General features: G+C 34.2%; 55 protein-coding genes (2 of these 55 running past the window's edge). 43 read left to right on the forward strand and 12 right to left on the reverse strand.

The features are described 5' to 3' along the window. The 3 genes in view from RMAG_RS01115 to RMAG_RS01125 are tightly spaced (at most 8 nt apart) and all read right to left on the reverse strand, a layout consistent with a single transcriptional unit that may run on beyond the window. Positions 1-199: the 5' portion of a P-II family nitrogen regulator gene (locus RMAG_RS01115; protein ID WP_011737627.1), read on the reverse strand. 152 nt of this gene lie to the left of the window's left edge; 199 of the gene's 351 nt are visible here — the first part of the coding sequence; the start codon lies at positions 197-199; its stop codon lies off the left edge, out of view. An 8-nt stretch (positions 200-207) separates the two neighbouring features. Beyond that, positions 208-948: a DUF1538 domain-containing protein gene (locus tag RMAG_RS01120; RefSeq protein ID WP_011737628.1), complete on the reverse strand. Its 741-nt coding sequence runs from the start codon at positions 946-948 to the stop codon at positions 208-210. Further along, complete coding sequence (locus RMAG_RS01125; RefSeq protein WP_011737629.1) at positions 945-1676, reverse strand: DUF1538 domain-containing protein; 732 nt, start codon at positions 1674-1676, stop codon at positions 945-947. The genes RMAG_RS01120 and RMAG_RS01125 overlap by 4 nt, the downstream gene beginning before the upstream one ends. Before the next feature lie 126 nt (positions 1677-1802). Between RMAG_RS01125 and pabC the strand changes: the two genes are divergently transcribed. The 7 genes from pabC (at position 1803) to RMAG_RS01150 (ending at position 7316) form a co-directional block, all read left to right on the forward strand. Continuing rightward, complete coding sequence (pabC, locus tag RMAG_RS01130; protein ID WP_011737630.1) at positions 1803-2663, forward strand: aminodeoxychorismate lyase; 861 nt, start codon at positions 1803-1805, stop codon at positions 2661-2663. Positions 2664-2828: 165 nt separating this feature from the next. Then, entirely contained in the window at positions 2829-2960 is a 132-nt protein-coding gene (locus tag RMAG_RS06220) for a hypothetical protein (RefSeq protein ID WP_422851286.1), read from the forward strand. 198 nt (positions 2961-3158) lie between these two features. Continuing rightward, the gene (gene tmk, locus RMAG_RS01135; RefSeq protein ID WP_011737631.1) at positions 3159-3776 is read left to right on the forward strand and encodes a dTMP kinase; all 618 of its coding nucleotides are present in this window, start codon (positions 3159-3161) and stop codon (positions 3774-3776) included. Beyond that, the gene (locus RMAG_RS01140; protein ID WP_011737632.1) at positions 3773-4780 is read left to right on the forward strand and encodes a DNA polymerase III subunit delta'; all 1008 of its coding nucleotides are present in this window, start codon (positions 3773-3775) and stop codon (positions 4778-4780) included. The genes tmk and RMAG_RS01140 overlap by 4 nt, the downstream gene beginning before the upstream one ends. A 37-nt stretch (positions 4781-4817) precedes the next feature. After that, on the forward strand, positions 4818-6104 hold the full coding sequence (hemL, locus tag RMAG_RS01145; protein WP_011737633.1) for a glutamate-1-semialdehyde 2,1-aminomutase: 1287 nt from the start codon (positions 4818-4820) through the stop codon (positions 6102-6104). A gap of 126 nt (positions 6105-6230) precedes the next feature. After that, positions 6231-6404, forward strand: a complete 174-nt coding sequence (locus RMAG_RS05785) for a hypothetical protein (RefSeq protein ID WP_157834481.1) — start codon at positions 6231-6233, stop codon at positions 6402-6404. A gap of 258 nt (positions 6405-6662) precedes the next feature. Then, on the forward strand, positions 6663-7316 hold the full coding sequence (locus RMAG_RS01150) for a histidinol-phosphatase (RefSeq protein WP_011737634.1): 654 nt from the start codon (positions 6663-6665) through the stop codon (positions 7314-7316). Between the two features lie 28 nt (positions 7317-7344). Here RMAG_RS01150 and RMAG_RS01155 read toward each other — a convergent pair whose 3' ends face one another. Together RMAG_RS01155 and RMAG_RS01160 are read right to left on the reverse strand one after the other, a co-directional pair. Further along, positions 7345-7860 (reverse strand): DsrE/DsrF/DrsH-like family protein, encoded by a 516-nt coding sequence (locus tag RMAG_RS01155; RefSeq protein WP_011737635.1) that lies wholly within the window; start codon positions 7858-7860, stop codon positions 7345-7347. Between the two features lie 28 nt (positions 7861-7888). Next, complete coding sequence (locus RMAG_RS01160) at positions 7889-8113, reverse strand: sulfurtransferase TusA family protein (protein ID WP_011737636.1); 225 nt, start codon at positions 8111-8113, stop codon at positions 7889-7891. Positions 8114-8652: 539 nt separating this feature from the next. On the opposite strand from RMAG_RS01160, the gene RMAG_RS01170 reads away from it, so the two are divergent. Together RMAG_RS01170 and RMAG_RS06110 are read left to right on the forward strand one after the other, a co-directional pair. Then, on the forward strand, positions 8653-8919 hold the full coding sequence (locus RMAG_RS01170) for a M48 family metalloprotease (RefSeq protein ID WP_148196282.1): 267 nt from the start codon (positions 8653-8655) through the stop codon (positions 8917-8919). Between the two features lie 258 nt (positions 8920-9177). Further along, on the forward strand, positions 9178-9309 hold the full coding sequence (locus tag RMAG_RS06110) for a hypothetical protein (RefSeq protein ID WP_268745587.1): 132 nt from the start codon (positions 9178-9180) through the stop codon (positions 9307-9309). A 178-nt stretch (positions 9310-9487) separates the two neighbouring features. On the opposite strand, the gene rpiA is transcribed toward RMAG_RS06110, so the two are convergent. Beyond that, a complete protein-coding gene (gene rpiA / locus RMAG_RS01175) occupies positions 9488-10159 on the reverse strand; it encodes a ribose-5-phosphate isomerase RpiA (protein WP_011737637.1) in 672 nt (223 codons plus the stop codon). Between the two features lie 41 nt (positions 10160-10200). Between rpiA and rdgB the strand changes: the two genes are divergently transcribed. The 7 genes from rdgB to RMAG_RS01200 all read left to right on the forward strand — a co-directional run bounded on the left by rdgB (position 10201) and on the right by RMAG_RS01200 (position 15965). Next, complete coding sequence (rdgB, locus tag RMAG_RS01180) at positions 10201-10806, forward strand: RdgB/HAM1 family non-canonical purine NTP pyrophosphatase (protein WP_011737638.1); 606 nt, start codon at positions 10201-10203, stop codon at positions 10804-10806. 125 nt (positions 10807-10931) lie between these two features. Beyond that, positions 10932-11102 (forward strand): hypothetical protein, encoded by a 171-nt coding sequence (locus RMAG_RS05980; RefSeq protein ID WP_235093636.1) that lies wholly within the window; start codon positions 10932-10934, stop codon positions 11100-11102. Positions 11103-11495: 393 nt separating this feature from the next. Then, positions 11496-11672, forward strand: coding sequence for a hypothetical protein (locus RMAG_RS05985; protein WP_235093634.1), 177 nt, complete (start codon positions 11496-11498; stop codon positions 11670-11672). A gap of 54 nt (positions 11673-11726) precedes the next feature. Then, a complete protein-coding gene (locus RMAG_RS05990; RefSeq protein WP_024792089.1) occupies positions 11727-11918 on the forward strand; it encodes a hypothetical protein in 192 nt (63 codons plus the stop codon). A 1680-nt stretch (positions 11919-13598) separates the two neighbouring features. Beyond that, positions 13599-14489 carry an acetylglutamate kinase gene (argB, locus tag RMAG_RS01190; RefSeq protein WP_011737639.1) on the forward strand — a complete coding sequence of 297 codons (891 nt, stop codon included), beginning with the start codon at positions 13599-13601 and terminating at the stop codon, positions 14487-14489. Beyond that, positions 14482-15330, forward strand: coding sequence for a dihydroorotate dehydrogenase electron transfer subunit (locus tag RMAG_RS01195; RefSeq protein ID WP_011737640.1), 849 nt, complete (start codon positions 14482-14484; stop codon positions 15328-15330). Before argB ends, RMAG_RS01195 begins: the two co-directional genes overlap by 8 nt. After that, positions 15327-15965 (forward strand): YggS family pyridoxal phosphate-dependent enzyme, encoded by a 639-nt coding sequence (locus RMAG_RS01200; RefSeq protein ID WP_011737641.1) that lies wholly within the window; start codon positions 15327-15329, stop codon positions 15963-15965. Before RMAG_RS01195 ends, RMAG_RS01200 begins: the two co-directional genes overlap by 4 nt. A 157-nt stretch (positions 15966-16122) precedes the next feature. Here the strand turns inward: RMAG_RS01200 and RMAG_RS06225 are convergent, their stop codons facing one another. Then, a complete protein-coding gene (locus tag RMAG_RS06225; RefSeq protein ID WP_041194916.1) occupies positions 16123-16302 on the reverse strand; it encodes a TA system antitoxin ParD family protein in 180 nt (59 codons plus the stop codon). Between the two features lie 1052 nt (positions 16303-17354). Between RMAG_RS06225 and RMAG_RS01210 the strand changes: the two genes are divergently transcribed. From RMAG_RS01210 to RMAG_RS01325, 25 genes are all read left to right on the forward strand, one after another. Beyond that, a complete protein-coding gene (locus RMAG_RS01210) occupies positions 17355-19820 on the forward strand; it encodes a YhdP family protein (RefSeq protein ID WP_011737642.1) in 2466 nt (821 codons plus the stop codon). Continuing rightward, entirely contained in the window at positions 19817-21241 is a 1425-nt protein-coding gene (gene tldD, locus RMAG_RS01215) for a metalloprotease TldD (RefSeq protein WP_011737643.1), read from the forward strand. Before RMAG_RS01210 ends, tldD begins: the two co-directional genes overlap by 4 nt. Positions 21242-21341: 100 nt before the next feature. Continuing rightward, the gene (locus RMAG_RS01220; protein ID WP_011737644.1) at positions 21342-21698 is read left to right on the forward strand and encodes an NADH-quinone oxidoreductase subunit A; all 357 of its coding nucleotides are present in this window, start codon (positions 21342-21344) and stop codon (positions 21696-21698) included. Between the two features lie 3 nt (positions 21699-21701). Then, entirely contained in the window at positions 21702-22181 is a 480-nt protein-coding gene (locus tag RMAG_RS01225; protein WP_011737645.1) for a NuoB/complex I 20 kDa subunit family protein, read from the forward strand. Then, positions 22181-22795, forward strand: a complete 615-nt coding sequence (locus RMAG_RS01230) for an NADH-quinone oxidoreductase subunit C (RefSeq protein ID WP_011737646.1) — start codon at positions 22181-22183, stop codon at positions 22793-22795. Before RMAG_RS01225 ends, RMAG_RS01230 begins: the two co-directional genes overlap by 1 nt. Position 22796: 1 nt before the next feature. Beyond that, complete coding sequence (locus RMAG_RS01235) at positions 22797-24050, forward strand: NADH-quinone oxidoreductase subunit D (protein ID WP_011737647.1); 1254 nt, start codon at positions 22797-22799, stop codon at positions 24048-24050. After that, entirely contained in the window at positions 24047-24520 is a 474-nt protein-coding gene (locus RMAG_RS01240; RefSeq protein WP_011737648.1) for an NADH-quinone oxidoreductase subunit NuoE family protein, read from the forward strand. The genes RMAG_RS01235 and RMAG_RS01240 overlap by 4 nt, the downstream gene beginning before the upstream one ends. Continuing rightward, the gene (gene nuoF, locus RMAG_RS01245; RefSeq protein ID WP_011737649.1) at positions 24517-25785 is read left to right on the forward strand and encodes an NADH-quinone oxidoreductase subunit NuoF; all 1269 of its coding nucleotides are present in this window, start codon (positions 24517-24519) and stop codon (positions 25783-25785) included. Before RMAG_RS01240 ends, nuoF begins: the two co-directional genes overlap by 4 nt. Before the next feature lie 4 nt (positions 25786-25789). Then, positions 25790-28051, forward strand: coding sequence for an NADH-quinone oxidoreductase subunit NuoG (gene nuoG / locus RMAG_RS01250; RefSeq protein ID WP_011737650.1), 2262 nt, complete (start codon positions 25790-25792; stop codon positions 28049-28051). Next, entirely contained in the window at positions 28051-29124 is a 1074-nt protein-coding gene (gene nuoH, locus RMAG_RS01255) for an NADH-quinone oxidoreductase subunit NuoH (protein ID WP_011737651.1), read from the forward strand. Before nuoG ends, nuoH begins: the two co-directional genes overlap by 1 nt. Positions 29125-29137: 13 nt before the next feature. Next, on the forward strand, positions 29138-29629 hold the full coding sequence (nuoI, locus tag RMAG_RS01260) for an NADH-quinone oxidoreductase subunit NuoI (protein ID WP_011737652.1): 492 nt from the start codon (positions 29138-29140) through the stop codon (positions 29627-29629). 9 nt (positions 29630-29638) lie between these two features. Next, a complete protein-coding gene (locus RMAG_RS01265; protein ID WP_011737653.1) occupies positions 29639-30247 on the forward strand; it encodes an NADH-quinone oxidoreductase subunit J in 609 nt (202 codons plus the stop codon). Beyond that, the gene (gene nuoK, locus RMAG_RS01270) at positions 30248-30553 is read left to right on the forward strand and encodes an NADH-quinone oxidoreductase subunit NuoK (RefSeq protein ID WP_011737654.1); all 306 of its coding nucleotides are present in this window, start codon (positions 30248-30250) and stop codon (positions 30551-30553) included. It begins immediately after the preceding gene. Positions 30554-30555: 2 nt separating this feature from the next. Further along, entirely contained in the window at positions 30556-32517 is a 1962-nt protein-coding gene (gene nuoL, locus RMAG_RS01275; protein ID WP_011737655.1) for an NADH-quinone oxidoreductase subunit L, read from the forward strand. A gap of 2 nt (positions 32518-32519) precedes the next feature. Continuing rightward, complete coding sequence (locus RMAG_RS01280) at positions 32520-34025, forward strand: NADH-quinone oxidoreductase subunit M (protein WP_011737656.1); 1506 nt, start codon at positions 32520-32522, stop codon at positions 34023-34025. Between the two features lie 3 nt (positions 34026-34028). Further along, entirely contained in the window at positions 34029-35483 is a 1455-nt protein-coding gene (gene nuoN, locus RMAG_RS01285; RefSeq protein WP_011737657.1) for an NADH-quinone oxidoreductase subunit NuoN, read from the forward strand. 70 nt (positions 35484-35553) lie between these two features. Then, a complete protein-coding gene (locus tag RMAG_RS05790; RefSeq protein WP_157834508.1) occupies positions 35554-35709 on the forward strand; it encodes a hypothetical protein in 156 nt (51 codons plus the stop codon). A 98-nt stretch (positions 35710-35807) separates the two neighbouring features. Continuing rightward, entirely contained in the window at positions 35808-44267 is an 8460-nt protein-coding gene (locus tag RMAG_RS01290; protein ID WP_011737658.1) for a type I secretion C-terminal target domain-containing protein, read from the forward strand. A 454-nt stretch (positions 44268-44721) separates the two neighbouring features. After that, positions 44722-44937 carry a hypothetical protein gene (locus RMAG_RS01295; protein ID WP_011737659.1) on the forward strand — a complete coding sequence of 72 codons (216 nt, stop codon included), beginning with the start codon at positions 44722-44724 and terminating at the stop codon, positions 44935-44937. Positions 44938-45192: 255 nt separating this feature from the next. After that, a complete protein-coding gene (locus RMAG_RS01300) occupies positions 45193-45375 on the forward strand; it encodes a hypothetical protein (RefSeq protein ID WP_041194917.1) in 183 nt (60 codons plus the stop codon). 35 nt (positions 45376-45410) lie between these two features. Beyond that, the gene (locus tag RMAG_RS01305; protein WP_024792266.1) at positions 45411-45602 is read left to right on the forward strand and encodes a hypothetical protein; all 192 of its coding nucleotides are present in this window, start codon (positions 45411-45413) and stop codon (positions 45600-45602) included. A gap of 265 nt (positions 45603-45867) precedes the next feature. Then, a complete protein-coding gene (locus RMAG_RS01310; RefSeq protein WP_011737660.1) occupies positions 45868-47136 on the forward strand; it encodes a TolC family protein in 1269 nt (422 codons plus the stop codon). 17 nt (positions 47137-47153) lie between these two features. Then, positions 47154-47498 (forward strand): hypothetical protein, encoded by a 345-nt coding sequence (locus tag RMAG_RS01315; RefSeq protein ID WP_011737661.1) that lies wholly within the window; start codon positions 47154-47156, stop codon positions 47496-47498. Positions 47499-47924: 426 nt separating this feature from the next. Then, complete coding sequence (locus tag RMAG_RS01320; protein ID WP_011737662.1) at positions 47925-50003, forward strand: ATP-binding cassette domain-containing protein; 2079 nt, start codon at positions 47925-47927, stop codon at positions 50001-50003. An 11-nt stretch (positions 50004-50014) separates the two neighbouring features. Beyond that, the gene (locus RMAG_RS01325; RefSeq protein WP_011737663.1) at positions 50015-51184 is read left to right on the forward strand and encodes a beta-barrel domain-containing protein; all 1170 of its coding nucleotides are present in this window, start codon (positions 50015-50017) and stop codon (positions 51182-51184) included. A 510-nt stretch (positions 51185-51694) separates the two neighbouring features. Here the strand turns inward: RMAG_RS01325 and bioC are convergent. From bioC to cmoB, 3 genes are read right to left on the reverse strand one after another with little or no spacing between them, the layout of a single operon-like run. Continuing rightward, entirely contained in the window at positions 51695-52483 is a 789-nt protein-coding gene (bioC, locus tag RMAG_RS01330; protein ID WP_011737664.1) for a malonyl-ACP O-methyltransferase BioC, read from the reverse strand. Beyond that, positions 52471-53322 carry a metal ABC transporter solute-binding protein, Zn/Mn family gene (locus RMAG_RS01335; protein ID WP_011737665.1) on the reverse strand — a complete coding sequence of 284 codons (852 nt, stop codon included), beginning with the start codon at positions 53320-53322 and terminating at the stop codon, positions 52471-52473. Before RMAG_RS01335 ends, bioC begins: the two co-directional genes overlap by 13 nt. A 40-nt stretch (positions 53323-53362) precedes the next feature. Further along, positions 53363-54319 carry a tRNA 5-methoxyuridine(34)/uridine 5-oxyacetic acid(34) synthase CmoB gene (cmoB, locus tag RMAG_RS01340; RefSeq protein ID WP_011737666.1) on the reverse strand — a complete coding sequence of 319 codons (957 nt, stop codon included), beginning with the start codon at positions 54317-54319 and terminating at the stop codon, positions 53363-53365. A gap of 99 nt (positions 54320-54418) precedes the next feature. Here cmoB and RMAG_RS01345 point away from each other — a divergent pair, with 99 nt between their 5' ends. Continuing rightward, positions 54419-54799: a hypothetical protein gene (locus RMAG_RS01345; protein ID WP_011737667.1), complete on the forward strand. Its 381-nt coding sequence runs from the start codon at positions 54419-54421 to the stop codon at positions 54797-54799. A gap of 70 nt (positions 54800-54869) precedes the next feature. Here RMAG_RS01345 and frr read toward each other — a convergent pair whose 3' ends face one another. Further along, entirely contained in the window at positions 54870-55427 is a 558-nt protein-coding gene (frr, locus tag RMAG_RS01350; protein ID WP_011737668.1) for a ribosome recycling factor, read from the reverse strand. 3 nt (positions 55428-55430) lie between these two features. After that, the gene (gene pyrH, locus RMAG_RS01355) at positions 55431-56144 is read right to left on the reverse strand and encodes a UMP kinase (protein WP_024792263.1); all 714 of its coding nucleotides are present in this window, start codon (positions 56142-56144) and stop codon (positions 55431-55433) included. Between the two features lie 81 nt (positions 56145-56225). Here pyrH and uvrA point away from each other — a divergent pair, with 81 nt between their 5' ends. Then, positions 56226-57671, forward strand: partial view of an excinuclease ABC subunit UvrA gene (gene uvrA, locus RMAG_RS01360; RefSeq protein ID WP_011737670.1) — the 5' portion only. Its footprint extends 1371 nt past the window's final position; 1446 of the gene's 2817 nt are visible here — the first part of the coding sequence; it begins with the start codon at positions 56226-56228; the stop codon falls past the right edge of the window.

The following is a 57671-nucleotide window of genomic DNA, read 5'->3' on the forward strand; positions in this document are numbered from 1 at the left end:
GGTGTTGTTCTACAAGTAGCAATAAGACATCTCTAGGTGTTTCAATGTTGAGCCCTAAAAATGTTTTGTTGTGTTTGAGACCTTCTCCTCGAGCTTGAGAAATAATGGTTGAGCCTGTGGCACCTTTTGTTCTAGCAGCCTCAAGTATTTTGTCAGTTTTGTCAGAATCAACAAAAGCGATAATCAGTTTAAAATGCATAATGTCTCCTATTTTTTATCTTGTTTTAAAAATTTTATAATTTGTACATAAGCCATTACGCTCATAATTGGAAATAGTGAGGCAAAAGCGATTAAACCAAAACCATCAATGAGTGTAGAACGCCCATCAATTGTACTTGCAAGTCCAAGTCCAAGGGCTGCAACCAGTGGTACGGTTACGGTAGATGTGGTGACACCACCAGAATCATAGGCAAGTGCAATAATATTTTTAGGTGCAAAATAGGTTTGTATCAGTACTACAATGTAGCCAGCAATAATAAAATAATGCAATGGCAATCCAGTCACAATGCGAAAACTGCCGATGGCAATACCCACAGCCACACCAATGGCAACTGCAATTCGTAAGGGCCATACTTTAATGAAACCACCAGAGACTTGATTGGCTTTAATAGCAACCGATAGTAAGGATGGCTCAGCAATGGTTGTGGCAAAGCCAATACTAGCTGCAAAGATATAAACCCAATAATAATCACTCCAACTAAGCGCATCACTACCAATAAAATTACTTGATGTAAGCTGATTTGCCATTAATTTTCCTAGAGGGAATAGTACTTTTTCCAATCCAACAATAAATAAAGTGAGCCCAATCCACACCAAAATAAACCCAATAATAATCTTCTTTAAATGAGGTATTTTTTGTTTAAGAATGATGATTTGGAAACCAAGTAATACCATTACAATAGGAGCTACATTCCAAAACATACTGATAAAGTTATCCACTATGCTCATAGCAATATACCAAATAACATTACTGCAATAATGGGTAATAATGAGGCAATGGCAATCATGCCAAATCCATCGGTTAACGGGTTTCTGCCACTAATTGAACTTGTTAAGCCAACACCAAGTGCAGTGAGCAGCGGTACAGTAATGGTACTGGTCGTCACACCACCTGAGTCATAAGCGATGCCAATGATAAAGTCTGGTGCAAAAAACGTAGTGATAATCACCAAAAGATAACCACCAATAATTAAGTATTGTATTGGCCAGCCTTTTAAAATTCTGAACACGCCAATCACCACAGCTAGACCCACAGAGATAGCCACAGTAAAACGTAATGTTTGTGCATAACTATTGAGTTCTGTTTGTGTATTAACAATACCACCCAGATGAGCAACTTTAGCTGCTTCATTAGCCACCGCTATAAGAGCGGGCTCTGTTACTGTGGTGCCAAACCCTAAGGCAAAGGCGAATAAAAGCAACCAAAAAATTGACCCTTTTTTGACAAAACTATAAGCTAGTACTTCACCAATAGGAAACAGTCCTAGCTTGAGTCCATAGACGAATAAAGTTAAACCTAATAAAATAAATCCTGTTCCAATCATAATATCCATTAAGTTGGGAATGCTTTGCTGAAGCACAACAATTTGGAAAAAAGTAATCACACCTATAATGGGTGCTAAATCTTTAACACTATCAATTAGATTGCTAATAAACTGTTGAACAGTTTTTTTCATGAAAGTCTTTGGCTTTGCGTTATTTTTTTGATGAGAGTATTAAGCCAAACGATAAAAATTTATTTTTTAAGTGATTTTTCATATATTAAGATAGTAATTTCATGCGTTGAATTATAATGTCATCTTATGAATAGCACTTTATTAATTAATGGGAAAAAACAAACTAAGCTCAGCGTACTTAATCGTCTTGTACAATTTGGTGATGGTTTGTTTGAAACTTGTTTAATTGAAGATGCTAAATTGTTATTTTGGTCCAAGCATTTTTCAAGGTTGAAAAAAGGTTACGATAAATTAAAAATTTATCCAGTGAGTGAGACTATTTGGCTTAAGGAAATTGCTAAAGCATTTACTATTTCTAAGTTAGACCAAGCTGTGGTTAAAATTATAATTTCTCGTGGTGAAAGCGTAAGGGGTTATGGCTATGAGAAAAATATTAAGCCAACTCGTATTGTGATTGTTTCTCCTGTACCTGATTTACCTTGGCAATATCATTTGGAAGTGTGTGTTAGTGGTTACTCCGGTAATCAATTGTTGTCTGAAATTAAGCATTGTAATCGCTTGGAGCAAGTTTTTGCAAGGTCAGAATTGCAAACGCAAGAGTGTATTATGTTGGATGAAAATGCTCAAGTCATTTCAGTGACTCAAGGTAATATTTTTGCCATCCGCAATCAGGTTATTTTTACACCTAGTTTGACTGATTGTGGTATTGAAGGCACTCGAAGATCAGTGGTTTTTGATTTGGTACAAGTATTAGGCTTGAAGCTTGAAATTTGTTCTTTATCGTTGTCTGAACTACTTGAAGCGGATGAAGTATTTATTACTAATAGTATGATAGGCGTTAAGCCTGTGGATAAAATTAATCAGCAATTATTCAATCATCATCAAATTACAAATCAATTAATTAGTGCTTTTATACGTTCTAAAAATAATCATTTATCATCAGTTTTGCTTAAATCAAAATCGCCTTATTTTTGTATTTTTAGCTAAATACTTATCAAATTAATTATAGCGATAGTGCACTTTTAGTGCGTTTAAAAGAGCTCACAATGTGTCAAAAACTTAAACTCTCTGTCTCTAAAAAATGTTGAATAAGTGTTAATATTTACCTCTTAAATTGAAAAAGAAATGGCTAATGTATAAGAAAAACTAAAAATTGCATGTGTGTTTATTCGTCGCTTGCAAAGAAACATGTGTTTACAAACCGATTCAAGTATGGTTTATGTATTGAGTGAATATTACCAAGTGTCACTTAAAAAACGAGATTTAAATTTTAATAGTCCTTAATACCTATAGAAATAAAGGTTTACTACCAGGCTCAATCTTCTCGGTAGATGTAAATTATGTACCCACATATAAATGATGTGCTTTATTTTTTTGCTAAAAAGGACGCCACTTACGTTTTTGTAAATATTTATCAACAGCATAAAGATAATATCAACAAGTTTCTAAGAAATCAATAAATATCTATATAAAATATCTAACATGCAAAGAGGAAAATTTATCACTATTGATGGCGTTGAGGGTTCTGGGAAAAGTACGCAAATTGATTTTATTTGTGACTATTTAGTCACAAAAAAAATTAATGTTATTTTAACACGTGAACCAGGCGGTACTGAGTTAGGTGAAAAAATCAGGACATTATTACTAAGCACTGACATCCAATCAATACATGGTGATACTGAGTTATTATTATTGTTTGCTGCTAGAAATGAGCATATTAGGACTAAAATTATACCATCACTTGAGAAAGGTGATTGGGTATTAAGTGATCGTTTTACGGATGCTTCATATGCCTATCAAGGTGGCGGTAGGGGGTTGAGTATTGAGCGTATCACACAGTTGGAAAAATGGGTGCTGCAAGATTTTACCCCGGATGTGACTTTACTATTAGATGTATCAGTTGCACTAGGCATGTCACGTGTTGAATCTAGAGGCCGCAAGGATAGAATTGAACTTGAAACAAATGACTTTTTTAAGCGTGTTAGAAATAGTTATATTGAAAGGTCTAAGCAATTTCCAAAGCGAATTAAGCTCATTGACGCTTCAAAAACACTCGAACAGACCGCACAACAAATAAAAATAATTTTACAAGTATTATGAATTTTCCTTGGCATGCAAATGCATGGTCTAAACTACAAAATATGATTGATCAAGATCGTATGCCTCATGCATTATTGATTACGGGTGTTGAAAAAATTGGCAAATTTGAACTCATGCAACAAATAGTAGGTGTTTTGCTAAAAGATGACGTTATTATTAGAAAAGATAATATCAGAGAGGATTTGGATTATTCTGTATTAATTAGACACTCAAATTATCCTAATATGGTTTATTGCCGTTCAGGAGAAATGGTTGAAAAAAGCAAAAATAGGTCTAAGAACATCCGTATTGAGCAAGTACGTGTTTTTTGTGATGCCTTGAATAAAACCGCCGATCAATTACAAATTGGGGTTATTTTTTATGGTGACCAAATGAACATGAGTGCTGCCAATGGTTTACTAAAAACCCTTGAAGAACCTAGAAAAAATACGCTGATTATTATCTTAGCGCACCACGTTGAAAATTTGCCAGATACTGTTGTATCAAGGTGTCAAAATATATACATTGCACCAGCGTATGATCAGCAAACTTGCCAGTGGTTAATTGAACATATTGGCAAAACTCAAAATGCAGATTTTGATATTCTGCAATTATTAGAAAATACACATGGCGTTCCATTTAAGGCGTTGTCTGAGTTGTCTGATGGCAATTTTATCCATTATCAGCATTACCAAAACCAGTTACTTAATATTGCCATCAATCCATTAATGGTGACACAAATTAAAGAGTTTGAGGGTAATGAGCTAGTGGTTTTAAATTGCTTACAAAATATTGTTATTGAAGGGATTAGGTTAAAGACCATTCATCAAGAAGGTGGATTGATTGAGCTTAATCAAGTCATCAAAGCAGTAAAATTTGAGTTTTTATTCAAACTACTTGACGATATTTATCATACCATTAAACTATCAAAAACCACCGTTAATATTAAGTTATTATTAGATATTATTTTAATTATATGGTCGCATATTACTCATTTAAAACAATATCCACAAATTATTCAATAAATATATAAAGCTCATTTTTTAACAAATAGGAGAAGACATGAATCAATCAGAAACTTTGTTTGCACAAGCAAAAACTGTCATTCCTGGCGGAGTGAACTCGCCAGTTAGGGCATTTAATGGCGTGGGAGGCAGTCCTATTTTCTTTACTCGCGGTGAAGGTGCTTATCTTTTTGATGAGGATGATAAAAAATATATCGACTATGTTGCTTCTTGGGGATCGATGATTTTAGGCCATACCAATCAAGCGGTTATTATTGCCGTTAAAACAACTTTGGAAAATGGTCTTGGTTTTGGTGCACCTACTCAAATTGAAACAAAACTGGCAGAAAAAGTATGCGAGTTAATGCCTTCAATTGAGTTGGTTCGTATGGTCAGTTCAGGTACAGAGGCAACTATGAGTGCCATTCGTTTGGCACGTGGTCATACGGGCAGAGATAAAATTATCAAATTTGAGGGTTGTTATCATGGCCATTCTGACTCATTACTAATTAAAGCAGGTTCTGGCGCTTTGACATTGGGTGTGCCAACCTCACCTGGCGTGCCTAAAGATTTTGCAAAACACACACTGACTTTAGAATACAATAACATTGACCAAGTATGTGAAGTGCTAAGTGAGGTGGGTGCTGAAGTAGCTTGCATTATTGTTGAACCTGTGGCAGGTAATATGAACTGCATCCCACCTATTGACGGGTTTTTGCAAGTATTGCGTGAATTATGTGATGAGTACGGAGTTATTTTAGTTTTTGATGAGGTGATGACAGGTTTTCGTGTAGCACTTGGCGGTGCACAAGCATTTTATAACGTAAAACCTGATTTAACAACATTGGGTAAGGTGATTGGCGGTGGTTTACCAGTGGGTGCGTTTGGTGGCAAGCGTGAAATTATGCAATCGATTGCGCCATTAGGGCCTGTTTATCAAGCAGGAACGCTTTCAGGAAATCCAATATCAATGTCAGCAGGTTTAGTAATGTTAAACGTATTATCAAAAGATGAGAATTTTTATACCATCTTGAATACTAAAGTTCAGAAATTGACAAAGGGTATTTTGGCTAAAGCTAAGGAAAACAATATCGGCATGACTGCTAACGTTGTGGGTGGTATGTTTGGTTTATTTTTTACCGATTCTCAATCAGTGACTAACTTTAAAGAAACTTCACAATGTAATATTGAATTGTTTAAAAAATTCTTCCACCTAATGTTGGCAGAGGGTGTGTATATGGCACCTTCCGCTTATGAGGCAGGTTTTGTTTCCAGTGCTCATAGTGATACAGATATTCAAAATACCATTGATGCAGCTGGACGTGCATTTATAAAATTGACATAAGTTTTTATGAAGATTAATGTGGTTGAATTAGAGCTGATTAATGCTGTTAAATTGCAGGATTATTTTATATCATTTTTTGCTCTGCAAGAATTAACCAAGAGCATGATTTTGTAAAAAGCTTATCAATTGGGTAAATTATTATCTGATAGTGAGTTTAATATACTAACTGGTGCTAGTTCTGGTATTATTCAAGATACATTTGATAGAAAATTAAGCAGTATCGAACTTAATATTAAATCTTCTCTATATTTGAACGAATGTCTATTGTTTGAGCATTTTTTACCAGCTAAGTTGCTTTGATTAAATATACGGACGCTTGTGCTCTATTTCTTGATGATTTTTGGATAGCTGATGAGCCGAAGTATTGACTTTGACGCAAACAAGAAAATACAAGTGTATTAAAATCTTTTTTCTGAGTATGTCGTTTTGGTTACTTGTCATTATTTAGTTTGAAGCACTTATACAGAAAGGTTATATTAGTCTAGTCAACAAGATTTAAATTTATTTTTGCTTTATTGATGAGATAGAACAAATACTAGATAGTATTAAGGAGGTGTAATGGCACTTGCAATTTTTGATTTAGATAAAACACTTATTAAAGGAGACAGTGATTTTCTTTGGGGAGAATTTTTAAGTGAAATTGGTGCTGTTGATGCGGGCACTTATCAAAGTAAAAATCAGTATTTTATTGACCAATACGTACTTGGAAAATTAGACATTAATGAGTATTTAGAATTTTGCTTAATGCCCTTGTCTCAACATTCTATACAGATATTAAATCAATGGCATCAGCAGTTTATGAGCCAGAAAATTGAACAAATTTTATTGCCTAAAGCTCAAGTAGTGGTTGATGCGCATAAAACAAAAGGTGATATTGTAATAGTGATTACTGCCACCAATCGCTTTGTTGCTGAGCCAATTGTGGCTAGATATGGGATTGAGCATTTATTAGCCACTAATCCTGAAATTAAAGAAGGTCAATATACGGGTAAGATTGAGGGTGAGCCGTGCTTTCAGTCCGGTAAAATTAATCATCTTAATAAGTGGCTGAAAGAGACTGGAGAAAACATCAAAGGTGCAAGTTTTTATTCAGATTCGCATAATGATTTACCCATGTTGGAATTGGTAGATTATCCGATTGTTGTCCATGGTGATGATAAACTAAATACCTTTGCAATTGAGCGAGACTGGCAGTGTCTAGACTGGATGTAATGCTGTTTATTTTTTTTAGGCAGCTTTGTTACATATAAAGGTTATGGTTTGAGCCATCACATTCATTAAAATAAGTTGCCGCACCTGCAAATTCAATACCATCAATGAAGTCGTCTTTACTATAGCCAAATAAACCAACTGTCATTTCACAAGCGATAAATTTAACATCAAATTCTTGACACATAGAACGCAACTCATCAAGCGTGGCAACGCCATTTTTCTTCATGGTTTTTTTCATTAAAAAAGTAGCCAAGTATTCTGTGAATGGTAAAGACCAAAAGATATTTGGAATTTTTGGACCAAAATTAATTTTTTGTAGCCATTCAGGGCCAAAAGGTAGTTTCATTGGCATGCCAGGATTTCCAAGAGGAGAAACACGCAATTTAGAGGTGTCTTTTAATAAAAGATTAAGCCCGTAAAAGGTAAAAAATATGGTAACTTCTTTATCCATCGCAACACCGGTAGAGGCAATAATGAAAGGCGGAAAAGCCCAATCAAAAGTTCCTTTGGTGGCAATAATGGTCATTTTTTTATTATCTGACATAATGATTCTCCTATGAAATAATTAGTACTTAAGCCTTTTCAATGTTGAAAATATATTTACCACTTTCTTCAATAGTGGATATAAGCTTGTTACCCGTTTGATTACAAAAAGCTTCAATGTCTTTTACTGAACCAACATCAGTTGAAATTACATTTAAAATTTTACCAGCATCCATTTTTGATAATGCTTTTTTAGTTTTTAAAATTGGCAATGGGCAGTTTAAGCCTGATGCGTCTAAAGTTTCGTCAGCCATTTGTGGACTCCTTATATATTTTATAAAGTTTAAATAATAAACATATTAGAAACAACTAATAAGTTCGACTATTTTAGTCGTCCATCGGTAAAGAGTCAAATATAATAATCGTATGATTAAACTTTTAGTAATGTGGATATTAATAGTTTTATTTGCGTTTGCATTAGAGGTGCTTGAGCTGGCCTTATCCAAGTCGTTATAGGAGCAAAAACAAGGCAATGAATTTTTAAATTATTTGAGACACTATAGTTCTGTGGTGGCGGATATTAAAACTCAAGTTTATTTAAAAAAATTAGGTCAAGAACTGTCTGTTTATAGTAAAAATCCATTTAAGAACCTTAATTTTTTTATGCTGAATGATGATAGTGTAGGTCCAATATGGTTATATTGGTATGTATACTGGCAGTTGCTTAGTTCTGAATCTGAGCTTGCGGTATTCTTTCTCATGAAATATCACATGTTATTCAAAATCATTTGACTCGTTTTAGTGAGAAGACAAACAAACTTATATAATGCTGGAAAATATGTTAGTTACAATATTGAATAATTCCACTATTGCAGTTTCTGGTGTTTCAGAAACTGCACAACAAGGCATTAATTTTATTAGTGCATATGAGTGGGAGGCGGATCGAATGGGCACTAAAATACTATTAAAATATGGCTTTGACCCTAAAGGCATGGCACAATTTTTTTTAAAAATTAAAGACAATCCAGGTGCAAATGAATTTTTATGTATCCATCTACTCAGTATTAATAGAATTTCTGATTCTATACAACGTTTTGTTAGAGAACGTAGTGACTATTGAGCTGATTCATTCGAGTATTTTTAAGCATTAAAGCTAAGGTATTACCATCAACAAAAGCGTATTAAATTGGAAACAAACAAAGCGCTCAACTTGTATATGTACGCTTACGATGCTTAAAAGAAACAAAAGTATCGACAAGCTAAAAATCATATTAATCAACTTTTGAAACTAAATCATGATAATCCAACTTATATTCTTGCGGGTAGAATTTATTCAAAACTGACACAGGTAGATAAGGCATAAACATATTTTTCCAAAGTGAGTTACAGTGAAACTAGCGTGTATTATGTAGCTAAATCTTATGCAGATAATAATAAAATTACCAAGGGTATTACTACATTAAGACGTTACTTAAAACTTAATGTGGGCACTTATCATTCTCATATGTAAGTACTGTAAAGTTAGGTCGCGCGCATATTCACAACGCTAAGGCATTGGTATTGTAAGGCAAGTTAAATGAAGTATTCGTTATCAGCGAGCAAAATCTGTCATCCAGTCGCGAGATTTGTTTGGTGTCTTAACAGTCAGAATTAAGCGCTTAAAGCAGTCGATATATTTGTATCAAAATTTACCCAATTAGACGTGTTACGATTTTCACGCCATTAGATGTGCCTAATAATAAAATATCTGCGCCACGATTAGCAAAAAGCCCATTAGCCACAACTCCAGTAATGCTATTTAGTTTTGTCTCCATTACTTTGGGGTTGGTGATTTTTAAATCTTTAATATCAAGGATTAAGTTACCATTATCAGTGATAAAATTTTCTCTAACTGTAGGCGTTCCACCAATTCTTTGGCTGATTTGATATTTGACATAATTAGATGCCATTGGAATAACTTCAACAGGTAGTGGAAAGTCACCCATTATTGTCACTAACTTTGATTCATCAGCAATACAAATAAATTGATTAGCCACCGCTGCCACAATTTTTTCGCGCATGAGTGCACCACCTCCACCTTTTATAAGATTTAGGCCATCATCTGATTCATCTGCACCATCAATATAAACTGAAATAGTTTCTACCTCATTAAGGTCAAATACTTTTATATCATAACTCTCTAATCGTTGTCTAGTTGCTTTAGAGCTTGCGATAGCCCCCTTTATTTCGTTTTTTATTTTTGCCAATGCATCAATAAAAAAATTAGTAGTAGAGCCAGTACCCACGCCTATAATAGTATCTTTTACTACGTGCTTAAGTGCGGCTTGCGCAACAGCGAATTTCATCTCGTCTTGAGTCATAATGAGCCCCATAGTCTAAATATTAAGTTAAATTATACACGATGCAAAAAATCATTCTTGCTAGCAATAATCAAGGCAAAATTAAAGAGTTTAATATTATGTTAAGCGGTATTTATGAAGTTGTATCTATGCAAGATATGCAAGTTGAAGAAGTGCCAGAAATAGGATTAACCTTTGTTGAAAATGCACTGATTAAAGCCAGAAACGCATCTATGATATCAGGCTTACCAGCTTTAGCAGACGATTCAGGTATTGTGGTTGATGCGTTAGGTGGCAGGCCTGGTATTTATTCTGCTCGTTATGCGAATCACCATGGTGATGATAAGGCAAATACACAAAAACTGCTGAATGAAATGGCGACAGTGCCTGAAGGTGCGCGTAGTGCTCGTTTTTGGTGTGCAGTTGTTTTTGTTGGGCATGAAAATGACCCAACACCTATTATCATTCAACGTGGCTGGGAAGGTGAAATACTGCGTGAAAAAATGGGTGATAATGGGTTTGGTTATGATCCAATTTTTTATCTTCCGACCCATAACTGTACTTCTGCTGAGCTTTCATCCATAGAAAAAAACAAAATTTCTCACCGAAGTAGAGCTTTATCAGCACTACTTAAAATACTCAAAACAAATCAGTGGACTATGCGCTAGAATTACCACCATTGGTGTTGTATATTAATTATACGGTGTATTAAAAAATGTCTCTATTGTGATTTTAATTTGCATGAGGGTAGTCAACAAAGTTGACAATATTACTGCGTTGTTAAAAGACTTTGATGGGGATTATGTTCAAAGTCGCTCCGTTCAATCTATTTTCTTTAGGTGGTGGCATGCCCAGTTTAATAAGTGAAAAAGCGCTTTCTAAGTTGTTTTCTGATTTAAAGATGAGACTTAAATTTGTAAATTATATTGAAATTACTTTAAAAACTAATCCGGATACTTTTTAGATTGAAAAGTTCAAAGCATTTAAACGTATTGGTGTTAATCGACTCTCAATTGGTGTGTAGTCTTTTGATAATCAACATCTCAAATCATTGAGTCGTATTCATAATGCTAATAAATCAATTTATGCTTGTGAACAAGCTAAGTAAATAGGGTTTAAACGTTTTAATATTGATATTATGTATGGATTGGAAAACCAAACATAAGACGATTGTCTGTCTGATATCAATCAAGCTATGAATTTAAATCTTGATCATATTTCTTTTTATCAATTAATCATTGAGCCAACACTTATTTTGCTAAATTTACACCGATTTTACCAAATGATGATGATATTTGGCAGATGGGTAGTAAGGTTCTAAATTTATTATAAAAAAATGGTTATGTAGGCTACGGAAGTGTTTGCTTTTGGAAAGACGCCGTTAAAACACAATCTAAATTATTGGCAATTTGGTGATTATATTGCTATAGGTGCTGGCGCTCATGGAAAAATTACCTGCTTAAACGAGCATTATTTATTTATAACGACAAAGGCGTACTCGCCAAAAGATTATCTAAAAAATAGGCAAAAGTAAGTTAAATCCATTGAAAATTTAAGCTTTGATTTTATGTTCAATGGATTTAAGCTAATGCATGGATTTGATTTAGCTTTTTTTACATTAAGAATAGAACAATCAATACGAGCAATTGAATACCAATTAAATCAGGTTCAAGTATTAGGTCTACTTGAGTTAAATGATAAACGTATTCTACCTAGTGAAAAAGGTTTTGATCTTTTGAATAATTTGCAAGCTATTTTTTTTGATACAACTAAATTATGAAAGTTTTGTTGTCATTAATTTTGCTCGTATTTGTGTCATTGGCCAGTGCTAGTGATATTGAACATTACTCTATGTTTGACCATTGATAAAAAGTTGTGTTTACTTAAGCGTTATATTGCTCAGTTGCTTTTAACAGTTTCTATTTTTGATATTTGCTATGAATCTTTTACCTCAAAGATAAATAACCCCATCTCCAATTGTTTAAATTTTCTAGCATATTAATGTTTTGAAGTTGTTTTTATAAAACAATTCTTTTCATCATCAATTGCAAATTAATCTAAGTTTTTAGTAATATTTAAGAAAATAAATAAGAATATACAACTACAACTACTTTAGTAATTCTAACTTTAATTCAATTGTCTTTTACCAGTAATATTTATGATGGGCATGGCAAAAATCAGCATTAGGTATAGCCAGATTTTGCACAACAAATGCAGAATTTAATGATATCAGATAGACGGTTTAATGGATAAAGGTGAGATACTATTTATCAAAAACTGTTTAAGTTGTCATGGTAATAACTTGTTGGTTAAAATATTTAACTCAAAACCTAGTGATTTAAGAGCTATGTCTTGTATGCATTTAAATTGGGGGTGTTACTTGAAAAATAACTAATGTATAACACTATTTCGGTTTGGAAAGGCATTCTTAAAGAGGTGAATATATGATATCTTGTGAATTATATTCAATTTTTAAATGCTGATATGTTAAATAGAGAACACTCTAATATGCAAGGCATGAATCATACGGGTATGCAAATCAAAGATAAATACTAATGGAATAAAATAAAGAAAATGAACAATAAAAGACTATTACGTAGACAATTTGTTAAGGGTGTTACTATAAGGTGCAACTGTTTTAGCAATTAGTCCAAGTATTTTATTTACTGGCATGTGTAACAATCTTAACAGGTGATATCTTCATCTAAATATTTCAGAGTAAAGTGTAAACTTTACTGGTGTCATGAGAGCGGTTACTACAGCTAATAATACTTCACTTATGTCGTTATTAAAATTTAACGAAAATGATATGATTATTTTGTATGTTAAAAATAACCTTTAAGAGAACGTCTATTTTTATTGACATGGCTTGATTTTGTCATCAGAAATGGATAGCGCTCCTGATATTAGTAATGATTTCTATGGTATTAAGTCATGTGAGATTTTTATTTATCGTTTTAAGACCAAACAAAGTGTTACAGATATTATGACATAAATGCATATTTTTGATCAAGCGCATTTGATCATTGTAGCATCTATTGATACAGGATATTGTTGAATATTCAAAATACTGATGTAATCTTAATGTGCGGATCTTTGTCTGTCGTTGTAGATACAATTTATATTTTTAAAATGACCACAAGAATATTAATCAGAATTTATTTGGAGCTTTTATTTAAAATACTTTGCATTTCAGTGACCGACAATATTTTGTATTCGCTGTTTCATATATTATTTAATTCAATGATTGCAGGTGCGACAATGGTAATGTTATCACTCACTGTGGTTAGTAATCTCAATCGATTAAGGTGCATCAAAATTAGTGCCGATTTATGATAATATTTGCAAATATAATAGAATTGGTATTAATTTTTGGCATTATTTAGTGATTTTGATTGTCAAATAAATAATCAAATTGATTGTATGAGCATTAAGTAAAATAGTGCTTTAATAAATTTTTATGTTAAACAACATGTCTAATAACACAAACAATATTACGAGCGTTTTAACAGAAAGCTTACCTTATATTAAAAAATTCCAAGGTAAAACTATCGTTATTAAATATGGTGGTAATGCCATGGTTGATGAGGCCTTAAAATCCAGTTTTGCACGTGATATTGTGTTGATGAAATTAGTTGGTATGAATCCAATTGTGGTGCATGGTGGCGGTCCACAAATTGGCAAGACACTAAAGAAAATTGGTAAACAAAGTCAATTCATTGATGGTATGCGTGTTACCGATTCAGAAACTATGGACGTGGTTGAAATGGTACTAGGTGGTCTGGTTAATAAAGAAATTGTAAATCTAATCCACCAACATGGTGGTCATTCAATTGGGTTGACTGGTAAAGATGGTAGTTTAATTTCTGCTAAAAAATTAAAGCATGATATTGAACCAACATCTGAAATTATTGATCTTGGTCATGTGGGTGAAGTGGATAAAATTGACATCTCAGTAATTAATTTATTATTAAAAGGGGATTTTATTCCAGTCATCGCGCCTATTGGGGTGGGTAAGGATGGTTTTTCTTATAATATAAATGCAGATTTGGTTGCAAGTGCGATTGCACAAGCGTTGAATGCTGAAAAGTTAATATTATTAACTAATGCGTCTGGTTTATTAGATGCCAATGGTGAATTATTAACTAGGCTTGATGACAATATCATTGATGGATTGATTAAGGATGGTACGATTCATAGTGGCATGTTGCCAAAAATTAATTGTGCTTTGTCAGCCGTTAAAAATGGTGTTAAATCTACGCATATTATCGATGGACGGGTTGCACATGCGGTATTGTTAGAAGTCTTTACGAATAGTGGTGTAGGTACACTAATTACTTGTAATGAATAAAGCTAGTATTAAGATACATGATTGTCAAATTTTGGCACATTATCAGTTTGAAGGCAAGCAATATATTTTAACTTTGGCATCGAACATTATTGCTAAACAAACTAAGCCAGGACAGTTTGTACACCTTACTGTCTCTAGTGCTTTAGCCATGAGGCGACCTATTTCAATTATGTCAGTTGATATTGAAAATGGTACCTTTGATTTACTTTATAAGGTGGTGGGTGAAGGCACTCGTCAACTATCGCAGCGTAAAGTAGGCGATATATTGTCAATTATTGGCCCTATCGGTAATGGCTTTAAACTCACTGATAAAAAACGACCACTATTGATTGGCGGTGGTGCGGGTATGCCACCGATGATTGCTATTGCACAACAAATAAAAGATCTTGGCTATGAATCTTTTGCAATCCTGGGTTCTGAAGTGCCATTTCCATTTGTTGACAAGTTGGCCGATAATAACAAAGATTATCAAGGCGCAACATACACCATGCCTGAGTTAGAAGATTGGGGTATTGAATGTCGCTTAACCAGCCTGCAAGGTTTTGATGGTACATTCAAGGGCTTTGTAACTGATTTAGCTAAAATATATTTAGATAATTTAAAAACTGATGAAAGAATGCAAGTTGAAATATATGCTTGTGGTCCACGTCTAATGTTAGTAGCAGTAGCCAATTTGGCTAAAGAATATAACTTACCTTGTCAAATTTCATTAGAAGAAAATATGGCTTGTGCTGTGGGTGGTTGTGCAGGATGTGTGGTTGAAATACAAACTAACCAAGGCATTTCCATGAAGCGCGTTTGTGTTGATGGCCCAGTTTTTGATGCCTACCAAATATTTTGATTAAGGATAACTTAGAAAAAATTCAAGAAAGAATTAACCAAGTTAATCACACTCAGTTTGTTACTTTAATTGCAGTGAGCAAAACCAGATCGGTAGATGAATTGCAGCAGGCCATTAATACGGGTCAGAAACATTTTGCTGAAAATTATCTGCAAGAAGCACTCATCAAAATTAATCACTTAAAAGGCCAAAACCTAATTTGGCATTTTATTGGCCCTATTCAGTCAAATAAAACTTTAAAAATTGCCAAAAATTTCGATTGGGTACATAGTGTAGACCGATTAAAAATTGCTAAAAGGCTCAATGAGCAACGTCCAAAAAACTTACCAAATTTAAAAGTGCTTTTGCAGATTAATATTGATAACGAGCCTATCAAATCAGGTGCATCGATTGAACAAATTGATGAACTAGTTACTCATTTTGAAAGTCTAAAAAATCTCACTTTAAGAGGCTTTATGTGCATACCAAATCCTTCTAATTCAGCGCAAAATTTTACAAGAATGACAAGTATTATTAAGCAATACCCAAACTTAGATGCTTTATCAATGGGCATGAGTCGTGATTTAGAATCAGCCATTACTAATGGTGCTACTTTTTTACGTATTGGTACAGATATTTTTGGCAAGAGAGCTTAAATATAATCATTTTCTTTTTAAAGTAATGTTTTGTGACTGATTTTCAAAAAAATCAGAATCAAAAATTTTATGCTTTAGTTTTTATAAAAATTTTTGTGTATCCCAAATAAGTAAGAATAAACGATAATTTTTGTTCAATATTCATCAGCCAATAAATTCAAAAGGTTGGTTTGGTTTCACGTTTTGTGATTAGTAATTTTTCAACCATGTCAATTGGTAGATCAGGATTGATCATTGTAGTATGCCTAATTTTTACCCAATATTTAATTTGATTGGACACTATTCTTAATTCTTTTTTGGTCTGAATTTTGGCTCGATTGTATAAATTTTTATTGATTCTGGTTTATATTACTTGTCGCTTGGTTAATAATATAAATTTATTTTATTAGAATTGTAATAAGTTACCACACAATATATAACTATCCATTTAAACATGGTATGAATATTAAACCACTAATCACTAATGGCATAATTGATAAAATTTATAACGAGCTGATTGGTCAGTTAGTTAAGTAAACCCATCTTGTTGCTACACTTAATCAGTCTAGGTCAATGGTTGATACTTTATTTGAAATGTTTTTTAAAAGATAGTTTGGATATGAGTGATGCTGATTGAATATTGATTTTGTGAAAGTTCCAGCCAAGTAAGATAAACCGGTATTTTAATTGCTTATAACTGACACCATGATTAAAACTGCAAAACTATTGAGCAAAGAAGTTAACAATAAGAGCATTGTTTAATTTAGGTGTGACTTTTAAGTGCGATATTTATATTGTCATGAATGGGTAAGTGTTTAGTTTTGATAGGGTAGAGAAAAATAAAGAACTGGATATTTTTATATCCTTATAGTTCTTTGAGTGGGTTTAGTAGATTTTATTTTGTCATATGTTCAATAGCTTCTTTTAGTTGATCATCTGAACAAATCATATAGATACCTTTCGGTGACATTTACGCTGTCACTTTGACTAGTAGATATATAATGCCGCGTTTAATCCATTAAACTTAGGCGCGTTAGTAACGCCAATACTATGCCAATTAGCGTATACAGAAATATAAACTCCCTTCGCCATTGCGAGATTTTTTAGCAACTTAATGACGTTAACTCTGTTGATATTTCAATACTTGAGGATAGAATTAGACCACTAGATCAAGTATATTTGAAAGGTGGTTGATGTTAACGTCATTAAGTTGCTAAAAAATGTATCAACGCCAAATAATAATAAAAATAGTAATAATAGCCGCCAGTGAATTTTTCAAGTACATAGTATTTTTTCTTGTTTTTTAACATAGCCTTGTGCCAATATCGATAGATAACCCGTTCATAAAAATAAGTTATAATTCTAGAGAAGGGAAGTATTACACTAACAAGTCAATAATAAGTATCAAAAATGATTAAAAAAAAACGCTTAAGTGGTATTAAAGTATTAAAAATAAGCACTTGGGTTAGTGTTATTTTTACGTTCATTTTTGTATTAGTAGTGTTATTTTTTGTCATCTTTCCAATGTTACTAAAAGTACCGATTGAGACTCAATTATCAAGTTTAACTGGGCTTGATGTTCAGTTGTCTAAAATTACATTTGATTTTGAAAAGAAAGGTATTACTTTAAAAGTGCATGATATTTCCATCGCATCTGGTGAAGCTCAGCAAATGGCCATGATTAAAAATTTATCTTGGCATATTAATCTGCTAAGTTTGTTTGATGATATTTATCATTCTAGTCAAATTTTTATTGATACTCTAGTGCTTTATTCTAATCTTGATGATTTCAGTATAGACGACATTAGAAATATAGCCTCACTTGGTATGCTAAAAGAACTATATTTTTTTGAATCTCTGCATATTAATAAAACAATTATTAAAGATACAGTTGAAATTGCATCATTGACGCTTAAAAGAGATGGGATGCAATTGTTGTTAACAATACCTAATCAGAGTATTGGCACTAAACACCTTGACATTACGATTATCTTATCTAGTGCCAAGATTAATCAAAATGGCTTTTTAACGTTACCAATTACTTTGAGTGGTGATGATTTTGAGTTGTTGTCAAGTCTTAAAATATATAGCTATCAAGGTTATGATTTTATCCAATTTAGTGGCCTTATTCAGCGTATGAATGTGATTAATATTAGTGATTATTTACCTATGGTATTGATAGGTGATATAAATCATCAATGGATTAAGCATGCATTTCAATCAGGTGAATTGGATAATATTAATATCAGCATTAAGAAAAATCTTTCAACGCAATTACCAGCAAAGATAAAATTTGATGCGCACTTAAGCAATACTGAATTATTATTCAATACTGATTGGCAAAGTCTTAAGCAATTAGATGCAAATATTGCCATTGATGGTAGAAAAATCACAGTTATGGTCAATCATACTATGTTAAACGACATGTTTTTGCAAGGTATGAAAGTTCAAATATTGGACATGAGCAAAGATAAATTAGAGATTAGCGTCGTTGGTAAAATTAATACTCAAAGTGAAATATTAACCCAATTTTTAAAAGATGCACCACTGAATGATAATGTAAATGATGTGCTTGGGAAATTTAGTCTATCTGGAAAGGTGGTAGGTAATGTAGATTTAATCATATCACTGGATGAAACAGAGCCGATATTGGATATTAATTTGAGCATTCAAGATAACCGTATGACAACATTGGGTGGCGCAATTGTGGTTAAGAACTATGATGCACAATTGACATTGCATAATAACAAAATTACTTCAAAGGGTGTGGGCAATATTCGGGGTGAGTCATTTAATATTCGCATCAATTCTAATAATCAAGATAGTGGTTTAGATGCATTATTTAAAGTAGGGCTTACTAACGGTAATAATTTTGAGTTTTACTTGACTAAATATTTGGATCAAACATGGCAAGCAAATGTCAAGTCCGATACGTTAAAAACTGATGTAAAAATTATACTAAATGAGAACGCTTTGCCTGAGGTAAAATTGATAAACCTTCAAGTAGAGGCGTTAGACAAAATAAAAGGCAATTGGGATATTCAGGCAAAAGATTTTCCCAGTATGCATTTAAGTGTACAAAACATACAAGTTGGTGAAAGTAAGTGGCCTGATTTTGAGGCCACACTTGGATCTCAGGACAAGGTGCTTAAAATCATTAATTTAGAATTTTTAGGCATAGGTGTGAATAGTCAAAACCTTAGTTTTGACGGTGCTTGGGTTGATGGTAGAACTATACTCACTGCTAAAGCAAAAGGTAGTAAGTTGAGTAAATTTCTTGATAAATTAAACATTAAAGAAAAAGTTCGTGGGGGTCAATTTGAATTTGATATACGCTTATTTTGTAATTGTGCTCCGTGGAATATGAGTTTTAAAGGCGCCAGTGGTTTGATTAAAATGAAAGTTAAAGAAGGTGTGTTTACCAATAAAGACCCTAATATTAGCCGGGTTTTATCATTGCTTAATATTAAATCCATTGCTAAGCGTTTAGAATTAGATATCACTGATTTGGTTAGTGAAGGGTTTGTTTATGATACTATTGATGCACAAGTTTCTATTAATAATTCTATGGCGACTATTAGCCATTTTAAACTTGACTCAAGTTCAAGCACGATTAACCTAACAGGCTCAAGTAATATTGTTAAACAAACTTATCATTTAGAAGCAAAAGTATTACCTGCCATTAGTGATGCCGTGCCGATTACTACTTATTTGGCTGGTGGTGGTTTGTCAGGTATGGTGGTTTGGCTTGTGGATAAAATTCTATTTAAAGGTAAATTGATTAATAATATTGTTGATAAAGTTGTTGAATTTAAATATAAAATAACAGGTCCGTGGAATAAGCCTATTATTGAAAATATATCAACCGTATTATGATTGAACAACTATTGGATGATCATCGTCTAAATCAAGAAAAAATAACTATTTTATTGTCTTCTTTGGCAGCTAAGGGTACTGATTATGCAGATTTATATTTTCAACATTCAGCGGTTGAATCTTGGTTTTTAGAAGAAAGTATTGTTAAATCTGGCACTTACCACATTAGTCATGGTGTGGGTGCTAGAGCTGTCAGTTCTGACCAAACTGGTTTTGCTTATTCAGATGATTTAAATATCAAAGCGATTGAAAAAGCCATTAGTTTTGCTAAAGGAATATCGACTCAAACTGGCACGAGAAGAATTCAAGCTTTTCAGTCTATTCCACAAGTTGCTAGATATAATGGCTCGAATCCGCTCAGTAGTTTCAGCTCGCAAGAAAAAGTTAATTTTTTAAAAAGAATTGATATATTGGGCAGAAAGGAGCCTAAGGTTAAGCAAGTTAGTGCCTTGATTTCTGGTGGATTTAGCGAGGTATTAATTGCTTCAACTGATGGTGTATTTGCAAAAGATTATCGTCCAATGGTGCGTGTTAGTGTGAGTATTATTGTTGAGCACAATGGTAGAACTGAATCAGCCTCAAGTGGTGGTGGTGGTCGATATAATTATCGATATTTTATTGACCATGCCTTGGATGAAATTTATGTTAATGAAGCTATTAGACAGGCGTTAGTAGCACTGGAGTCAAAAAAAGCACCTGCTGGAAATATGCCAGTTATACTGGGTCCTGGCTGGCCAGGAGTATTATTACATGAGGCTATTGGCCATGGCTTGGAAGGTGATTTTAATCGTAAAAAATCATCCATATTCACTAACAGAATTGGTGAGCAGGTGGCCAGTGATAAATGTACTATTGTTGATAACGGCACTTTGGAAAATAGGCGTGGCAGTTTAACAATTGATGATGAAGGCATTCCAACACAAAATACTTTGTTGATTGAAAATGGCATCTTAAAAGGTTATTTATTTGATAAAATGAACGCTAAACTAATGAATACAGTGTCAACAGGCAATGGTAGGCGTGAGTCTTATGCCCATATTCCCATACCAAGAATGACCAATACTTACATGCTAAACGGACAGGATTCTTTAAAGAATATGATTACTTCTGTTGATAATGGTATTTATGCGGTTAATTTTGATGGTGGTCAAGTTAACATTACTTCAGGAAAATTTGTTTTTAGTGCTAACGAGGCTTATCTTATTAAGAATGGAAAAATTATGCATCCTATTAAAGGTGTGACACTAGTAGGTTCTGGTGCTGAGGTATTAAAGAAAATATCTATGGTAGCAAATGATTTAAAACTTGATAATGGCGTTGGTGTGTGCGGTAAAGATGGTCAAAATGTGCCTGTAGGTGTTGGTCAACCTAGTTTAAAAATAGATCAACTAACCGTAGGTGGTACTGAGGTTAATGCATAATTTAGCCATCTAGAGATGTATTTGTTGGTTATAGGTGAATTGATTGATTAAATTAGATATAATGTCTAGAAATCTATGTTTTGGAGTTAGGAGAAACTAGGTGTTAGAGAGTTATATACCTGTCATTGTTTTTATTTTTCTAGGGCTTGCTTTTGGTGTTGGACCAATGTTAATTGGTTATTTATTAGGGCCAAGTAAACCATATGAAGAAAAAAATACTCAATTTGAGTGCGGTTTTCCTGCCTTTGATGATTCGCGTATGTATTTCAATGTACGTTATTATCTAGTGGCTATTTTATTTATTTTGTTTGACTTAGAAGTTGCCTTTGTTTTTCCATGGGCAGTGGTTCAGTCTCAATTGGGCTGGTTTGGCTTTATCGCGATTAGTATTTTCTTATTTTTACTGGCGGTGGGTTTTATTTTTGAGTGGAAAAACGGCGCACTTGAATGGGAATAGCTAATGGCAATTGAAGGTTTAATGAAACAAGGTTTTGTAACCACATCACTTAACAATGTTATTAACTGGGCAAGAACAGGCTCGCTTTGGCCTATGACTTTTGGCTTGGCGTGTTGTGCAGTAGAGATGATGGAAGCGGGTTCTTCTCGCTATGATTTAGACCGTTTTGGTATTGTTTTTAGACCCACACCACGTCAATCAGATTTAATGATTGTAGCGGGCACACTCACCAATAAAATGGCACCGGCTTTACGCAAAGTTTATGACCAAATGCCTGAGCCAAGATGGGTAATTTCTATGGGCTCGTGTGCGAATGGTGGTGGTTATTATCATTACTCTTATGCAGTTGTTAGAGGTTGTGATCGTATTGTTCCCGTTGATATTTATGTTCCAGGCTGCCCGCCAACGGCAGAAGCGTTACTATACGGTATCATACAATTGCAAGATAAAATCCGCAGTACTAACACCATTGCAAGAACTTAATGCAAGATTTAAAAGCATCATTAATTAAGGTTTTCGGTGAACGTCATTTGGTTGAAGCTTTTGGAGAGTTGACTTTAATAGTTGATTCTCAAGATATTATTAAAACCTGTTTGAAATTAAGAGATTTTTTCTATTTTGACACATTAATAGATTTATGTGGTGTTGATTATTTAACTTATGGACAATCAGACTGGAATGGTAATGCGAGTGCTTCTGGTTTTTCTAGAGGGCGTAATCATCAAGGTTCAAAAGACAGACATGAACAGCGTTTTGTTGTGGTGTACCATTTATTATCTGTCAGTAAAAATAAACGTATTAGAGTGAAATCATTTGTTGATGAGGCCGAGCCTATTATCAAGTCAGTTACTGATATTTGGGCATCTGCTGATTGGTATGAACGTGAGGCCTTTGATTTAATGGGTATTTTATTTGAAAATCATACAGACTTGCGCCGGATTTTGACTGATTATGGCTTTAAAGGTCACCCCTTACGTAAGGATTTTCCAATGATTGGCGAAGTTGAAATGCGTTATGACGAAGACTTAGGTCGGGTGGTTTATGAAAAAGTGAGTATTGAGCCAAATATTAACGTACCAAGGGTAATCAGGAAGTAAAATGGCTGAAATTCGTAATTATACCCTTAATTTTGGCCCTCAACATCCTGCAGCGCACGGCGTGTTGCGCCTTATTTTAGAAATTGATGGCGAGGTGATTGAACGCGCTGACCCGCATATTGGCTTATTACATCGTGGTACAGAAAAATTAGTAGAATCAAAGCCATATAATCAATCAATTGGTTATATGGACAGGCTTGATTATGTTTCAATGATGTGTAACGAACATGCTTATATCATGGCGATTGAAACCATGTTAGGTATCAAAGTTCCTGAACGTGCTCAGTACATCCGAGTGATGTTTGACGAAATTACTCGAATTCTTAATCATTTAATGTGGTTAGGTACACACGGGCTTGATGTGGGCGCGATGAGTATTTTCTTATATGCATTTCGTGAACGTGAAAAATTGATTGATTGTTATGAGGCAGTATCAGGCTCACGTATGCATGCAACTTATTATCGTCCAGGCGGTGTTTATCGAGATTTGCCAGATAAAATGCCACAATATTTAGCTTCAGGTTTTCGTACGGATAAAGAATTGAAGACAATGAATGAAAATCGACAAGGTTCATTATTAGATTTTATTGCTGATTTTGTTAAAGAATTTCCAAAAAGTATTAAACAGTATGATGATTTATTAACGGATAATCGTATTTGGAAACAGCGGTTGGTAAACATTGGCATTGTTTCTGCTAATCGTGCCAAACAACTAGGGTTTACAGGCCCTATGCTTAGAGGTTCTGGGGTGGCATGGGACTTGAGAAAAAATCAACCTTATGCAGTTTATGACCAATTAGAGTTTGATATCCCAGTGGGAGTGACAGGCGATAGTTACGATCGTTACTTAGTGCGGATGGAAGAAATGCGCCAATCAAACCATATTATTAAACAATGTGTTAAGTGGCTACAAGGAAACCCAGGTGCAGTCATGAGTGATGATCACAAGGTGTCACCACCTAAACGAACTGACATGAAAGGTGACATGGAGTCTTTAATTCATCATTTTAAATTATTTACCGAAGGTTATTGCTTGTCAGAAGGTGAAATTTATCGCGCTGTTGAACATCCAAAGGGTGAGTTTGGGATATATTTAATTTCTGATGGTGCTAATAAGCCTTACAGGGTCAAAATTAGAGCGCCCGGTTTTGCGCATTTGGCCGCGATGAATGAAATGGCAAGAGGGCATATGTTGTCAGATGTTGTAACTATTATTGGTACGCAAGATATTGTATTTGGTGAAATAGATAGATGATTTCTATTGGAGCAAAAAAACAAATTGATGCTTGGATTGCAAAATATCCAAAAGATAGGAAAAGTTCCGCCGTTATGCAAACTTTAAAAATTATTCAAGCAGAAAATGAAAATAAATTGAGTGCTGATACCATTCAAGCGGTGGCTGATTATTTAGATATGCCAGATATTGCTGTTCAAGAAGTGGCGACTTTTTATGAAAATTATAATCATAAAAAAGTTGGTAAATATGTGATTCGTTTTTGCCATAATATCTCATGTATGTTGAATGGTGCTGATGATTTAATTGCGTATTTAGAAAATAAATTGGGCGTTCAAACAGATGAAGTAACACCTGACGGCTTAATTAGTGTTAAAAAAGTTGAGTGCTTGGGTGCTTGTGTGGGTGCGCCAATGTTTCAAATTAATGATGAATATTTTGAAAATCTTACTTTTGATAAAATTGATAAAATTGTGGACAACCTCAAATGAACGAGGTTTGCTTTAAAAGTTTGATCAAAGACCAGTGCTGGTCGCTTAAGACTTATGAAGCTAATGGTGGTTATTCAGTCTGGTGTAAAATTCTAAAAGGTGAGCTAACACCTGAATACATTATTGATGAGCTTAAAACCTCGGGCTTACGTGGTCGTGGTGGTGCTGGGTTTCCCACTGGACTTAAATGGAGCTTTATGCCGCGTCATTCTGACGGGCAAAAATACGTGATTTGTAATTCAGACGAGGGTGAGCCAGGCACTTGTAAAGATAGAGATATTTTAAGGTTCAACCCACATGCCGTGATTGAAGGCATGGCAATTGGTGGGTTTGTTATGAATGCTAGTGTTGGCTATAACTATATTCGCGGTGAATTTATGGAACCATTTTATCGCTTCGAAGATGCATTAAAAGAGGCTTATAAAGTAGGATTACTGGGTCGAAATATTAACAACAGTTCAGTTAATTTTGATTTATACACACATTTAGGTGCAGGTGCTTATATTTGTGGTGAAGAAACCGCTTTATTAGAATCTATTGAGGGTAAGAAAGGCCAGCCTAGATTTAAGCCACCATTCCCTGCTAATGTAGGATTATTTGGCAAACCTACTATGATTAATAATACCGAGAGTTTTGCAAGCGTGCCTGAGATTTTAAGATGTGGCGGACAGTGGTTTGCAGATATCGGGGTTGAAAACTCTGGTGGTTGTAAGTTATTTTCAGTCTCAGGCCACGTTAAAAATCCGGCAAATTTTGAAGTACCTATGGGCACACCTTTTAAAGATTTACTCAAGATGGCAGGTGGTATGCGTGATGGTGCTAGGTTAAAAGCCGTGATTCCAGGTGGTTCGTCAACTCCAGTACTAACCGCAAAAGTTGCTATGAACATGACTATGGATTATGATGGCATTGAAAAAGCAGGCTCAATGCTCGGTGCAGGTTCAGTCATTATTATGGATGAGTCAACTTGTATGGTAGAAGTGCTAACAAGGTTGACACATTTTTATTATGATGAGTCTTGTGGACAATGCACCCCTTGTCGTGAAGGTACGGGTTGGCTATATCGCGTATTAAAACGTATTATTGATGGTAATGGCGAACAGACTGATATTGACTTATTATTAGGTGTACAAGATAAAATTATAGGCAACACCATTTGTGCACTGGGCGACGCTGCAGCAATGCCAGTGGAAAGTTTTTTACGCAATTTTAGACTGGAATTCAAATATTATATTGAGCATGGAAAGTCAATGGTGAAAGGATAATTTTATGGCTGATATTGAAATTGAAATTGATGGCAAGATAATTAGCGCTAAAGCAGGTGAAATGCTAATCAAAGTTACTGATAGAGAAGGCGTTAGTGTACCAAGATTTTGCTATCATAAAAAATTGTCAGTAGTTGCCTCTTGTCGAATGTGCTTGATAGATGTTGAAGGTGCACCCAAGCCACAACCAGCTTGTTCTACGCCTGTGAATGAAGGTATGAAAGTCCACACACAAAACGACAAAGCTAAAGTCAGTCAAAAAGCAGTGATGGAATTTTTACTCATTAACCATCCGCTTGATTGTCCAATTTGCGACCAAGGTGGTGAGTGTGAGTTGCAAGATGTGGCTGTTGAATACGGTTCAGATGTTTCTCGTTTTTCAGAAGACAAGCGCATTGTATCAGATAGTGATATTGGTGCACTCATTCAAACGGATATGACACGTTGTATTCATTGTACACGTTGTGTACGTTTTGGTTTAGAAATTGCTGGCATAATGGAGATGGGCGGTACTGGACGAGGTGAGCATTTAAAGATTGAGCCGTTTTTGAGAGAAGGTATCCAGTCTGAATTGTCAGGCAATATGATCGATGTTTGTCCAGTTGGTGCGCTCACCTCTAAGCCATTTAGATATGAGTTAAGGTCATGGCAGATGCATTCAATACCTAGTATCGCAAGACATGATTTAGTGGGTTCAAATCTTTTTGTACAAACTTACAAGGATAAGGTTAAACGAGTTGTGTCTGCTGATAATGATTGGGTTAATGAAACTTGGATTTCTGATCGTGATCGTTTTTCGTATGAAGGTTTAACACATGAAAATAGATTGTTAGAGCCTCAAATTAAAGTTCAAGGACAGTGGAAACAAGTGAGCTGGAAAGTAGCATTGGATTATGCTATAAAAGGACTCAATAGTCATGTTTTAAAGCATAAAAAAGTCAATCAATTAGGCGGTTTAGTATCAAACACAGCGACCATGGAAGAGCTTTATTTATTGAAAAAAATCTTAACAGAAGTTGGTTGTGATAATATCGATCATCGTTTAAATGTTAAAAACTTAGACAATACTATTACACTTGATTCAAACATAAAATTGGATGCTTTGGAAAAGATAGATTACGCTCTGATTGTCGGTGCTAATATTCGATTGGAACAACCCATGATTAATCATCGTTTGCGTAAAGCGACAAAAAAAGGTGCTGATATTGATACATTAAACGTAATGGCGTTTGACTTTAACTATTCACTTAATACTGAAAATATTATTGCACCAAATAAAATAGCTTTTACGTTGGCAGGTGTGCTTAAGTCAGTTATAACCAGTAATACCCAAGAGTTACCTGACTATTTGGTAGCTGTTGAGATTGATGAGGTTGCTAACAAAATAGCTTCTAAATTGTTAAATTCTAGTAGTTCTGTTATTATTTTAGGTGAGCATATTATTAATAATGAAGACGCTTCAGTCATTGCTAATTTAGTTACCAAAATTGCTAAAAATACCAATAGTAAAACACTTAATTTGAGCATAACAGCAAATACTATAGCAGCTAATTTGGTTGGGTTTGTGCCGCAAAACTCTGGCATGAATGTTAATACGATGTTTACGTCTGATATGCTTGGCTTTATCTTGCTAGACATTTATCCTCAGTACGATTTTCATGATTTAGATACAGCTATTAAAACCTTCATGCCAGATAATACTTTTGTCATTTCTTTAAATAGCTTTAAGGACGATATCGTTACTGGCTATTCAGATGTTATTTTTCCAATTGCCAGTATTTATGAAACCTCAGGAACGCAGCTTAATATTAACAACGATATGAAATCCTACACAGCAGCAGTTAAAGCGCCAAATGAAGTTAAACCTGCTTGGAAAGTCTTAAAAGTCATGGCTGATTTATTAGAATTGCCAGGCTTTCATTATGCAGATTCTACCCAGATTAGAGCTGAAATATCTCATCAACCACATGCAAAATATGTTCATGATGAGTGCATTAATCTGACCAGTAAACATAATGGTATTAGCACAATTTGGCAAAGTTCACCTTATAGTATTGATGCTGTATTAAGACACAGTAGAGCATTACAAAAAACTAAAATAGGACAAATGAATAACGCTTGTATAAACCCAGTAAGTGCTGAAATATTAGGCTTATCAGCCGATGATAAATATTTAGGTGTACCTGTGGTGATTACTAGTACAGTGGCAGATGATTGTGTATTTATCAATGCCAACCAACCAACTAACATTCAGGAGCAAGAGTAATGGAGCTTTGGCAAGCTTTTGTGCAAATGGTATATACGCTTACCCCTTGGTTTGATGGCACAATAGCCAGTATTTTAATTATTTTGATTAAGGCAATTACGTTGGTGATACCTCTAATGTTAGTGGTTGCTTATTTCACTTACGCTGAACGCAAAGTGATTGGCTACATGCAATTACGTATCGGACCTAATCGTGTTGGTCCAAAAGGTTGGTTGCAGCCTATTGCTGATGCTTTAAAGCTAATGACTAAGGAAATAATTTTTCCTACTAAGGCAAATATTTATCTATTTTTATTGGCGCCTGTATTGGCGATTGCACCTGCTATTGCAGTATGGGTAGTGATTCCATTTGATGAAGATATTTATATTACGAATCTAGATATTAGCTTGTTGTATGTTTTGGCAATTGGCTCTATTGGGGTTTACGGTATTATTTTGGCAGGCTGGGCGTCCAACTCTAAATACCCACTATTAGGCGCACTTAGAAGTGCATCTCTGTTAGTCTCGTATGAAATTGTCATTGGTTTTGCGCTGGCAACAGTTGTGATGATTGCTGGTAGTGTCAACTTAAACACCATTGTTCAAGCACAGCAAGGCGGTATTATCTATTGGAATTTTATTCCCTTGTTTCCTATGATGATTATCTTTTTTATCTCAGCTCTTATAGAAACCAATCGCGCACCTTTTGATGTTGTGGAGGGTGAGTCAGAAATTGTTGGTGGCACACATGTTGAATACTCGGGTATGACGTTTGCAGTATTTTTCTTAGCAGAATACGCCAATATGATTTTAATGGCAGTACTTGCTGTGGTAATGTTCTTTGGTGGCTGGCATTCTCCTTTTGAAGCTATCCCTTATCTTGAAAGTGCATTTTCTTGGGTGCCAGGTATTATTTGGCTATTAGCGAAAACAACCTTCTTTATGTTTTTATATTTATGGGTACGTGCTACTTTTCCGCGCTTTAGATACGACCAAATTATGCGTTTATCTTGGAAGGTGTTTTTACCAATCACTATTATTTGGATATTTGTTGTGGCGTTAATGACCCAATTAAAATTAGAACCATGGTTTTAAGTGAGCATATTTTATGATTAAAAAATTAAGTAAATTGGTTAAAGATTTCACCTTAAGCGAATTACGCACTGGGATGAAAATTACGGCAAAAGAACTGGTCAATAAAAAAATTACTGTTCAATTCCCAGAAGAAAGAACCCCGATATCGCCACGTTTTAGAGGCTTGCATGCACTACGTCGTTATCCCAATGGTGAAGAACGTTGTATTGCTTGTAAATTGTGTGAAGCCGTTTGCCCAGCGAACGCGATTACCATTGAATCTGAAATGCGCGATGATGGTACACGTCGAACCATTGTGTATGATATTGATTTATTTAAGTGTATTTTTTGTGGATTTTGCGAAGAAGCTTGTCCTGTTGATGCGATTGTTGAGACACAAATTTTTGATTATGCGTTTAAGTCAAGACAAGGTAGTATTATGACTAAAGAACGCCTATTAGAAGTAGGCAGTCAAAATGAACAAGCCATTAATCAAGCTAGACTTGAAGATGCTAAGTATAAATAAAAGTAGATAATGAATTCCGAACAAATAATATTTTATATCCTTTCATTTTGGTTTATTGTTAGTTCCTTGGCGATGATTTTTTCACGTAATGCAGCAAAGGCAGTTTTATTTTTAGTGCTGGCATTTTTTAATGCCGCTAGTATTTGGATTTTACTTGAGGCCGAATTTTTAGCTATTACTTTAATTTTGGTTTATGTGGGTGCGGTCATGGTTTTGTTTTTATTCGTGATTAAAATGCTTAATATCGACAAATCAACACTCAGGGCAAAATTTACAGGCTATTTACCATTAGGGCTTATTGTTGCTGCTATTATTGTTGCTGAGATGAGTTTGGTGTTGGGCGCTAATCAATTTGGGCTAGATGTGTTTAGCAGCCCAGAGCGTCACGGTATGGATTATAGTAATATTACGGTATTGGCAATGCAACTTTATACCACCTATGTTTATCCATTTGAGCTTGCTGCAGTGTTGTTATTAATTGCAATTATTGCTGCTATTACCTTGGTATACAGAAACGAAACCAGCCGTAAAAAACAATCTATTTCTGAGCAAGTGAATGTTCAAGCTAAAGATAGGGTAAGGCTTGTTTCAATTACTCCTAGTAAGGGAGATAAATAAATGGTCAGTCTGAGTGATTATTTAATTTTAAGCAGCGTTATTTTTTGCATTGGTTTGGTGGGTATCTTTGTTAATCGTACCAATATCATTACACTATTAATGTGTGTAGAATTAATTTTGGTTGCTGTTAATACAAATTTTGTTGCATTTTCACATTTTTTAGGCAATGAAGTAGGGCAAATTTTTGTTTTCTTTATTTTGACGGTAGCGGCAGCTGAAGTTGCCATTGGTTTGGCGATTTTAACCTTGTTATTCAGAAACAGAGGCTCTATTAGTGTTGATGTTACTAACAGTTTAAAGGGTTAATAATGGAAAAACTTTACTTAACAATTGCATTTTCACCTTTAGTAGGCGCAATCCTTGCAGGATTTTTTGGTACCATTCTCGGCAAAACAGTTACACACATATTGACCATTTTAGGTGTGTTGATTTCAACTGTATTGTCTTTGTATGTGTTTAATTATCATGTTTTAGAACAGGGTGAAGTTTTTAATCAAAATCTATACACTTGGATGCAACTTAGTAATCTAAATGTTAGTGTTGGTTTTTTAATTGATAATTTAACAGCTGTGATGTTGGTGGTGGTGTCCTTTGTCTCACTCATGGTGCATATTTATACTATTGGCTATATGCATGACGACACAGGCTATACAAGGTTCTTTAGTTATATCTCTTTGTTCACGTTCTCAATGTTTATGCTAGTGATGAGTAATAATTTTATGCAACTTTTCTTTGGCTGGGAAGCGGTTGGATTGGTCTCATATTTATTAATTGGCTTTTGGCATCATAAAGAAAGCGCAATACAAGCAAATCTTAAAGCTTTTTTGATTAATCGTGTGGGCGATTTTGGCTTTTTACTAGGTATTGGTTTGGTGTTGGCGTTTAGTGGCTCATTAGATTACATGGAAGTATTTTCAAGTCTTGATAAGACAATGAATCAACAGCTTTGGGGCTTAGACCTTATCACTATTATTTGTCTGCTATTATTTGTTGGTGCAATGGGAAAATCTGCACAAGTGCCGCTGCATGTTTGGTTGCCAGGATCAATGGAAGGTCCCACACCAATTTCAGCCTTAATTCATGCAGCAACTATGGTAACCGCAGGTATCTTTATGGTATCACGCATGTCACCTATGTTTGAACTAAGTGATGTTGCGCTAATGGTCATTATGATTGTAGGTGCGATTACTGCTTTGTTTATGGGATTGCTCGGTATTGTACAAAATGATATTAAAAAAGTAGTTGCTTATTCAACTTTGTCACAATTGGGCTATATGACGGTTGCGCTAGGTGTGAGCGCTTATTCAGTCGCAATTTTTCATCTAATGACACACGCATTTTTTAAAGCACTGTTATTTTTAGGCGCAGGTTCAGTCATTGTTGCCATGAAACATCAACAAGACATTCGTAAGATGGGTGGGTTACGCAAAAAAATGCCAATTACTTATTGGACTGCATTTATTGGCACGCTAGCTCTAATTGGCTTTCCAGGTTTTTCAGGCTTCTACTCAAAAGACATGATTATTGAGGCAGTGCACTTTTCATCGTTACCATATGCAAGTTGGGTTTATGTTGCGGTGATAGTGGGGGTGTTTATTACTGCTTTTTATTCGTTAAGAATGTTCTTTTTGGTCTTTCATGGCAAGTCTAGGGTGGATGTGCATACTGCTAAACATTTACATGAATCCGCACCTTCAATGATATTCCCACTAATCGCTTTATCTATTCCATCTTTGATGATTGGATATTTGACGATTGAACCCATGTTGTTTAATGGTTGGTTAAATAATGCGATTACCATTGCCTCAAGCCATGTTTCTATGACTGAGTTACGCGGTGAATTTCATAGCGCAGCCTCAATGATACCTCATGCAATACAAACCTTACCATTTTGGATGATGATAGGTGGTATTGTCACTGCCTGGATTTTTTCAATTTATAGAACACAATGGTCTGATTGGATACAAAAGAAATGTCATCGTACCAGCTACGTACTTGAATCCTTGTACGGTTTTGATCGTTTTAATGACATTGTTTTTGTCAGCGGCGTTAAGAAACTAGGTAACATTTTATACAAAGTGTCTGATGTTGGTTTGATTGATAAAATACTAGTTAATGGTAGTGCAAAACTCATTGGTTTGGTTGGTAAAATTATACGTCCCATTCAAACAGGCTATGTTTATCACTACGCTTTTTTTATGATTTTTAGTTTATTAATTATTTTAACTTGGGTGTTATTTGCAGGCAACAATCCATTGCTTGAATTTTAATTATGCAAAATTCGCTACTTAGTTTACTAATTTGGTTGCCAATTTTCTCTAGTGTTTTGGTTATTTTTATTGGTAACAATCGCGTTAATACAGCCCGTTGGGTGAGTGTTATCATTTCAATACTTGTTTTTATGATATCACTAAGCCTTTATACAGGCTTTGATTCATCAACACATTTGATGCAGTTTGTTGAAAAAGAATCTTGGATATTACAACTTAATATTCATTATCATATCGGTGTAGATGGTATTTCTATGCCACTTATTATTCTGACAACCTTTTCAACAATTTTAGTCATTGTTGCAGGTTGGGAAGTGATTGCCAAAAGATGCGCTCATTATATGGCAGCATTTTTAATGATGGAAGGTTTGATTATTGGTGTGTTTTCTTCATTGGACGCCATTCTATTTTATGCATTTTGGGAGGCGTCATTAATTCCTATGTTGTTGATTATTGGCATTTGGGGTGGGGACAACCGTGTGTATGCTTCCATTAAATTTTTTCTATATACCTTTTTAGGCTCGGTATTTATGCTGGTGTCGTTTATTTATATGCATAATAAAGGCGGCTCATTTTTAATCCTTGATATGCACAATTTGGAATTAAGTTTAGAGGAGCAAAGCTATATCTTCTGGGCATTTTTTATGGCATTTGCGGTTAAAGTGCCCATGTTTCCGGTACACACTTGGTTGCCAGATGCACACGTACAAGCACCAACAGGTGGTTCTGTCATTCTAGCAGCAATCATGCTAAAAATGGGCGGCTATGGCTTTTTCCGCTTCTCACTGCCCATTACGCCTGATGCTTCATTAGAATTTTCAGAAATCATTATTGTGTTATCACTCATTGCTATTGTTTATATTGGTTTTGTTGCACTTGTGCAGCGTGATATGAAAAAACTCATCGCTTACTCCTCAATTTCACACATGGGTTTTGTAACATTGGGTGTATTTACCTTATTTTTAACTTACAAGCCAGATACAATAGAAGGTGCATTATTAGGTCTTGAAGGCGCCATGGTACAAATGATTTCGCATGGTTTTATTTCAGCCGCCATGTTTTTAGTGGTGGGTGTGTTGTATGATCGTTTACATTCAAGAGAAATATCAACTTATGGTGGTGTTATTAATTCTATGCCCAAATTTACAGGCTTTGCTTTACTATTTGCAATGGCTAATGTAGGTTTGCCAGGAACTTCAGGTTTTGTGGGAGAGTTTATGGTCATCCTGGGGGCCATTCAAGCAAATATTTGGTACGGCGTATTAGTGGCAAGTACACTCATTGTAGGTGCGGCATATACATTATGGATGGTGAAACGAGTGTTTTGGGGCGTTGTTAGTAATCCTGCTGTAGCAACCCTAAAAGATATTAATGCTCGTGAATTTTCAATGCTTGCTATTTTGGTAGTAGCAGTATTGATCATGGGCTTATATCCACAACCAGTGCTTGAACTGATGTATATCTCAATTGAGCATTTATTACATCAAGCTTTAACGTCTAAATTTTAACTTATGAACAATTTTATCGAATTTGACACATCATCTTTATGGATTGCTCTACCAGAGATTTTTTTGCTCAGTGCAATTGTGATAGTTTTATTGATAGATCTGTTTTTAGACAAGAATTTTAAGCAAGTTACCTATTATTTAATCCAACTAAGCTTATTCATTACTGGATTATTGGCATTTAATTTAATTGATCACCCTCAGATAATTATTTTTGGTGGCTCGTTCGTGTTAGATAATATGGCATCAGTATTTAAAGTATTTATGATGGCTGCTACAATGGTTGCCATGGTTTATTCACGTCATTATCTAAGGACACACTCACTTTTTAGAGGCGAGTATTTTGTTTTGGTCTTATTGTCAGTATTAGGTATGATGGTAATGGTATCAGGCTATAGTTTATTAACCCTATATCTAGGGTTGGAAATCTTATCCCTATCATTGTATGCACTAATTGCCATTGCACGTGAAAGGGCAGATGCCATTGAGGCGGCACTTAAATACTTTGTCCTAGGTGCAATTGCATCAGGTCTATTACTATATGGTATGAGCATGATTTATGGCATTAGTGGCAGTCTTAATATTAATGATATTGCCAGTTTTGCATCCAATACCAATCTTGACTCAAGAGAAACACTGATTATTAATTTTGGCTTGGTATTTTTGGTTATTGGTATCGCTTTTAAATTAGGCGCTGTGCCTTTTCATATGTGGGTGCCTGATGTCTATCAAGGCGCACCAACTTCAGTCACACTTTTTATCTCAACTGTACCTAAAATTGCAGCATTTGCTATGTTGGTACGTATCTTAGTTGATGGCTTGGATAGCATGCACGCCTACTGGTCAGATTTATTCATGGTATTGTCTATTTTGTCTATCGCGCTGGGTTCTGTTGTTGCGCTCATGCAAAGTAATATCAAACGTATGTTAGCCTATTCAACTATTTCACACGTTGGTTTTATCATGTTAGGCTTTGTTGCTGGTACGCCAATTGGTTATGGTGCAGCCGCGTTTTATATGTTGGTTTATGTACTGATGAGTTTAGCGGCGTTTGGCATGATTATTCTACTTAACAAACAAGGCTTTGAAATTGATCAAATTTCTGACTTTAAGGGACTTAATAAACATGCCCCATGGTTTGCACTGATGATGTTAATTATCATTCTATCTATGGCAGGTGTTCCACCATTGGTTGGTTTTTATTCTAAATTTTTCATTCTTCAACAAGTGGTATCAGCAGGGTTTATAACGATTGCAGTTATTGTTGTTATCTTTGCTGTTATTAGCGCTTATTACTATTTACAAATTATTAAATCCATGTATTTTGATGAGACTGATAAAAAAATAACTATCTATGCGTCAATAGATATACAGTTAGTTTTGTCAATCAATGCCATCTTAATATTAGCAGTTGGTTTGTTTCCAGATTTTTGGATGAAATTAGCACTATCACTATTCTAAGTCAGTTCTTATCTTAAGATTTTAAATATATACCTTAATAGGTGTTTGTTGGCTTAATAAATAAATTCTAATGCCGTTTTTAGATCAAGCTATTAAAATTGACGGCATTCACAAAGATAGTGTTAAATATTTATCTAAATTTAATGTCGATATTTGGAAAGAAGTTCTTAGAAAAATTATTGATGAAACACAGTTCATTTTTGATAAAGAATGCTGGAAAATATAAAATATACCTTCCATTTTTACTGTTAATACGAGTAAAAATACCTAAATATTTAAGTATAACAAAAAAATAAGTAAAAAACACAATAATAAGAAAAAATAATGAAAATTAACAACGCAAAAACAACTACACAATTAAAAACATTACAAACTCAAGCACAAGCTTTTTCCAAAACGCTAAGTAAAGTTATTGTTATTGTCATCAAGGGTGAACAGCATATTAGGGTTATACCAGGTCATGCTTACGAAATAAGCATCGAAGATGGTAGAAACTTTGACTTAATTGCCCAAAAAGTAGACAATGATTTGAAAGTGTTGTTGCCTAATGATACTATTGTTGTGTTCAATGAATATTTTAAAGTGTGTGTAAGTGATTTGTCTTGTTTAGTATCTTTACCAAGCGAAGACGGCATTTATCATATTATTGAAAATAATTTTGTTACGTTTACTAATAACTCTCAAATCATTCATTTTTATGGTGATGAGTCTGTATTATCAGCCGTCGCTACTAACCAATCTACGGTGTTTGCTGAAAGTTTTAACGAAGTTTATCTCACTAATATTTTTTCATCTTTAAGTATAGATAGTGGTGAGGTATTAGACGGCTTGCTAATTGTTGGTTTAGCAGGTGCAGGTGGCGGTATTTCTTCTTTGGAAGATGTTATCCTTAAGATGGTTGTTAGTGCAGGTGAGTTTATTGAAAATAATGGTGGACTTGTTAAATTATACAAATACGATCCTTTCATTGAAAAGTTAACTTTTTTCACAGACGTGGATCTTAACAATTCAGGAATGCAAGATTTCTCTATTGGTAATTATAAGGGTATTATTATTGCTAAATTAATTGATACTAATGGGAATAACGCTGACTTTAGAGACGAAGCAACAGGAGTAGATACTGACATATCTGCTACATTATTAGCAGTTATTGACGCTTCTAAAGGTGGAAATATTGACGTTAGTATTACGCCATTAACAACCATAGCTGCACTTAGAATGGGTTTAACCACTTCTGGTGAATTACCTACGGGTATTATGTTGGATATATCTACTATCAGTGACGCTAATAAAGGTGTAGCTAAGGCCTTTGGTTTGGGTAATGATGCTGACGTGGTTACTACTAAAATACAAACAGTAATAACACAAGATGGCGAAACTTCTATTTCGAATGCCTATGGTAATATTTTAGCAGCATTATCTGGTGTAGATTCAGACAAAAACTCTGGCAATATGGCTGCAACCATTACTCAGTTTGAAGAAAAATTAATAGGAATGGGTGCTGATTTAAAACTAAACACAGAGGGGCAAGAAGATTTACTTGCTGGTGCTTCTAAAGCTGAAACAAGTAATAGTAAGATTGATGTTGGTTTAGGATTGGCCACAACCATTAAAGATACTGATGCTATTGACAGCTCTACTACGATCAATATTACGTTAGGTTTTGAAGATACAGGTATTAGTGCAATAGATAATATTGTCAAAGCGTATGATTTAGATGGTCATGATGTTGGTACTGATGAAGGTATCAGAATTAATGTTATTGGTGTTAGTTCAAATTGGGTTTACTCAACTGATGCTGGTATAAATTGGTTTATAGGAGCTACAGATTTTGAACTTGGTACTGGCTTTAATTTAGTTGAAAAAACAACTACCTACAATAAAGCAGACATTATGGTTCGAAATGGTACAGACATTCTTGCTGGCTTCATAGAAGGTACTGAAGCGACATTGGGCGCTGGCACAATTTTTGTTGATGGAGATATGCCAAGTGGAATCACCTCAACAGAACTAAGTAGTTCGTCTAGTGCCAATTTTGCAGTGATAAATATATCAGTAACAGCTGGTAGTACTTGGCGGTATTCTACTGAAAATGGGGCTGATGGTACTTGGAAAGTAGTAGATGTAGGCTCTAGTTTTTCTTTAATTGCTAATGCTATCTATACAATAAATCAAATACAGGTTAAAGAAATAGATGCTGCAGGCAATGAGTCTACAATACTTAAAAATGCAGCAGAAATTACAGGATCAATCTTAGCATTAAACCTTAACAGAGATACAGGTAATAGTATATTTGATGGTAAAACAAATGATGCTATTATTAATGTGATTACTGGACCTGACGTTATTTGGGAGTATACAATTAATGGCGGTACAGATTGGACAACAGGTAGTAGGGGTAATGGTAGTTTTGAATTGTTAGGGTCAGATTCTCATGCAGTAAGCGATATTAAAGTTAAAATTGCAGGTCAGGACGATTCAAATGTCATAACTCTTTCTCACTATTCTGCGACATCAATAGATATATTAACTGCTAATGTCGATGCTACATTAACACTTGCATCTGCTGGCGACACAGGCGCTTCTAGTGATAACATTACTAGCAATAAAATAATTAATATATCTGGTGGCGTTACTTGGGAATATTCTACTGATGGTGGTGAAAATTGGATAAAAGGTTCAGACTCATCATTTGAATTATCAAGTCAATCTTATGTGCAAGGTCAAATACAGGTTAAACAAGTAGATGAGTATGGTAATTATTCCCAACCCACTTTATTTGATGCAATAACTATTGACTACATAGCTCCTACTATCACCTTGTTCACTTTAAATACAGTTGGTGGTTCTTATGGTGTAAATAGCAACATCAATATTACTAGTACAGTTAATGAAGAAATTGCTTCAGGTACAATTACAGTGACATTAAATACAGGTGAAACAGTAATTTTGACAGTTTCAGCAGATGATAAAACTCTTCTTACAGGAAATTACATAGTAAATACGGGCAACACCACGACAGGCTTAAAAGTAACCAGTTTTACTATCAATTCAATCATTGACATTGCAGGCAATATAATGACTGATAATATGGTGCCTGCTGATAAAAAAATCTTATACAACATCGAAGATAGAGATAGTACTATTGTCATAGATGGTGTTGCACCTAGCATAACATGTGCAACAAATCCAAACAGTGCACAAATTTTAAAAATCGGCGAAACACTGAGTGTAGAACTAACTTTAGATGAAATGGTTACGCTAACAAATGCTGCAATAGCAATCATTACACTGATTATTGATGATAGAGATGGTAGCACAATGGAAGTAACTGCCACAGCAACTGGCAACGGAATTGTTTCGAATACATTAATATTTACAACAGCAGCATTACCTAACAATTTAAATGATAATAATGGTGTTAAAGTAAAAGCTAATTCGTTATCATTTACCTCAGGTGAATTTAAAGATGCTGTTGGTAATGATGTTAGTTCAGTATTTACTGAAATAAGTGAAATAGCTAATACTCAAGTTGACACAATTGCACCAACAGTAATACTAAGTGGTAATATAGTACCAACAGCAAACTTAACCATGATATTTGATGAGAACATTATAAAGGTTGCTGGTAAAGAAATCAAAATTTATAAAGCTGATGGAACTTTTGTTGAAGCCGTTGATAGTGTAGAGGTTACTAATGATATAGTAACGATCAATCCAGCTACTGACTTAGAGTCTAATATAGCTTATTATGTAATAATAGCAGCTGGCGCTTTTAAAGATATAGCAGGTAATGAATATGCTGGTATTAGTGAGTCTAGCGTTTGGACTTTTGATACGGCCAGTTTAAGCACAACAGTAGCATGGTCTGGAATGGGTGTAAATAGTGGGGATGAGTATATTAATTTAAGTGAATTGACAAATGTAACCATTTCTGGACATATTGCGAATCCATATGGTGTTGGAAATGTAAAAGTGTTAGAAATTAAGTTTATTTCATCTAACGGTGGTACAGCTTACACCGTTCCTAGTAGTTTAGTTGGTACAGCAATAACAATAGATGGTTCAGGTAATTGGGTATTAGATAACGATAGTATCTGGGCTTCAAGTGCCAATTTTACTGACGGTAAAGCTTATAAGGTAAAAGTTAAATTAACAGCTATTTTGGATAACAATCCTGTTGAAGGGATAGGTATGAGTTCAGATAGTGTAGTGTTTGATACAGTAGCCCCAGTAACACCAAATGCAGTTTTAATAACTGATAGTGGTAGTAGTTCAAGTGACAGCATTACAAATAATTCTGCCATCAACGCACCTGTTAATAAAGAAATAGGTGCAACAGTAGAATACAAAATTGCTACTGGTTCATGGAGTACGACTTATATTGCACCAACGACAAATGGTGATTACATTGTCAAAGTAAGACAAATAGATAAGACTGGTAATGCATCAAGCGAACAAATAATCACGTTCACTTTAGATGTAACAACAGACGTAGTAGACGTTACCAGTTCGGTAATCGTTAATAAGATGGATATAACAAGTGGTGTAGCCTTTGATGCAGATATTGTGACGCCTAATGCAAGCGATATAGAAAAAATTACAGTGATATTTGGCAATATTCAAACTGGTGATAATTTGTTACTAGATGTAGAGCGAACACTTAGTAGTAGTTTTACTCAAACTACTAGTGTAACGCTTGGAATAGCTAATGTTAATTACATTTATGCTTCTAATAAGTTAACCATTACTAAACATAGTGGCGGTAGCTTTAGTGCTACTGAAGTGGAAAGTATTGTTGAAGCTGTTAAGTTGAAAAATACCAATTCTACTCCGGGTGATATTGATCGTACAGCAACCTTTGCTTATGTTGATACTGCAGGAAATACGGGAGCTTCTGCTCAAGCGACTATGACTGTTGTTGCAACTATACCAACTATTGTTAGTGTGACAGATGATCATGATCAAACTGGACAAGAAGTTACATCTGAGATGACAATATACACCGTGACTTTTAGTCACGGTGTAGTTTCTAGTTTCGAGTCAAATGATGTCATTTTAGTAGATACCTTAGGGGCACCAATCGTTATTACAAATTGGATTATAGGCGTTCTTACTGAAGTTCCAGACAGCTCTGGCACCCAATGGACTGTATCAGTCACTCCACCTTTAGGCGAAAATACCGTAGATGTTACAGCTGCACGTCTGAAAATAGAAAAAACAGGCTTAGTAGATATCTATGGTAATGATCCTTTTGACATCAATCATACTCAATCTATTGCTGATGCGCAAAGTTTCGATACTCAACCCCCTTCTATTCCAACCCTTACATTAAATACAGAAATAAGCGCTGGTACTGTTACTAAAGATAGGGTGATGAACGTCACTAATCTTGTTGCTGATGTGGCTTCATGGCAATACAGTGTTGATGGTGGTGTAAGTTGGACGACCGTTTCAGACAGTTCTGTGACTAATTTTACTTTAACAGATGGAACCTATGGCGCTGATTTCATCCGAGTCAAACAAACAGATAATGCAGGGCAAACTAGTAACATTGCTAAATATACTATTAATTTTAGTATTGATACTGCCATTGACACACCAACCTTTTCTCCTGTGGATAATGGTAAAATGTCTAATACGGATAACTTTGTTTTAACCTTTGCAGAGAGTATGATAGCTGTGACAGGTAAGAACATTATCATTAAACAACTTAGTGATGGCTCTGTTATAGAAACTATTGCTGCAGATAATAGTGCACAAGTCAGTATTAATGCAACAGGTGTAGTCACCATTAACCCAACTGATATTAACTTAGTGGCAAGAACAAGCTACTATGTTGAAGTGGAAGCTGGTGCTTTTAAAGATAATGCAGGTAATGAATCAACTGCCATCACTGGTAGCACTGTTTGGAACGTTATCGTGAATGAAATGAATGCAACCATAATGGTGGCCACAGACAATAAGATAAATGCCATAGAGAATACCACTGATATTGTCATTGCAGTGATTATTGGTGCTGACTCTACCATCTTAAGTACTTTATTACTTGGTGATTTTACAGTCACTATCACTAAGGTTGGTGGTAGTGTTGTATCAATTTCTGGAACAGCTTATGACAGTAGCACTGGTATATGGAGAGCCATAATCAATGATGGTGGACTCATCAATGGAGATATCTACACCGTACAAGCCAATATCACAAGCAGTGCTATGGGAATAAATACATCAAGCACACAAACAGTTACGGTTGGCACTAACGCACCAACATTGACTTTAACTGATAATAAAGCCATCGTTGGTAATGACAATGTGGTGAATATTACTGAGTCTGCCAATGGCTTTAGTATGACAGGTATTTCTACAGGTTTGACAATAGGTAGTGAAGTGAGTGTTGTGTTTAACACCATCACTTACACAACAACAGTAACAGGTGCTAGTAACAATTGGAGTATTGACATTCCTTCAACAGATACAAATGTATTAATAGAAGGAACAACCTATATAGTCACTGTTAATGCTAGTGATAACCATGGTAACCCTGCCACGCAACTATCACAAAATATTACTGTGGATAAAACAGCACCTGTTAGTACTATAGTGATTGATGAAATCATCACTGACTTGTCAACCATCACAGGACAGACTAGTGCTAACATAGATGTTGAAATTAAACTAGATACAGACAATAACAATAGCTATGATGATGCTACTTACATAGTCATCAGTGATGCCAATGGTAACTGGACATTAGACTTAAATAGTGCTGCCTCACTTATTTCAGGTAGTGCACCTACTTTTGCAAGTATTGATACACAGTTAGGTGTTCAAGTCAATATCATCGATACTGCAGGCAATATGACAACTAGAACAGAAACAGCAACTAAGCAAGCCTCTTCTTACTCTATCTCTGATTCAAGAGTGATTGAAGGTACAACAGGGACAAAGACCATGACCTTTATTGTGACTAGAGGAGGGGATTTTTCTGATGCTGGTACGGTTGATTATGCGGTGAATACTACACTAAGTTTAGCCAAGTTTAGTAGTTCTGCTAATGGTGTGGATGATGACTATAGCGGTAGTACAAGTGGTACGGTCACTTTTGCAGTAGGTGAACGCTTTAAGGAGATTACCTTTACAGTGAATGGCGATTACTATAAAGAAGTGAATCAGAATATTATTGTCGATCTAACCAATCCAACAGAGGGTGCAATCTCCAAGGCAACAGGTATTGGTGAGATTGTTGAAGTAGATATTACTCAACTAGCAGCAGCTTATAGTCTAAAAGATGTTAACTCAGATTTAGCGACTAATGCTGTTCGAGTCAGACGTTCTAGTGATAATACCGAACTGGATATTGGTTTTGATAAGTATGATAATTTGGATACGCGAGCTCTTCTGAATTTTGTGGGTAGAGATACGGATGACACAGGGTATGTAAGTATTTGGTATGATCAAACGGGCAATGGACGAGATATGACTCAAACCTCCAGTACAAAACAAGGTGTTATCGTGAGTGATGGGGTTGTCCAGACCCACTCTAATGGTCAAACGACTATCGGTTTTAATAGAGGGCTAAATGGCGCTAATGATGATTTTATGGAGGCAATAGGAACGGGTGGTGGAACTGTGACTAATCTTGAGGTTTATGTGACCTATGAATTTAATATTATAAGAGTAGGTACATTATTTAATCTAGGAACTTCTATTGAAGATGGACGTATCATAGCCCATGCTCCCTGGAGTTCGGGTGCTATTTATTGGGATGCTGGCTCGTCAACTGGTGACGCTCGTTTATTTGTTAGTGATGCACAACAGAGTGGACAGGTTTCTCAGTTAGTCTTTACTGCCAACTATAATCACACGGGTGCTGGCACAGTGCTACAAAATAATGTAGATGCCAAACAAGGTATTTTTGTTGATGGTGACAATAAAGCTGCCGATGAAACATTAAAAGGAAACAGCTTGGTGTTAGGTAATACTTGGGTGCTAATGAGTTTTGGTTATGGTTCTACTGTTTGCCAGAGTGGCAAAGTCAGTGAGTTTCTAGTCTATACCTCCAACACCGAGGCTGTAGAACCCATAGGCTTGTTCGGTAGTGCCAATAATAATGTATTTACTTATGCGGGTGAGAGTGCCTTGGTTATGCTAGATGGTAAGCTGGGTTATGATATGATCAAACTTTCTAATGCTTCAGACATCAACCTAGATGTCACTTCAGTAAGTTTGGTTAATATTGAGGTTATTAATATGCAAAACGTCGAATCTAACAGACTCACCATTAACAATACTCAGTTAGACACCAACGTTTCTATTTTAAGTGTTTTGATGAATACTGGTGATAGTATTGTTTATGAAAGTAATACCTTTAATTACAGTGCTACACAAGAAGCTGTTAATTTTGGAACAACAGATAATGACATTATTAATATGTCTTCCTTTAATGAAACAGTTTATGGTAGGGGTGGCAATGATACCTTCGTCTATAAATCCTGGAGTGATGCTGCAGCAAGCAGTAGTGCTGATAGTATTACTGACTTTACTATAGGCATGGGTGCTGACAAAGACATTCTTAATCTTAAAGACTTACTCACCGATTATGATTCTACAAACTTAGCTGATTTTATTAATCTAAGTCAGATTGGTGGCAATACTATCATTAGTGTTGATAAAAATGGTGCTATGGGTGATGTATTTACTGAAGATATTAATATTACCTTAACAGGGGTAACTGAAGCTAGTCTAGTTACTATGATTAATGATGGTAATTTGGTGCTTGAGTAGGTAGTTGCTTGGTAGTGTTTATTAATCAATTGGTTTTTTGACGTTAAGTAGAAATCTGACGTCAATTACGATTATACTTTGTATTAAAGTTGATTCAAAATTGAATTCATCCTATAATAAATGCAAGAGAATGACAATGAGCGTAACAATGATACTTCGTTTTGATGATGAAGTTAATAATCGCCTTGTTAATCTAGCAGTTGTTACTTAATGCTTGAAGACATATTTAATAATACAAGCACTTAAACTGTTTTTAGAAAATAATGACTGGTAATAGTCTTATTCGCTTGAAAGATATAGGAACAGGTGTAAATTATTTAAATGAAGGGCACAGGCCAAAATGAAGATTTAAGCGTAGATTTACGTACTATTACAAGTTCAAATGGTGGTGACATGACTGTCAATTTTAGAATATTAACTGAAATAGCTACATGTCAATTATTCAACGATAATAGTGATACAAAGAACAGACACTGATTTATTAGATTTTACTTCTGCTAAAATTAGCAGTGTTAATGGGAATATTGCTACGATATTTGGTTTGAATGACGATGTCAAAAAATCTACTAACACAGTATTTAATGAATTAGTTAATGGTGTTACTAATGATAAATTAAGTCAAAATATAACTAATAATTTAATTGTAGGTGCGAAAAAATCAGATGAATAAGATGAGAATGTAGATGTGGCTAGTAATTTTGTTAGCGATTTTGAATCTCAAATTGGTAATATCAACATTAGCGATGACACACTACTTACTCTAGATCTAGAGGTACTATTAACTTTTTTTTGGATAATAGACTTAAAAAAAAGTGAAAATGCTATTCAGTTTGCTGTTATAAATATGTAGTGGTTGAGCTTACTAGCCTAGGATATCACCAAAGGAAACAAGGTAGCATTAAACCTTGATAATTCAGCAAATTGGATGGGTGTTAAAATTATTGACAAGTCGGGTAATGTGAGTGTTATGTCAGATTTAAAGAATTTTAGTGATACTAAGTATTCTTTTAGTATGATGACAAATACCACCTATGAGTCACAAAATATTAAAATCCATCAAACCGATAAGACTTATCCTCTATTAATACGGCAAGTAGCACTACAATAGATGTATTTGTTGTTGAGAACAACACAATTACTAAAGTGAAAACTGATGGCAATAAGGCATACCTTTCTGTTCAAAATAGAATTGGTGATGCTAGTGTTATTGAAATAAGTTGCACTATATTTAGTGGCGATAGCTATCATCTAAAAGATAAGATAGGTAATTTGGTTAATAATTTTAAAATTGGCGTAAAAAATGCTGACATTTCATTAATTGGTACAAGTTTCTAACGATATTTTTATAAAAGGTTTGGGCAATGATATGCTTACAGGAAATGGTGGGTCGATACTTTTTGATTACAACGTTATAACCGACGGTAATGATACCATTATTGATTTTGTCATAGACAATGGCAGTAATGATGATAAACTGAATCTTTAAGACTTGATAAGTTATCAATCAAGAGATACTTCGAGTAATTTTTTAAGTGTCATAGATGCTGATCCTGCTGGAGAATGTTGTGATTAATACTGATAATAATGGCATAGATTTAAAATGATTAAAAGAACGATGGTATTATTATTTTTTGGCTTTCTCCTTGGTGGTGTGAGCGTACAAGAGCAATCAAAAGGTGAGTTTAATTTGTCTAATCTAATTAGCAAAGCGATTGCCTATCATCCTTCTATCAAAAGTAATATTTTTTTAGAGGACTCTGCTAAAAATGAAATTACCAGTGCTAAATGGCAATATTTTCCAATCCCTAAGTTTTCAGTAAGTCAAGTTGATAGTTCTAATACAGATCGTAATTATAATGGCGATAGTCGTGTTTCAACCATTAGCTTAACACAGCCACTTTGGGCTGGCGGGTCTATTGATGCAGGCTTGGCAAAATCAAGAGCTAAGCTTTTATTAGCTCAAGCATCAACCAAGGTCGTACAGCAAGATTTGGCTTTAAGAGTAATCAATGCCTACAGTAAATGGTATGACAGTTATTTAAAAAAAAAGTCATATAGTAAGAGTCAAAAAGAATATAGCATGTTGCGTACTCGTCTAAGGCGTCGTATTAAACAAGGCTTGTCTTCTAGTAGTGATTTAAATTTAGTAAATTCACGTTCAACCCAGGCAGAAGCCAGTTTTAATTCGGCCATTATTCAACATAAAAATAGTCTGCTTAATTTGGAAGGACTATTGGGCACTTCTATAGATTCAAAAGATTTGATTAGAGATTTTAGTATTGTTAAGTTTGAAACTAATCAAACTAAATTAAGCAGAAAGGCATTACTAACGAGCCCTAGAGTTAAGCAAATTAAGGCAGAAAGTTTAGTAATTGAAGCTGAATTAGACCAAAGTCATGCCAAGCTCTACCCAGATATTAACCTTAAATTGGAACGTCAATGGGGTAGTTTTACTACCAAAGATGCCAAGACTGAAAATCGTATTTTTATTGAATTTAATAGTAGTTTTGGTGCAGGGTTATCTAATTTTTCACAAACTAGGCAAATTAAAAGTCGCTATCAGTCTCTACAAGCAAAAATTAAAGACGAGGAAAATAAAGTTGCGCAGCAAATTAAGTTAGATTGGATGTCTTCTGTCTCTTTGAAAAAACAAAAAATATTGCTTGAGTTATCACTAGCCAATATAGAAAAAGTACGAAAGTCCTATTATCGACAATTTTTAGCAGGTAGAAAAACATGGCAGGATGTTATGAACTCCATTCGTGAGGTCTCTCAATTAGAGTCTCAATTGGCTAGTGTTTACGGCGAGATAATACTAGCGAATTGGCGTATTTTTGTCTATGTTGAAGATATTGGGGCGTTGTTGTAATAATTTTTAATGAAAGTTTGGTATTTGATCGAGCAGATAAAATATTATGGCATTCAACAATTAGCTTTAAAGAAGAACAAAATATTATTGATAAAATACTGGTAGAAAAAATTATTTGGTATATTGATAACACTCAAAACTTTAAATTGTCTTTAAAGAAAAAAGATTTTGTAACGTTTGTAGAATTTTTTGATAAAGAAGAAAAGCTTAGTCGTGAAAAATTAATTAAAATTGCTATTCAAAAAACAACAAAAATTACTCCAGTAGAAGAAATTATGCAAAAAGAACAGACAGACATCAAGCAAGAACAGAATAAAAAACAAAGCAATATCATACAAAAACTAATCAAAAAAAATTGTTAATTACAGGCAAAAAAGAAATGAAGTAGTTAAAGTCATATCGAATACTTTAGGTAAAAGTGTGTAGCATAAAAATAATGTTAATTCTCAGTAATATTTTAATAAAATTTATGAATTTAAAAATATTTAGAACAAAATACACAACGTTAAGAAAAAGGAAGAAAAATATACTAATGAGTGTTATGACGTTATAATTCATCTCGGTTTTGATAGCCTTTCTATGCATATATAATATAGATAAGAATATATTTTAGTGTTAAGTCTAGTTGTCACGATGCTTTCAGGATGTTCTTTTTTAAAATTAGTGCGGACTTTTTAAATAAAGTTTATCCAACACAACTTTTAAAGAACGATAATTCTTTACATATGTTAGGTATTATGTAAAAAAATATTACTTACTAAATTTTCTAAGTAACCTTTAAAGTATATATGGAGCAAAGTTTATTATTCAGTTTGCAGCGTTTATCGAAGTTGCAAAGGTCTCGTTTTAATGCATTAGAATTACAACAGATTATTGAGGATGAATGTAATAGTTCAATTGAAAAATTGGTAATGTTGCATAATGTATGCCATGCATTATTAATTCCTAATCCTAAAGCATTAAAATCTATTAATGACCCCTCTTTATTGCCTTTATTGATTTTTGATGAATTTCAACAATGGGGTATTCTTAAAAGTTTTAATGCTAAAGGAGAATGGGTAGCAGAATGGTTCTCTAAAGAGAAAAATTCCTGGTTAGAGGTAATACTTTATGATTTGAGTAAGTATAATATTTTTGCCATAAAAATGAAAAAAAAGTTCGATATAGGTAATGGTCGAATTTTTAAAATAGTTAAAACCGAATTAATTACTCATAAAAAATGGTTGATTGATGCTTCTTTAGCAGGAGTGTTGATTAATATTGTGGCTGTGGTTAGCGCTTTTTATTCTATGCAGATTTATGACCGTGTTGTGCCAACAGGTGCTCAACAAACTTTATTGGTGCTGACAATAGGCGTATTAGCAATAACGGTGTTAGATTTTATTGCTAAGTTAGTGCGTGCAGGGTTGTACGAAAAGTTAATTGACAATATAGATAGACGTTTATCTAGAGATATATACAAACGGTTTTTGGCATTACGCATGGATCAATTGCCAAAAAGTGTGGGTAGTTTGGCTTCGCAAATGCGAGGTTATGAGTCAGTACGTAGTTTTTTATCTACTATTACGACTTATCTGGTGGTTGACGTTCCATTTGTGCTGTTCTATGTTTTATTAATCGCTACTATTGGTGGTTATTTAGCTTTGCTGCCTATGATATTTTTTGTTATAGCAACTTTAACAGGATTATATTTTCATAAGAAAATAGAAACATTAGCAGATAATATTAATGAATCTGTTAATCTTAGAGTGGGTTTATTAGTGGAGTCAGTTGAAGGTGCTGAAACGATTAAATCTGGTCAAGGTGGTTGGCGCATGCTTTCTAATTGGATGAACGTCACTGACGAAGGTCGTAGTTATGATTTAGAGATGAAGCGAATGACTGACCAGTCTCAGTATATGGTGGCATTTTTTCAACAATCTTCGTTTGTGTTGATGGTAGCGTCAGGTGCATTATTGATTGGTGGTGGTGATTTGACCATGGGTGGATTAATTGCTTGTTCTATTTTATCAGGTCGAATTTTGGCGCCTGTTGCACAAATTCCATCTCACCTAGTTCAATGGGCAAACACTAAGTCAGCAATTAGATCACTAGATATGATTTTGGATTTAAAATGTGACCATGATGGTATAGACTCGCCTATTGTGTTTGAAAATCTACGTGGTGAATTCTATATTGAAGCGAAAACACAAATAAATTATGGCGAAAAGGTGGCTTTAGCCTTGCCAGAAATGAGAATCAACCCGGGTGAAAAAATTGGTGTTTTAGGACCTATTGGCTCTGGAAAAACATCATTATTACGCCTATTAAGTGGTATGTACAAGCCTAATGTTGGTCGAATTTTGTTAGACGACATTGATTTGGCCCATATTTCAAAACCTATTTTAGCTGAAAAAATTGGTTTTTTACAACAAGAAGGGCGACTATTCAAAGGCACACTTAGAGAAAATTTAATTTTAGGTCTGGTCGATCCAGATGATGATAAAATTTTGAAGGTATCTAAATTAACAGGCTTATTAGATAGTGTTATCTCTACTACTGAAAAAGGGCTAGAGCAAGAAATATTTGAAGGTGGATTAGGCTTGTCTGGTGGACAAAAGCAATTACTTAATTTAACTAGGGTAGTTTTGCGAGCGCCAAAAATATGGTTATTAGATGAGCCAACTGCATCTGTTGATCGTAACTTAGAAGTATTGTTAATCAACATGTTTAAAAAAATAATAAAGGTAGAAGATACGTTGGTATTGGTAACGCATAAAATTGAAATGATAGAATTAGTTGACCGTTTAATTGTTGTTAATAAAAATCAAATAGTGATGGATGGACCAAAGGCTGATGTAATTGCTCAACTTTCTGGCAAAACATAAGAGGCTAAGTCATGAATTTAGAGAAAATTTTATTAAAAATTGAGCGTTCATTTTCGATTGTTTATGTTTTATTAGGTGGCTTCATTGCTTTTATATTGTGGGCATCACTATTTGATATTGATGAAACAGTTCGTTGTCAAGGCAAGGTGGTTGCTAACGGTAGTAGCCAAATTATTCAAGTAGCTGATGGTGGTGTTTTATCTAAATTATTGGTTAGTGAAGGTGAGCATGTTCAGCAGAGGCAACTTCTAGCAACACTTGAAAAAGATCGTGCACAAGCGAGTTATTATGAGATAAGATCTCAAGTAGCATATTTGAAGTCAGCATTAGCAAGAGCCAATGCAGAAATTTTAGAAAAGCCTATTGTATTTGATGAATTAACCAAAAATTATCCTGATTTTATGAATGCACAAAAAGCTTTATATGTTCAAAAGAAGCGCTCTTTAAATCAAGAGGTATCCATGTTGGAGGAAGGTCTTGCAATGAATATTGAGGAATGGGAAATTACTCAAAGTTTGGAAAAAACAGGTGATGTTAGTCAATTAGAGGTTCTAAGAGCTAAACAGAAAGTATTATACTTTAAGCGTAAAGTGGTGGATACTAAAAATAAATATTACGAAAAAACTAGTTCTGAAATTGAAAAGTTGGAAGGTGAGTTGGCTAAGAATCTATATAAACTTAAAAAACAAAAAAGTGTTTTAGAATATACTAATATTTATTCACCTGTGTCAGGTATTGTTAAAGAGCTAAAAGTAACCACTGTTGGTGGTGTTTTACGTGCTGGAGAGCAATTGATGGAAATATCTCCTTCTCAAGGGGGTGTTATTTTAGAGGCAAAAATTAATCCTGTTGATATTGGTAGATTAAAATTGGGCATGCCAGTGATGATTAAACTTGATGCATTTGATTATACTATTTTCGGTGGTTTAAAAGGTACACTAAATTACATCAGTTCGGACACTTTATTGGATAAAGACCCTTCGGGAAGACAAATAACTTTTTATCAAGTAAATGTCAAAATTGAAGGTCCAGAGTATGAAGATAATGTCAAATCCAAGGTGATTAATGTCAAATTAGGCATGTCAGGTACGATTGATGTTAAAGTCGGAAAGCGTTCTTTATTCACCTATTTAATCAAGCCAATTAGTCGTGGTTTTAGTGGCGCTCTTAACGAGAAGTAATTAGATATTGCTTTTGAGCGAAGTGTGGATATTATTAGTTGGTTTTTATTAAGACGCTATGCTAACTTATTGGAACAATGGGAAGCTAAGAGCTAGTATTTTTGAAATTATTTATAAAAATGATAAAAATCCAAATTTTAAAATACTGTTTACAAAAACAGCGCATTATAAATTGGCGATTAGTCAATTATATCAGCGCCAAAATAAAAGATCTTGATATTCAAAGTAATTGTTTGTCATATTTCAAGCATAATAAGAAATCCGAATTAATGTAAATAATGGTATTTTTTAATGATTCATATTGAGTTAATCCTTTCATTATAAATGACAAAAGTATACTAAATTTATTAACAGATTTGGATTATTTACTATTAAATAATCTTTATGGCAATCACTTGAACCTATAGTAGATAAAATATTAATTGATTTTGAACGTTAGGATATGATTGAATCTTCTGTATTAAAAGAACAAGAACTTAATGTTAGTAAATACTTTAATTAGAAAAAAATTTATTGACTTTCAAGTGTGATATTATTAACACCAGTCGTTTTTTTCCATGCGTGTCCATAAATAACTTCGTAAGTGGCTGGTAATTTCCCATTATTTTTGTAAGATTCATACATTCTAATCATCAGTTGGAATTTGTCTTTACCAGTTAGGGACTTTGAGCGTTTAGCAACTGTTTGAGCGCCAATGGCTTTAAGATCGCGCAATAAATCAATAACTGTTTGATAAGTAAGTGTTAAGGTTTCCATTTCCATTACAGGATTTTGAAACCCGTTTTGTAGCATTTGATCGCCAATATTATGCATATCAATAAAAGTGTTGACATGTGTTTTATCATCCACAATTGACCAACTTTTTTTTAATTCTTTTAGCGTATCTGGGCCAAAGGTAGAGAACAAAATTAATCCATTATTTTTAAGCACACGGAAACATTCTGAAAACAAAATGTTAAGATTTTGACACCACTGCATCATCAAGTTAGAAGTAATCATATCAACGCTATTGTCCGGTAGTGGTAAATAATTAGCATTGGCACAAATTTTGCTACTAGATGGGTTATATTTTAAGGACTGTTGGGCAAAATCTAGACAAATAATTTTTGAGTTTGAAAAGCGCTTAGTTAGTTGTTGACTAAGTAAACCGGTGCCTGCACCAAGATCAAGAATGATATCAGCTTTGGATGAAATAATATTAAGTTTTTGATCCAATCTAACAGCAATTTCTTTTTGTAAAAATGCATAATCATTATAATTATTTGAAGCTTTATTAAAGGCAAATCTTACCTGAGACATTGGACAACTTTATTGGTAATATTATGCATTAATTCAAAATAATAATCAGATCCTTGTTGAATATTTAAACCTATAATGTCAATGCTTACTGAATTTATATTCAGACCTTCGGTCAGTGTATTAGTACGTTTTTTAGGCACTTCTATAGTACTGAGCAAACATTTTGTTTGTGTATTTTTCATTATTTTTTTAGCCTCAAGTATTTTAAATATACTTAACCTTTCACCGTGGTAATTTGTAATATTAATTGATTTTTTTAATTGATTGGCATTGGTAAAATAATCAAAAGTATTGGAATAACTTGCAAGTACTTTAGGCTTATAAATTGATAATTTTTGATTAATATCTTGTTTGAGTTTGTCTAAATTTTTATTAAGTTTGTTTAAATTAGTTCTATAATTTGATTGGTTATCAGGGTCAATTTTAATCAATCTTTCAATCAGTTTTTTTGCAAATATTTGCATATTATTTACATCTAGCCAAAGATGATAGTTAACTACTTTCTGATGCTTCTCATTGTGAATAAGATGAATATTTTTCACATTGCCAATAATTAGTTTTTCATTAAGATTAGCCAATACTTTTTTAAGCCCACTTTCAAAAGTTGGGTGAATAAAAATAGCTAAGTCTGCATGACTCAATAAAGATAATTGAGAAGGTTTGAGATGAGTATAATGCGCTGATTGATTGGTTTTTAGTAATAATTTTGACTCTGTTATTCCTTGAGTTAAGCTGTTAACAATAGACTGAATAGGCTTAATACTAACCACAATATTTGGTGCTGCAAAGATATTTGCAGAAAGTAATGTTATTATTGTTAAGAGTGAAGGGAAAATCATAATAAATTTCTCTAAAACAAAGGATATTATACTACTCAATTTATTTTTGACAGATAAAAATTGCACGCTTAGGTGCTGGAAACCCTTCGATGGTTAAGTCTCTATTATTTGGATCAAGAAAGTTTTTAAGAGATTGTGTGTTATTGCCAATCCAATGAGTTGCTCGTTGTTCTTTTGATGTGGTTTTGGTAACGTCCAACAATTTAATGTTTTTAAATTCTGCATCTTCAAGCCAAGTGCGTAGTGTATTTTTAGATGGTAGACAGTAAACATTTCGCATTTTAGCGTAACGTCCTTTTGGGATGATTTTTTTAACTTTTTCCAAATCAATAATGAGTGTTTCTAAGATAAGTTCTCCACTTGGTTTCATAACATCTTTTAGTTGGTTTAAATGCAACTCATAGTCTTTTTGGTGATATAAAACACCCATGGAAAATACCGTGTCAAATAAAGGTTTTTTTGGTATTTTGTCTAGGGATAATGGCAATACAAATACATTTGGTAGATTATTAATTAATGTTCGAATGGCTTGAAACTGATAATTAAATAATAAGAACGGCTCAATTCCTAGTGCAATTTTAGCACCTGAGATAGCCATAAGATAAGTAAAGTAGCCATTACCAGAGCCGACATCAAGCACAACCTTATCTTTAAGTGGCTTGATATGGGGAATGAGTCTATGCCATTTCATATCACCTCGCCATTCACTATCAAGTTGCAAATCGCCAATTTGATAAGGCCCTTTACGCCAAGGTATAAGCTGTTTTAAAGATTTTTCCAAAGTAAAATTATTGATATGATGAGCACTAATGTTTAAATAAGGTGTTATAAAATCAAGACTACCAGTATTTTGAGTTTTAATCTGCTTAATAGCTTGTTCCCATTTGGGTATGTTACCGTTATTTGTATTAAATACATGGGTTGATAAATTGATAAGTTGTGTGCATATCAAATCTAGTTGTGTTGATGTAGCGTATTTATAAAAATCACTAAGCATAAATTTATGTAAAGATGGTTATTTCTGTAATAAAGTAGTATAAAATATAGAGTCAAAGGGGGAATAAGTCAACTTTTTGAATAATTTGGAGATAGAAAAATGATAAATAAAACACTAGGTCTTGTCGTAACATTTGCATTAGTGGGTAGTGTAATGGCTGGTGGAGATGATCTCGATATGGGGCCTGTTGAACCAATTTTTGATAAAGTTGTGGTGAAGAGTGAGCACAATATTGATACAATGATATTAACTGATACTTCCAAAGTAATTGGCCAAACTATAACTGGCGCTCCAGTAACAATAGCAGCACATGAAGCTTGTAAAGATAGACTTAATTTGTTTAATACTAACATAGAAAAATTCAAACAAGCGCTTGCGAGTGGGTTCTTGTACAATACAGGTCCACTTAATGAAATGGGTACATTATTCTCACCAAAGAGATGGAAAGATTATTTTTTCTGCGTAGAAAATCATCAATAATAGTGTTTTTTAAATTATAAAAAGCCCGCTTTGTATCGGATTTTATTAGTTGGTTCTTTTTAAGACTGGATTAAATTTCTAACAGAGAGTTTTCTTTTTCGCAAAATTTGGCTTCTATTTCTTTGATATACGTATCAGTAATTTTCTGAATACTATTCTCTGCTTTTCTAGCCCCATCCCTTGAAATTTCTTTTTCTTTTAATAGTTCTTTAAAATCAGAATTGGCATCGCGACGAATATTACGAATAGCAACTTTAGCTTGCTCTGCTTCATCCTTGACGATTTTTACCAACTCACCTCGGCGCTCTTGAGTAAGTGGTGGTAAAGGAATGCGCATGATTTGCCCCATGGTTTGTGGGTTAAGTCCTAAATTTGATGTCATAATGGCTTTTTCAATCACAGCTACCATATCCTTTTCCCATGGAGACACTTTAAACGTGCGTGAATCTTCTACACTAATATTAGCCACTTGGGACAGTGGCACCATAGAGCCATAATAATCTACATGAATTTGTTCGAGTAGTGACGAGTGTGCACGATTTGCTCTAATTTTACTAAAAGCATTCTTAAGTGAGGCGACACTTTTATTCATTCTACTTTGTGCGTCTTGTTGTATTTCATTTAACATAATTTATTTCCTTACGATAGTACCTAAAGGCTTACCTTTTAAAATATCTGATAATGTATTTGTGTTTTCTAGCATGCTGAATACACAAATTTCCAAATCATGCTCACGACATAGTGCAAATGCAGACACGTCCATAATTTGAAGATTTTTCTCAATTGCTCCATCAAAACTTAATGAATCATAACGTTTCGCATCAGAATTTTTGATAGGGTCGCTAGTATAAATACCATCTACTTTGGTGGCTTTAAATACGGCGTCTGCATCAATTTCAATAGCGCGTAGTGCTGCACCAGTGTCAGTAGTAAAACATGGACTACCTGTACCTGCACAAAAAATGACGACTTTACCCTCATTTAAAGCTTGTTTAGCATGTACATGGTTAATTGAATCACACACGCCGCCACCAATTGAAAAACCAGACATGACTAGTGTATCAACCTTATTTTTTTGACAAACATCTGCAATAGCAAGTGCATTCATAACCGTTGCTAACATACCCATATGGTCACCAGTAATACGATTCATACCAGCTTGTGCAAGTACTGCACCTCTAAAAATATTACCACCACCAACAACAATCGCTATTTCAACATTTTGACTAAGTACTGATTTGATAATATTAACAACCTTGTTTAGTGCTACTGGATCAATTATATTTTCAGTATTGGCCAAGGCCTCACCACTTAGTTTTAATAAGATGCGTTTATATTTACTCATTAACATGCATTAAAATTCATAATATTGAAGTAATTTTACCTGTCTTGGTGTTTATAATTAACTCTTTGTCCGACATATTTTATGGATCAAATTAGTATTCGTGGCGCTAGAGTCCACAATTTAAAAAATATCGATATTGATATCCCTAGAAACAAGTTAGTTGTGATTACTGGGTTATCTGGTTCGGGTAAATCCTCACTGGCTTTTGACACCATTTATGCAGAAGGACAGCGTCGTTATGTGGAGTCTTTATCAGCTTATGCGCGTCAATTTTTGTCACTCATGGAAAAACCTGATGTTGACCATATTGAAGGACTATCTCCAACCATTTCTATTGAACAAAAAGCCACTTCTCACAATCCACGCTCAACGGTTGGTACAATTACAGAAATTTATGATTATTTAAGGTTGTTGTTTGCTCGTGCAGGTATTCCCAAGTGTCCAAAACACCAAATTAATCTTGAATCTCAAACCATTTCTCAAATGGTGGATAGTATTGTCAAGTTACCAATGGGTGAGAAAATCATGTTGTTAGCACCCATTGTACAAAATCGAAAAGGTAGCCATGCAAAATTATTGGAAGAATTAAATCATCAAGGTTTTTTAAGGGCTAGAGTTGATGGCGTAGTCGTGTATATAGATGAAATGGAAGTGCTTAATGGCAAGGTTAACCATACTATTGAAATTGTTATTGATCGTTTAAAAGTACGAGAAGACATGGCTTCACGCTTGTCTGAATCATTAGAAACTGCACTTAATTTGAGTGCTGGTTTAGTGCGAGTTGCATCTATGGAAGATGAGCCTTCTTGGCAAGAAGGAGTGTTTTCTGCTAAATTTTCTTGTGTTGAATGTGGTTACTCATTAAGTGAATTGGAACCTAGGATTTTTTCATTTAACAATCCAGTTGGTGCTTGTCAAACTTGTGATGGCTTGGGTGTAAAAGATACATTTGATGAACAAAAAATCGTGGCTAATCCTAGTATTAGTTTGGCAGATGGTGCTGTTTATGGCTGGGGACGTTCAAATGCTTATTTTTATCAAATGTTAATATTGGTAAGTAAGTATTACGACTTTAATATTGAAACTCCTTATGAACAATTAAGTGATAAGCACAAAAAAATTGTTCTTTATGGAAGTGGCACAGATGACATTGATTTTTCCAAAATAAAAGGACGTAAAGGTTGGTCTAATAAAGCCAAGCCATTTGAAGGTATTATTCCAAGAATGATACGTCGTTATGAAGAAAGTGATATTCGTAGTGTTAGAGAAGAACTTTCTCGTTATGTGGTGAGCAAGGATTGTGTGCAATGTCATGGCGATAGATTGAATGAATCGGCTAGAAATGTATTTATTGATGGGAAAAACTTATCAAATATTACCAAACTTTCCATTGCTGATATTTATGATTTTTTCAAAGAATTAAAGCTAGAAGGGGCTCGTGGTCAAATTGCAGATAAGATTTTAAAAGAAATTGTTCAGCGTTTGGCATTTCTAATTAATGTAGGGTTGGAATATTTAAGTCTTAAT

It is taken from the genome of Candidatus Ruthia magnifica str. Cm (Calyptogena magnifica) (assembly GCF_000015105.1).
In the GTDB taxonomy this organism is placed as follows: Bacteria; Pseudomonadota; Gammaproteobacteria; order PS1; family Pseudothioglobaceae; genus Ruthia; species Ruthia magnifica.

What these genes read in the sequence shown, in the direction of transcription:
- RMAG_RS01120 (WP_011737628.1), bottom strand. Translation starts at nt 948, where the DNA reads ATGAGCATAGTGGATAACTTTATCAGTATGTTTTGGAATGTAGCTCCT.
- RMAG_RS01125 (WP_011737629.1), bottom strand. Translation starts at nt 1,676, where the DNA reads ATGAAAAAAACTGTTCAACAGTTTATTAGCAATCTAATTGATAGTGTT.
- pabC (WP_011737630.1), top strand. Translation starts at nt 1,803, where the DNA reads ATGAATAGCACTTTATTAATTAATGGGAAAAAACAAACTAAGCTCAGC.
- tmk (WP_011737631.1), top strand. Translation starts at nt 3,159, where the DNA reads ATGCAAAGAGGAAAATTTATCACTATTGATGGCGTTGAGGGTTCTGGG.
- RMAG_RS01140 (WP_011737632.1), top strand. Translation starts at nt 3,773, where the DNA reads ATGAATTTTCCTTGGCATGCAAATGCATGGTCTAAACTACAAAATATG.
- hemL (WP_011737633.1), top strand. Translation starts at nt 4,818, where the DNA reads ATGAATCAATCAGAAACTTTGTTTGCACAAGCAAAAACTGTCATTCCT.
- RMAG_RS01150 (WP_011737634.1), top strand. Translation starts at nt 6,663, where the DNA reads ATGGCACTTGCAATTTTTGATTTAGATAAAACACTTATTAAAGGAGAC.
- RMAG_RS01155 (WP_011737635.1), bottom strand. Translation starts at nt 7,860, where the DNA reads ATGTCAGATAATAAAAAAATGACCATTATTGCCACCAAAGGAACTTTT.
- RMAG_RS01160 (WP_011737636.1), bottom strand. Translation starts at nt 8,113, where the DNA reads ATGGCTGACGAAACTTTAGACGCATCAGGCTTAAACTGCCCATTGCCA.
- rpiA (WP_011737637.1), bottom strand. Translation starts at nt 10,159, where the DNA reads ATGACTCAAGACGAGATGAAATTCGCTGTTGCGCAAGCCGCACTTAAG.
- rdgB (WP_011737638.1), top strand. Translation starts at nt 10,201, where the DNA reads ATGCAAAAAATCATTCTTGCTAGCAATAATCAAGGCAAAATTAAAGAG.
- RMAG_RS05980 (WP_235093636.1), top strand. Translation starts at nt 10,932, where the DNA reads ATGGGGATTATGTTCAAAGTCGCTCCGTTCAATCTATTTTCTTTAGGT.
- RMAG_RS05990 (WP_024792089.1), top strand. Translation starts at nt 11,727, where the DNA reads ATGCATGGATTTGATTTAGCTTTTTTTACATTAAGAATAGAACAATCA.
- argB (WP_011737639.1), top strand. Translation starts at nt 13,599, where the DNA reads ATGTTAAACAACATGTCTAATAACACAAACAATATTACGAGCGTTTTA.
- RMAG_RS01195 (WP_011737640.1), top strand. Translation starts at nt 14,482, where the DNA reads ATGAATAAAGCTAGTATTAAGATACATGATTGTCAAATTTTGGCACAT.
- RMAG_RS01210 (WP_011737642.1), top strand. Translation starts at nt 17,355, where the DNA reads ATGATTAAAAAAAAACGCTTAAGTGGTATTAAAGTATTAAAAATAAGC.
- tldD (WP_011737643.1), top strand. Translation starts at nt 19,817, where the DNA reads ATGATTGAACAACTATTGGATGATCATCGTCTAAATCAAGAAAAAATA.
- RMAG_RS01225 (WP_011737645.1), top strand. Translation starts at nt 21,702, where the DNA reads ATGGCAATTGAAGGTTTAATGAAACAAGGTTTTGTAACCACATCACTT.
- RMAG_RS01230 (WP_011737646.1), top strand. Translation starts at nt 22,181, where the DNA reads ATGCAAGATTTAAAAGCATCATTAATTAAGGTTTTCGGTGAACGTCAT.
- RMAG_RS01235 (WP_011737647.1), top strand. Translation starts at nt 22,797, where the DNA reads ATGGCTGAAATTCGTAATTATACCCTTAATTTTGGCCCTCAACATCCT.
- RMAG_RS01240 (WP_011737648.1), top strand. Translation starts at nt 24,047, where the DNA reads ATGATTTCTATTGGAGCAAAAAAACAAATTGATGCTTGGATTGCAAAA.
- nuoF (WP_011737649.1), top strand. Translation starts at nt 24,517, where the DNA reads ATGAACGAGGTTTGCTTTAAAAGTTTGATCAAAGACCAGTGCTGGTCG.
- nuoG (WP_011737650.1), top strand. Translation starts at nt 25,790, where the DNA reads ATGGCTGATATTGAAATTGAAATTGATGGCAAGATAATTAGCGCTAAA.
- nuoH (WP_011737651.1), top strand. Translation starts at nt 28,051, where the DNA reads ATGGAGCTTTGGCAAGCTTTTGTGCAAATGGTATATACGCTTACCCCT.
- nuoI (WP_011737652.1), top strand. Translation starts at nt 29,138, where the DNA reads ATGATTAAAAAATTAAGTAAATTGGTTAAAGATTTCACCTTAAGCGAA.
- RMAG_RS01265 (WP_011737653.1), top strand. Translation starts at nt 29,639, where the DNA reads ATGAATTCCGAACAAATAATATTTTATATCCTTTCATTTTGGTTTATT.
- nuoK (WP_011737654.1), top strand. Translation starts at nt 30,248, where the DNA reads ATGGTCAGTCTGAGTGATTATTTAATTTTAAGCAGCGTTATTTTTTGC.
- nuoL (WP_011737655.1), top strand. Translation starts at nt 30,556, where the DNA reads ATGGAAAAACTTTACTTAACAATTGCATTTTCACCTTTAGTAGGCGCA.
- RMAG_RS01280 (WP_011737656.1), top strand. Translation starts at nt 32,520, where the DNA reads ATGCAAAATTCGCTACTTAGTTTACTAATTTGGTTGCCAATTTTCTCT.
- nuoN (WP_011737657.1), top strand. Translation starts at nt 34,029, where the DNA reads ATGAACAATTTTATCGAATTTGACACATCATCTTTATGGATTGCTCTA.
- RMAG_RS05790 (WP_157834508.1), top strand. Translation starts at nt 35,554, where the DNA reads ATGCCGTTTTTAGATCAAGCTATTAAAATTGACGGCATTCACAAAGAT.
- RMAG_RS01290 (WP_011737658.1), top strand. Translation starts at nt 35,808, where the DNA reads ATGAAAATTAACAACGCAAAAACAACTACACAATTAAAAACATTACAA.
- RMAG_RS01300 (WP_041194917.1), top strand. Translation starts at nt 45,193, where the DNA reads ATGGGTGTTAAAATTATTGACAAGTCGGGTAATGTGAGTGTTATGTCA.
- RMAG_RS01310 (WP_011737660.1), top strand. Translation starts at nt 45,868, where the DNA reads ATGATTAAAAGAACGATGGTATTATTATTTTTTGGCTTTCTCCTTGGT.
- RMAG_RS01320 (WP_011737662.1), top strand. Translation starts at nt 47,925, where the DNA reads ATGGAGCAAAGTTTATTATTCAGTTTGCAGCGTTTATCGAAGTTGCAA.
- RMAG_RS01325 (WP_011737663.1), top strand. Translation starts at nt 50,015, where the DNA reads ATGAATTTAGAGAAAATTTTATTAAAAATTGAGCGTTCATTTTCGATT.
- bioC (WP_011737664.1), bottom strand. Translation starts at nt 52,483, where the DNA reads ATGTCTCAGGTAAGATTTGCCTTTAATAAAGCTTCAAATAATTATAAT.
- RMAG_RS01335 (WP_011737665.1), bottom strand. Translation starts at nt 53,322, where the DNA reads ATGATTTTCCCTTCACTCTTAACAATAATAACATTACTTTCTGCAAAT.
- cmoB (WP_011737666.1), bottom strand. Translation starts at nt 54,319, where the DNA reads ATGCTTAGTGATTTTTATAAATACGCTACATCAACACAACTAGATTTG.
- RMAG_RS01345 (WP_011737667.1), top strand. Translation starts at nt 54,419, where the DNA reads ATGATAAATAAAACACTAGGTCTTGTCGTAACATTTGCATTAGTGGGT.
- frr (WP_011737668.1), bottom strand. Translation starts at nt 55,427, where the DNA reads ATGTTAAATGAAATACAACAAGACGCACAAAGTAGAATGAATAAAAGT.
- pyrH (WP_024792263.1), bottom strand. Translation starts at nt 56,144, where the DNA reads ATGAGTAAATATAAACGCATCTTATTAAAACTAAGTGGTGAGGCCTTG.